Here is a 51,002-nt window from a genome sequence, read left to right as displayed (position 1 = left end):
CGCAATGACAAACGGGAACGTCATCCTGAGAAGCGCAGCGGCGTGAGGATCTAGGTTGAGGAAGGAGATTGCTGCGTTGGCCCAAAGGCCTCCTTGCAAGGGCAAGAGGGACGTCATCCTGAGGAGGAACCCTGTTCCGACGTGAGGATCTAGAGAGATTGCCACGTTGGCATTACATGCCGCCTCGCAATGACAAACGGGAACGTCATCCTGAGAAGCGCAGCGACGTGAGGATCTAATTATAAGGGATGAGATTGCAGCAGTCGCGATGCTCCTTCGCAATGACGATTATTTAGGGACAGAAGATTGCTACCACAGTTGAGGGGCTTAAGCTATTTCAGCAACATACCATGATCGATGGTGTCATACTTACTGATAAACAAACAGTCGCTGCTCATGGTCTGTGATTTTTGGATAACATTATGCAGCTTGGCAAGGTAAGCTTCATCGGAGTGGGTGGGATCATAAGCGGGGAGAACTTGCAATGTCACATCTTCTTTATCAGAACGATCGAGGATGTTTTCAATCTCACATGAATCCTTATCGGTTTGATGGACCCTGACTTTGATCTTAAGGCGGTTGAGCTTAACCAGCCCTTTTAGAAAATCATTCAGGCTTTGTTCTTGATCATCGCTTTCAGCCAGTGCATTCAGGTAAATTTTAGAGCGACGCCAAAACGATGACTCCGAGAGAATCTCAATGAAATTCATCATCAGGTCTGTGCTGGCCCGATCTTCCGAGTTCCACCAGAGATCAATCACTTTTTTGGAGGTCGTTTTCTTATTGAAATGCGTGCTGATATCATTACTTTGCTGCGGGTAGTAGATCAGCAGGTTTTTGTTGGTGGAATAGCATGTCTTAATTAAACCGAGCAGCTCGTGATTGATGTCTTCTAAACTTGTGATGGGAAGCATCATGGTATTTGGCTCTAAATGGCCAATTCCATGGGTTTGGGTTAGATTAATAAAACCTTGATACGGCGAATCTGATGTATGGGTTGTCACCAAGCATTTTACTTTTTGCTCTTCAAAATTTGATATCAGCGCTTTTTTGTTCCAAGACAGGCGATCAGAGGTGTTCCAGGACGTTGGCAGCACAACGCCAAAGATGAGCAAGCCATTATCATCGGTTAGGGTTTTAGCCAGCTTCACCATGCGAGGATAGCTGCTGGGGGAAATGGACAGCACCATCAACGTTGGATGCCAGGTTGAAATGTCTTCTTCTTCGGAATCAAGAAGATACAGCCCTTTGCGCATGAGCCAAAACCAAACGCTGCGTCGAATGCCCGAAATTTCAGAGGCATATTCGTTACGACGAAGCAGTAAATAAATCAGGCCCACAACCGTGATGGCTGTAAATCCCCAAGCCGGGCTGATCATAAACATGAACATGGCGCACATGATGAAACCAATGAGGGGCAGAAATACAGGAAGGCGATAGGTTGGCCGCCAACTTGGGGCATTGATTTTATTGGATATAAAGGCCGTTAGGTTTAAAAGACCATAATTGATTAAACAAATCATGGTGTAGATGGGAATAATTTGATCAATGTCGGTGCTTAAAACCAGGCTAAGAGAGATGATAAAAGTGAAAATGATCGCATACCGAGGTTCCTTTAAGGGGCCATACGTGCGCGCAAAAATCTGAGGGGTGATTTTATCTTGACTGAGGCTTTGCAAAATGCGGGGGCCTCCTAAGATCGCGCCCAGCGCGCTTGAGATGGTTGCTGCGCACACGCCAACGGTAACAATGCCAAGCGGCCAAGAAATTTTCCGAAAGAGGAAGGGATCAGACATCAACGTTTCACGCGTAAAGTAATGGTCAGCTAAACCGGCTAAGACGATGTAGGTTACGAAGACGAAAATTAAGGAAGTAGGGTTGCCGATTTTCAAGGAACGACTTGGATTTTTAAGAGTGCCTGAAAGCGCCATCCCCGCTTCGATCCCCGTCAGAGCACTGTAAAGGACAGCAAACGCTTGCCAAAAACCAAAGGTATGATCAAAAAATGGTTTTGCATCCACAGGAGGATTGGGAACGTTTTGGGTTGTGCCCACGATAATAGAGACAATAGCAATCATGAGAATCAACATGATAAAGCCCTGGGCTTTGAGAGCAGCGCGCGCTGAATAACTGGAAACAACGGTCAGTAGAATCAATGTTAAAACTTCAACCAGTGTTAAGGATAGCGATGGAAATAGGCTGACAATGGTATATGAAAAAGCGGTTGTGCAAAAAGAAATGGTCAAGATTTGGGTCATGAAGGTGGCCAATCCCACGGCACCCCCAATTTTGAGCCCTAATGAGCGGGCAATGATATAGTAGACCCCGCCTGCACCAACTTCCATATTACTGGCAAGCATGGTGGTCGAGGCCGATGTGATTAGCATAAGAGCCAGAGACATGAGATAAATCAGGCACACCTGTCCAAACCCGATTGTTCCAGTGACAACTGAGAGCCTCAGAAAGATAATGACCCCAAACATCATGGTGACGTTGGGAATAAAAATACCAAAAAAAGTGCCGAGTTTTTTGTCTTGCATGCGCTCCAACATTACAGGTTTTTTGAATTTTGTCAAAATTCACAATGAAAAAATAATCATATCGTTTAAAATAGAGTTATCAATCTGTTACCTTTGAATTTTTTAGAATAAATATGTGTCAACAATGATTACAATATTAATTTAAACTTGAAAAAAAATTAATAATTTATATATGTGAAATTAATGTAAACAAAAGAGAGAAAGTAAAATGAATAAAAAAATACTATTAACACTGTTTGCGATGGGGTGTTTGAACCTTGCGCAGGCAATGAAATTTCCTTTAGAGAGCCAAGAAGACAGAACTTCTTTCAAAACGAACTTAGATGCCCTTAAAACATTTGCGTCATCAAAATCAGGATTTGAGGGTGTTCCGACAGCTGCGGGTGCGATCACCAAGAAGCTGGAAAACATTTTTGGTGCAGAAGATGTAAACGCCAAATATGCAGAAGTAGCCGGCGATATCGATTGGTCAAATGGGTTGTTAGGAAATCTAGAAAAAATTCAAGCGGCTGCAAGTAAGCCTGACTGGATTGCCGAAGAAAAAAGACTGCATTTTAACAGTCAAGAAGATGCTTACAAAGATGGTCAACTTGGTGCGGTTTTTGCAGCCCTTGCAAAGCCATATTCATTGGCATCTGTTGTTGATGGTTGGGTTGAAGGATTGAAAGCTCATTGCAAAATTCTTGACCTTAGCAATGTTGTTGACGAAAAAAATCACTCCTTGGAGACATTAACAAAGGCCCTTGATGAAGAGAAAGCAGCCAAAGCAGCGCTAGCAGAAGCTAACACAGCAGCAGAAGAAGCTAAGAAAGCCGCCGTTGAAGCAGCGCTAGCAGAAGATAATACAGCAGCTGAAGAAGCTAAGAAGGCCGCCGTTGAAGGAGTGATAGCAAAAGCTAATAAACTCCATCGCGCAGATCTGCAAAAATTGCAAGATGAGCTTGCAACTGCGAGAAAAGAGCTTGAAGAAGCTAAAAAAGCGTCGAAAAAACCAGAACCTGCATCTGCAGCAGATGAACCTTCAAGAAGAGCCCAGGATGACACTATGGTCTTCCACTGTGGTTAGTGACCTCTTTAACTGAAATTAAGGTTTCCTCCGATCAATCAAGCACTATGAGACCCAGCATGGTGCTTTTTTATGGCGCCGACTGTTTTGCAGGATATCCAACAACAATGAGAGGCGGTTCACCAAGGTTATTAAAAGGCGCTTCGAAGATGATTTATGCTTCACCTATGGCGTCGGATGGGTTAAAAACATGTTAAGAATTTAGTTAAGGTTGTAAAAATGAGAATGATGATCCCCTTGTTCAGTTTGGTTTTACTGGCTCAATGTGATGCTGGCACCACGCAGCGATCCGAACGGTATGCTCCGATGAATTCTTGGGAGAGGGAAGATGTTAAGCATCCTGACCGTGTGTTTGGAGAAGGGGGGGTTACCCTTGGCACTCAAAAAAGCGCTCCTGGCGGTGTGATTAAGGTGAATGCTTATCTATGGCGGGCCAGTTTGGATGTGATTTCCTTTATGCCGTTGGCGCAAGTTGAACCCTTTACCGGTGTGATCACTACCGACTGGTACCAGCCTGCGGAAAAAGATACAGAGCGGTTTAAAATAACGGTGCTTGTTCTGGACCATGTGCTGCGTGCCGATGGCATTAAAGTTTCTGTGTTTAAAGAAGTGTATCAAGCCGGCAAGGGGTGGACAACGGCACAAGTTGATCAAGAGATGAACGAGCAGCTTGAAGAAACAATTTTGAACCGGGCCCGCGAGCTTAAGCAAGAATCACGCATTAAAAAGTCTTAAAAATGATGGATAAATACAACCCGATTTCTCTTGAAAAAAAGTGGCAAAAAAAATGTGCCGATCAGCCTGAGCAGATCGATGAATCAACCTGTGGTCCTTTATATTATGTTTTGGAGATGATGCCTTATCCATCGGGGCGGCTTCATATGGGGCACGCCCGAAACTATGCTTTGGGTGACTTGATTGCCCGGTTTAAGCGCAAGCAGGGGTTTGCTGTTTTGCATCCCCCCAGCTGGGATTCATTTGGCTTGCCGGCAGAAAATGCTGCGATCAAGCACAAGGTTAATCCAAAAGACTGGACAGAAAAAAACATTGCCGCCATGCGGGATCAACTCAAGAGATTGGCGATTAGTTATGATTGGTCCCATGAAGTTTCTACCTGCGATGTTTCCTATTATGCCCAACAACAAAAACTTTTTATCGCGATGTATGAAAAGGGGTTGGTTTATCAAAAAGAATCATCGGTCAATTGGGACCCGGTTGAGCAAACGGTTTTGGCCAATGAACAGGTAATTGATGGCAAAGGGTGGCGATCAGGTGCCCCCGTTGAAAAAAAGAAGTTAACACAATGGTTTTTCCGCATCTCAGCTTATGCCGATGAGCTTTTGGAGGATTTAAAAACCCTGGATGGATGGCCGGAAAAAGTTCGGGTGATGCAGGAAAAGTGGATTGGGAAATCAACTGGCGCGACGATTCAGTTTCAAATTGAAAACAGCGACGAATCCATTGACGTTTATACAACGCGGCCTGATACTTTATTTGGGGGGACCTTTATTGGATTGTCGGCGGAACATCCATTGGCTTTAAAACTAAGCCAAACACAGCCAGAGGTTGCGGCCTTTATCAAGAAATGTGAAAAGCAAGATACCAGTCAACGTACGCTCGACACCATGGAGAAAGAGGGTGGGCTGACAGGTCTCTCCGTTTTAAATCCATTCAGCACTGACTATATTCCCGTTTATATTGTGAACTATGTATTGATGGATTATGGCACCGGCGCTGTTTTTGGCTGCCCGGCTCATGATGAGCGCGACTATCTATTTGCGCAAAAATATAATATTGCCATTAAGCCAGTGGTCGCGTCTCAAGATTCTAGCTCTGAAAAGTTGCCCTATGTAGGAACGGGTCAGTTAGTTAATTCTGGTTTTTTAAATGGATTGACGATTACTGAGGCCATCGAGACCTCTATTCAAAAACTACAAGAGATGGGAAAAGGGAATCAAAAAACCACCTATCGACTGCGAGATTGGGGTGTGTCGAGACAACGATATTGGGGCTGTCCGATTCCCATGGTGTATTGTCAAACATGTGGCGTGGTGCCTGAAACACGCTTGCCCGTGACTTTACCAGAAGATTTGACGCTGAATAAAGCTGGAAACCCCCTTGAAACGCACCCCTCTTGGAAGCATGTGTCATGTCCAAAATGTGGACAAACGGCTACGCGGGAAACCGATACTCTAGATACATTTGTTGACTCATCTTGGTATTTTTTAAGGTTGGTTAATCCACACGCTGAAACACCCTTGGATGCAGCCGCTGTTCAGAAATGGTTGCCTGTTAATCAATATATTGGCGGCATTGAACACGCTGTGATGCACTTGCTCTATGCCCGCTTTATGACAAAGGCATTGAGAGATTGTGGATTGATTGACTTATCAGAGCCATTTCAGCGTTTAATGACGCAAGGAATGGTATGCCATGAGACTTATAAAAATGCTCAAGGTGAATGGCTGAGCCCAGAGGAAGTGACGATTCAAGATGGACAGTTGGTTGAACGGACAACGGGAGACCTTGCGATCGTTGGATCAACGGAGAAGATGAGTAAATCAAAACTGAATGTGGTTGACCCCGAAGGTATTATCGATGCCTATGGCGCAGATGCAGCGCGGTTGTTTGTGTTATCGGATAGCCCGCCTGATAAAGATTTTGATTGGACAGAAACAGGTATTCACGGGGCGTGGAAGTATTTGAATCGTTTGTGGCGCTTGTGTCAGCACTCGGCTAATCATGGCGCGCTGAACGAGGCTTTGGAGCGTCAGACTCTTTCCTCTATTCATGAAACCATTCGGGATGTGTCGCACCACTTCGACGCTTTTCACATTAATAAAGGGATTGCCCGGATTCGAGAGTTGACCAATGACCTGGGACAAAATCAAGAGACCCTCTCAGAAAAAACATTTCACTTTGGGTGTCAGGTTGTTTTACAGCTTTTATTTCCGATAGTTCCCCACATCACATCGGAGCTTTGGCAGCGCCTTGGATTTAATACAGAGCTTGCAACGGTTGAGTGGCCAATCGTAGATGAGAGCTGCATTGTTAAAATGTCTGTTTGTTATGCGGTTCAAGTGAATGGAAAAGTCCGCGCCAAGATTGATGTCGATCCAAGCCTTGACCAAGAACAAATCATTGAGCAGGCTATTTGTGATAATAATGTTAAAAAATACTTGGAAAATCGAGAGATTCGTAAGACTATAGTTGTGCCAAATAAGGTGATCAGTTTTGTTGTTTAAAAAGACATTGATAGTAATAGGTGTAGCAGTTGCTTTGAGCCAGTGTGGCTTTAAGCCTATGTTGTCCAGTGAAAACGGTGAGATTCTTAAAGCTTTTCAGCAAACAGACATTCCCGTGATTGCAAACCGTGAGGGGCAGATTATGCGGAATGAATTGAAAAAAATGTTCTATGTAGAGGGCCCATCAGATGTCAAACGCTATGAATTGCGCGTGACCACCTCAAGCTCTGATCGCAATATGTCCTACTTGTCTGACCAAACGGCAGGTCGAAAAAATGTGACTGTGACTGCTAAGTACACATTGTATGATGTTGAAAATCAAAAAATCCTAACTTCTGGAAGCCTGAGCCGCCAAGGGTATTACACAGTTTCGACAGCCAGCAGCTTTGGAACAATCATCTCGGCGGAACGCGTCAAGATGGATGCCGTTCTTTTGGTGGCGCGCGATCTGCGAGTGGATATTGCCAATTACTTTATGAAGCACCCCGAGTCTCTCCCAGAAGCCCCCGTGACATGATCATTCCAAGCTATAAGCTTGGAGGGCTCTCAGCCACCCAACTGACGACGGCACAGGGCTATCTTTTTTATGCAGATGACTTTGGCTTGGTTGAATTTTATCAACGTGTTTTTCTTTCAAAAGTTTCCTTGGAACCCCTTCAAGTGGTGCGCCAAGATACCCTGCTGGGTAAAGGAAAATCGCTGGTAAGCCACTTATCGCAAGAGTCGATGTTTCAAAAAAGAGCTCATCTTATTATTCAAGGGTGTACGGACAAAATCGTCCCAGAGATAGAGGATTATCTCGAGAATGTGACGGATAAAGAAACGGACATCAGGTTTATCTGCCAGGCCAATTATTTAAAGCCTGCCTCGAAACTGAGAAAGCTATTTGATCAGCGGCCGACTTTGATTTCTTGCGGGTGTTATGCGCCCAGTGATCATGAGCTTGCGCTGGTTGTTCGATCCCTGTTGAAAACCAATTATGGCCTGGATATTGATCCCACGGCTTTATCGGTGTTGGCCTATCTTTTAACAGATCAACTGTATCATTTTACAAGTGTGGCAGAGATTTTGAAGGGGATCAATGAGACTGGCTGTGTGAGCGAAGATGAAGTCCGCGCTGTTGTTTCACCCAGTAAACACGGACAGTTTGATGTTTTCTTACATGCTTTTCTAGCGCGACACGCCCAGGCGTGTTTGCGAGAGTTGAAATGGCTTTTCAGAGATGGTCATTCGGTAATTTCGCAGTTGCGCTTATTAGGGGTTTTTATGCAACGGTGGTTGGGATTAATAGTTGGATTAAAAAAGGGGCTTTCGATTCAAGAGGCCAATCGGCAAGAGGTTGTTCCTCCTTTTATGCCCTATCAACTGAAGAAAATAGCCCCTTCTGCAAAACTGTGGTGTGAGGCGGAGTGCTTCAAGGTGATAGAACGGATCCATGAGATGGAGCAAGTCATTAAAAAAAATAGCTGGCTCCAGGCTGAAACCTATATGATGCAGACCATTTCACAGCTTATATCTTTGAGGTCTTAAAGTTTTAAAATGTTACGATGATTACTGGCTCATGTAAGCAGGCCTAGCTGATCGTCTTAAAGTGCAAAGATAAGGATTGACCATGACAACACGCTTAGAAAATAAAATCGCGCTTATAACCGGAGGATCTCGGGGGATTGGCGCTAAAACAGCCGAGCTATTATCAGCGCATGGAGCTCATATTATCATTGCTGATTTGGATACCACGGGCGAAGCTCTGGCAGACCAGTTGCAAGGGTCCTTTTACGCGATGGATGTATCCGATGAGGAGCAATGGCAGCAATTGAAAGCATCCATAGATGAAAAATTTGGCAGGTTGGATGTCTTGTTTAATAATGCGGGCATTACAGGATTGAATGAGAATCTTGGTCCCCAGGATCCAGAGCATACCACGTTAGATGCATGGCACACGGTTCATAAGGTTAATTTAGATAGCGTTTTTCTTGGCTGCAAGTACGGGATAGCAATGATGAAAAAGAAGGGAGGATCTATTATTAATATGTCTTCCAGATCTGGCATGGTTGGCATACCGGGTGCTAGTGCCTATGCGTCAAGTAAAGCTGCCATCCGCAACCATACCAAAACAGTTTCTTTATATTGTGCTGAACAGGGCTATAAAATTCGATGTAATTCACTGCATCCCGGCGCTATTTTGACCCCGCTGTGGGACCCAATGCTTGGTGAGAATGAGGAAAAGCGGAGGCAAATAATAGAAATAGTCAGCCAAGGAATTCCTCTGGGTCACATGGGAGAGCCGATCGACGTTGCCAACGCGGTTTTATACCTGGGATCGGATGAGTCGAAATACATAACCGGCTCTGAATTAACCATTGATGGTGGTATTCTGGCTGGCAGTCAAGCTGCGCCCAAAAAACCATAGCTTCAAGGAGTGAAAATTTTTAGGGTGATGCTGACGCCAGTTCCTGTGTTTTTATGAAGAAAAATTTAAACACATAAAGGTTAAGGTGATTTTCAAAAAGATCACTTTCTAATGAGACTATTTTTTCCTACGTCTGTGTTGGCGCACGTGCTGCGCTATTCACAGGGTATGCAACATATGATACTTTATTAACAACGATTTGAGATAACAATGAATTCCAAGAAAAAAATACTAATTGCTCTGGGTGCCTGTGCCCTGCTGGTTTTGTGGTTTTTGATTCCAAAACAGACCAAAGAGAACAATGCTTCTGCGCACGCATCTCGGGCTCTTTTTAAAGTTAAGACACAAGTTGCAAAAGAGCAAAAGATCCAGCCGTTCGTTTTATTTAATGGCGTTACAGTGCCTTCATTGCGCGTGGCGCTTCACCCCCAAAGCGGTGGCACTGTGAGAAAGATCTTAGTTCCAGAAGGTAAAATTGTTGAGAGAAAGGTGAAGCTCATTGATTTATCTAAGGGCTCGAAAAAACAAAATGTGATTGATAAAGAAGCGGCTTTGGAAAAGGCGAAAATATATCATGAAGGGTATTCGAAGCTTTTTGAAAAAGGATATATCTCAAAAGCCAATCTTTTGACGGCGCGTTCAGACGTTAAAAAAGCGGAATATAATTTACATTTAGCAAAAGTAAGTCTGAGTGATCGTGCGATATATGCGCCTTTTAAAGGCAGTGTGAGTGAATATTTGGTTAAGGTTGGAGATACCATGAATTATCAAGGGCCCAGTCAGGCTATTTGTGGGTATTTTATCCAGCTCGATCCCCTTGAAGTTGAAATCCATGCTAACCAAAAACAAATTCCCTTCATGCACGAAGGCCTGAAAGCTGATATTATTTTTGATACTGGTGAGGTGATTCACTCAGCTTTAAACTTTGTAAAGCCAGAAACTAATAAACAAACGCAAAAATATCGAATGACTATGTTGTTTTCCAACCCTGACAATCGATTCCAGGCCGGTGTTTCTGTCAAAGTGAGAGTGTTCTATGATCAACAAGAAGCCGTTTCGGTGCCTCAGAGTGCTATTAGCTATGATGCCGATCATCTTCTGATTGGGGTGAAAATCTTAGGTGCAAATGGCACGGTCTCCTTTAAGCCCATCAAAATCATTCATATAGAGGGGGACGTTTTCTGGATTCAAGGTGTGTCTAAGGGCGAAAAAATCATTATTCAAGGCGGTGACTTTGTCCGGGATGGCGAAAAGGTAACTGACTAAACAGATGGTGATCGATAGATGATTGCCTTAATTAAAGCTTCCATTACCTATCAACGGATGGTTCTTTTATTGCTCATGTTTTTCATGGTTGCAGGGATTATTTCTTACATAAAGGTTCCTAAAGAAGCGGCGCCTGATATCAGTATTCCGATGGCGGTGGTTTCTGTGATGCAACAAGGCATCTCTCCACAAGATGCCGAAACACTTTTGGTAAAACCGCTGGAAGCCAGGCTTCGGTCACTGCCCGGGCTTAAGAAGATGACTTCAAAAAGTTTGTCGGGGGGAGCTCATATCATTGTTGAGTTCTTTGCTGGTCTTAATATCGACAAATTGTTATTGGATGTTCGCACCAAAGTTGATTTAGCTAAAAGCGAGCTGCCCAGCAATGCGGATTATCCTGTTGTTGATGAGATCAATGTTAGCTTTTTTCCCGTGATTTCTGTGCAGTTGACAGGCCGCATACCTGAAAAACAGCTGTATATTGTGGGACGAAATTTACAGGATCGCTTGGAAGGGTTGAGCCAAGTGATGGAAGCCACCCTTTTAGGAGATCGTAAAGAAATCGTTGAGATTGAAGTTAATCCGGAGAGTCTGACTAAGCATCAAATCAACCTCTCACAAGTGATCGATCAGTTCAGAAAAAATCACTTATTGGTGGAGTCAGGTTCTATCATCAATAAAGTGGGGTCTTTTTCTCTTAAGGTCCCCGGGCTTATTAAGACAGCCGAGGAAATTTTGTCCTTACCCATCAAAAGTGATGGACAGTCCATTTTAAGATTTGAAGACATTGGAACGGTTAAAATTACCCACGAAGATCCAAAGACAATTGCGCGCAGTAATGGCCAGTCAACGGTGGTTCTGGAGGTCAAGAAAAGACTGGGGGAAAATATCATTGAAACGGTGGATGCGGTTCGAGAGGTCGTTCGGGAAGAGTTGATGCCGTGGCAAGGGAAGATTCAGGCAACCTTTTCACAGGATGAGTCGGAGAAAATTATCGGGCGCCTGATCGAACTTCAAAACAGTATCATCAGTGCTGTGATACTGGTGATGCTGGTGATTATTTTTTCACTTGGCCTCCGCTCTGCGCTTTTAGTGGGAATCGCTGTTCCCGGTGCTTTTTTAATGAGTCTCTTTGTTTTGCACTTATTGGGCATTACCTTAAATATTATCGTTTTATTTTCTTTAATTCTCTCGGTTGGGATGCTTGTGGATGGCGCCATCATCGTTGTTGAATATGCAGATCGAAAAATGGTTGACGGGTATACAAAACAACAAGCCTATCAAGAGGCTTCAACGCGGATGGCCTGGCCAGTGATTTCGTCGCTGGTCACGGTGATTGTTGTTTTTATGCCTCTTTTATTTTGGCCCGGCATTGTTGGTGAGTTTATGAAGTATTTGCCGATGACATTGATTATTACGCTGACATCATCCTTGTTTATGGCCCTGATTTTTATCCCAACCCTTGGAACGCTGTTTGGCAAAGTATCGATCTCTGATCAAAAAGAAATAGAAGCGATGCAAGCAACGGAAGAGGGGCCTTTGGATACTTTGACCGGTATCACAGGTTGGTATGTGAACATTCTTTCTGCCGCTTTGAAAAAACCCCTCCTGGTTATTGCTATTGCGTCGGGTCTTTTGGTAACCATTTTCACCCTGTATTCCTTTTTCAACAAAGGCGTTGAATTCTTCCCTGATATCGAAACCGATCAAGGCATTTATTTTATCTCTGCCCGGGGTAACCTTTCAATCTATGAAAAGGATAAAATCGTTGATGAAATGGAAAAAAATCTTCTGACATTTCCCGAGTTCAAAAATATCTATGCCACTGTGGGGTCGGTGAGCCAAGGGCCCGCTGATGCCATCGGTAAAATTGTGGTTGAACTTGTGGATTGGAAAAAGAGAGAGCGTGCACAGGTGGCGTTGAATAGAGCGCTTGAAAAAATAAATGTCATCCCAGGTGTGGTTGTTGAATTGCAAAAGTTGAAGCCCGGCCCCAACCCGGGAAAACCCATTAACATTCAGATATCCAGCCAGGATCCCATTCTTCTGGAAAAAGTAACCAAGCAAATCAAGGCCCACATGGAGAAATCCAAAACTTTACTTGATGTGACCGATGATCAACCTTTACCAGGGATTGAATGGCAAGTTAAGGTGAATCGAGATGAGGCGATGCGCTTTCAACAGAATATCGCCTCTGTGGGCTTCATATCACAAATGTTAACCCGGGGGCTTAAGGTTGCTGAATTCAGGCCCGATCATCTCCGTGATGAGGTTGATATTGTGATACGGTTTCCTAAATCCTATCGAAACCTTGACCATATGAGGGATTTAAGAATACCAACTGGAGATATGGGTGATGTACCATTGGTTAACTTTGCTGAGATTATTCCCGCTCAAAAAATTGGAACCATTCATCGCATTAATAGTATGCGCGCATTTACCATCAACGCAAACATTGTGCCAGGGTCACTGGTTAGTGATGAAGTGGTGAAAGTGCGTCAGTGGATTGCTACACAAAACTTTGACAGCCGCGTTAAAGTTAAATTCACGGGGGAAGAAGAAGATAAACAAGAAAATAGCGTCTTCTTATTGACAGCGTTTGCCATTGCTGTTTTGTTAATTTTTCTTATTTTGGTGACCCAGTTTAATCATTTCTTTTATGCAGGGCTGGTTTTGACATCCATTGTCTTTTCAACCATTGGCGTTTTAATTGGATTGATGATCACTGGAATGCCCTTTGGAATTGTTATGGGAGGTTTGGGGGTAATTGCCCTTGCAGGAATTATTGTGAGTAATAACATCATTTTTATTGATACCTATATGCATATCCGCAAAACAGCCAAAAGTTCCAAAGAAGAATCTCTGGCGATTTTAAGAACAGGGGCGCAAAGGCTTCGGCCCGTGTTACTGACAAAATTAACAACCATTCTTGGATTGCTGCCGATTCGTATGAGGCTGGACATTGACTTCATCCATGGATCAATCTCCTATGGTGCGCCGTCAACGGAATGGTGGATTCAGCTCTCAAACGCGATTATTTTTGGGGTTTTATTTGCGTCACCACTGACTCTTGTTTTGACGCCTTGCGCGCTAAAGGTGAAAGAAAGATTTGAACAGAAAAAGAGAAAAACCGCTTAAAGAGAAAAAGAAATTTGGATTTTAAGTATCTCCATTGCTGTCCCCTGGATTCCATAGGCTCTCTAAACCACCCCCTGCGCCCTTTAATTCTTTCATCATTTCGACAAAGTTCTTGTTTCTTAAACTGACAGCTTTTTTGATCATGAAGGGCACCGGGCTATGGGGTTCTATTTTTTCTAAATAATCAGAGGCGTTTCGAATCATTTCATAGGCTTGATCACGGGTCTTAAAGTCAGTCATGTTTAGATTAACGGGTTGAGAGGGGTTTTGTTGCTCTGGCGGTGAGGGTTCGTTTAATGGCGCGTTGATCTTTGTATGGATGGCCTCATCATTTTCAGCGAGCAGATCACCTTCTTCAGAGGCATCTTCCGCATTCGGGTTGGTTCGCTTATGAAGAATTTCACCGCAAAACATTAAAATATCTTTGAGGGTTTTTTTAACCTTAAAAAATGTAATGGATTCATCTTTGAATTTTTGATCAAGGAACTCTTCAATGCTTTGGCAAATGTCAATGATGGTCTGGCACAGCTCTTTAAGATTTTGATAAAATTCAGTGGGCGTTTTCTCAATGTTGGTTTGCAAATCAAGGATGGTTGGATTGTCATTGCTGCCAAGTTGATCAATGACATCTGGTTTTTCAGGCCGATCTTCAACTTGATAGAGATCATGATTGCGGGTTAACTCAATCCAAGTATTGAAGGTGTATATGGTTGCGCCAACTTCTGTTTTGGTATTGATCTTAATCTCATTAAGGTGCATTGAGAGCTTTTCATTGATCCAAATAAAAGGAGAAAGCCTAAAATCAATATCACCATCTTCAGGGATTTGGGGATGAATGGTGTCCCAAAATTTAACCATGAGATCATGAAACGCCTGAAACCCCTGGGTGATATCAGATGTTTCTTTGTTGTGTATCAAGCATTCAATCAGCCATGCCGCTATTTGTAGATCCTTTGATTTATTGGCCAAAGTATCAAAGCAGAGCTTCTCAGCTTTTTTCCAATCAGGTTGTTTGACTTTTCTTTGCCAGACGCCCTGGGGAAGGTTAGAGTCTTCTGAGCGCATCGCTTCTCTGATCTCATCATAAATATTTTCATATCGCAGCGAGGGGCCAGAGGGATCATCTTTTGAAATGGGTTGAAGCAAATCTTTTAGTGATAAAGAGTCACTCATAATTGGCTAACCCTTCTTGACGATGACTGGTGCATAATACGGGAACTTTGGAATTCTGAAGGCCTGATCTTGATTTGGCTTCAGAGATTTTGGCTTGATTTTAACAAATAAGCGCGCGGTAGTTTCTGGACTGGCAACATTTGCCAGGCGGCTTAGTGGCACGTTAAATTCAAGGAGAGAGTTATCCCCCGGCATTGCCCCGGATTTGAGGCTGGCTTGATTTAGCATAATTGCCCGAAGTAAAGACCAAGGCCCTTGGTAAATATAAATAGCCCTGTTGTTGGTCGTAATGTAGGCAGGGTATACATTATATGTTCTGAGAGGTTGCAGGGCGGCATCGCTGGCCCATCTGAAGGCAAACGCGGTGACATCCCCATACTGCCAACGCCCTTTAACACTGCCGGACTTTCTCTCAAGCGTGGTACTTCCAACAACGAGACCCCAATTAATGACCAATTGACCGTAAACTTCATTAAATTCATTGGCGCGGAATTGAACTTCAAAATCTAAGCCAGGTGAATCGGTTTGTTTTTGTGGAATGAAGTAGGTGTTTAAAAACTCTTTAACAGCTGCAGCATTTTGTAAGAAGCTGAGAGCCTCATCCATGTTGGCATATATTTTATTTTTGTTGAGGGTGCTGAGTTCCTCGGGAGAAATGTTATCAAAAAGAGTAAAGAAGTTTTTGATTTCTTGTTCAGAAACTTCGTTGCTTGCCATGGTTGTATCATTGACATTATTGGCGAATGGGAACTTGCCAGCTAGGTTGTTGTTGAAATAAGAAGAGAGAGTTTTATAGTCCTCTATCGCTGTTTTAGCTGCATTGACCTTACAGCGATTATATATATTGTTTTCGATTTTCTGCTGAATGGTTTTGAAGTAGCTTGAGGTTTCTTGGGCAACGTTTTTAAGGCTTACCTTGTTGAAGCAATTTTCGAATGTGATTGTATTGGCATCTTTGAGAATGAAGCTCTCTAGGTTCATCACACTGTTGCCAGCTTTCTTTTTTTGATAATCAACAAGATCATTGTTTAACGTTGACCACTTCTCAAGAAGGGCCATGTCAGGGGTGTCTAGAACAAAGACGGCGTTATTCAGAAGTTCAACAATCGGTTTTGAATAGGTTATAGCAAACCGCGATAAATTCTGAGTGCTCTTCACAAAAATTGTTTTTAAAAGCTCTTTTTCTGAAACATCGTGGGATTGCAGTGCGAGGCCTTCCGTTCCTTGCCACCAGCTCAGTTGATCAGAGGCGAGGGGATAGTAGTTGTGCGTCTTGAGCAATTTATCAAGCTGTTTGAGAGCTTGAGTGAGCTGTTGTTGGATCAGAAGGCGTAACTTCATGTAAGGCTCTATTTCCCCAATACCATCTAGTTCAACCAGTAACTTGACAAGTTTCGGACCAACTGTCGCCAAGTTATCAATTTGAGAGAGAATGTTTGCTTCAATGGTTGTTTGGAGAGAGAGTTCTAAGATCAACCTCTTTTTGGGCGCGGGTCATGATATTTGCAATGTTTTTTTGCAGTGATTTTTTGGCCAACAGTTTGAGGGATTCGTTGAGATCAAGGGTGAACTGATCGAGTTTTTTCTCAACATAGCCCTTGTAATTTTTAACAAGTTCTAAGGCGATTTCGATGGCATCATTGTCCCAATAAAGAAGTTTATCATCGGAAATTGTATCGATGTATTGCGTGTCTGATGCCTTTTGCATGAAGGGCTGGCTTAAAAATATCTCAAGATTTTTGCTGAAAGCTCTGAGACTGTCCGAGGCATGAATTTCTGTTGTGGAGGGGTTAATTGTTAAGAAATATCCTGTGATCGGGGTTCCAAAGTTCTTAAAATTTTCCCGTGACAGTTGATATAAGACGTTAATGTCTAACTTCACTTTATTGAGCAATTCAGTGTCAAAAAGCCTAATGTTTCGTGTTTTGCTATACATCTCAGCGTAAGCATATCCCGGGTTAAATTCAGAGTGTGCAAGCCAATTAACCTGCTGACCGTCAAAAACTCTGATCAACTCAGAGGTGAGTTTTTTAATGTTTTCAAGGTCGCTTAAGGTTGGCACATCTACATAATCTTCATCGATTTTCTGAATGGATTTTTGTAAATTAATGGCCAGATGATAATTTTTCAAAGGATCAAGAATTCTTTGGGCAAAGCTCATCATCAGGTTGTAGAACCGTTCTTCTGCGTTCATTTTATAACGGGCAAGATCATATTTTTTGAGGTTCATTTTTTGCAGCAATGAAAAGATAAAATTGCTGTTTTGTCTTAAAAAAGTCTCGCTGTAGAAGAAGTTATATAGGTAGTTGATCAGTTTGGAGAATGACTGAATATCTGGACTTGTGTTCAAATTATTAAATATGGATACATTTTTTTCTAAGGCATAAAGCGCATCGATATACCCTTGAAGCACGAGGTACTCTGCACTTGATAGCGGGTGAGTAACTGTAGATCGACTATCTTTCAACCGCAGTGCAGGAATGTTGCGCTCAATGATGTTGTGACTTCTGATAATCATCTCTAAGTACATCGAGCGACTGATTATTTGATCAAAGGCAATAAGAGCCATTCGATCAAGTTTCAACGGCAAACTTGAAAACCAAGAAGCAGGGATGGAAAAGTATTGCAGTCTGTTGTTTCTGATTTTTTCGGTCAAATTAAGGACGTGTGGGGCGCTTTCTTGGAAGAACTCCGCAGCTCTATTAACATTGGTTTTATAATTTGATTCTTCCCGTGATTTTATTTCTTCAATTGTCTGATGAATTTTAGATGTATCTGACAAAATGGGGGTTAAATCTGCCCGGATTTGTTTGTGGCTTAGATATAGGCCCAGAGAGGAAACAACAATAAAAATAATTGTTAGGGCCTTGTATATATTGATGCGTCTGTTAGATGAAATGAGGAATTGATCAATGGGCGTTGCGATATTGTATTCTGCAAAAATTTTGGCTTTAAATAGATCAGCCATGAAAAGTGGAATTTTACGAACCTGATTAAAAATAGATACTTTGTTTTCATTTTCCTTGGTTTCAAAATTGCCAGTGAAATAAAAACCCCTGAAAAAGTAATGAGTCGTAAGATTGTATTGCGAAAATAAATTTTTTAAGTATTCAGTGAGACCAGATTGCAAATTCATGAGAGAGGGGGCAAAAATCAAGTTGTCATCGCGATATTCTTTGGGTGTTTTTTGTGAAAGAAAAATGCCGAAGCTTAAGCGATTAAGAGTGTTTAAAAGAGATTCGAATCCTGTTTTAATCCAACTGGGATCAAATTCTGTATCGCTGACATAATCTGAAGACCAGCCCATAATTTCTTGAATCTTGTCTTGAGGGAGAGATTGACTCACGCCTTCAAAACCAGCCACTTCCTCGCACCCAGTTATGATGACATAAACAGGTAATTTAAGCCCTGTATGTTTTTCAACCTTTCTGAGCTGTGTGGCAACGTGTTCGCTTTTTTCTCTGAGCTCTTTAGATGTCAGAGTTGTTGGGCCATGAAAATAATGCCCTGGTAAAAATAAAATAATACCATCAAGCGGTCTTTTTGGCCTAAAAAGGTTGAGGTTGGAAAGAAGAGATGACAGCTTTTTGTCTTTTGTTTGTTGGGCTGAATCAAGAAAAAGGCTAGATTCAATATCGATGACAACACCCTGATTATAAAGCCACCAATTAATGCTGGGGCTCAAATCATCATCAGAAATTTGAGTGTCATATCCGTGTGGCTTCTCAAGGGGCAATGAATGAAAGAGATCCGATTTGCTTGAATTGCAATCTGAAACCGCTAAATACCAGGGCAAGCTATAGATGGGATCTTTGATGTATGTATTGTTTTTTAACCAGCTTGTGAACTCCTGAAACGTAAAATAGAGCGGCTTACGTTTTCTGGTGTCAAATGTGTTTTTCAGCCAGATGACAAACTGCACCCAGTAGGTTTTGAGAAGTGCTTTAATATCAGGGTGAGCACTTTTCTTTTTTTTATCGTCTTTAAGAAAATTTTTAGGCCCAAAACCATTAACAATGGCCATCACCGATAGAAAAATGAGCGAGATAGCAGCTGTTCCTAGTAAGATCTGTGGAAGATATTTTGATACAATCATGAAAAAAACACTCATCACGCTCTCCGATTATTTTCTTCAATGGCTGAAGATATTTCTGATAACTTGTCATTCAAGATATGGGTTTCACGGTTCCACACAACTGTTGATGCCAAGATATAAACACCCAAAGCTGTAAGTGTCGCTAGTAAATAAAACCTTGGGGAAGGCAAGTACCGTATGGCTTTGAACACGGTTTCTCTGTATGCTTCTGGGCATATTTTCTTTGAGGCCTGTTCAATAGGTAAGGGCTTTTCAAGCAGAACATAGCGAAATAACCCCTCTTTGAAACTTTGTAATTCTTTCCTGTCTGTTTGATCTCTGAACTTTCCTAAAAAGCCCACTCCAAGAGTCCAGAACAGAATTTGACCAAGTTCTCTATCAAATCGATCCCCTTTTTCTTGCAAGAGTTTTGAAATTCGATTGAACACTTCAGTCCCAGCATTGCGGGTGTTGAAAAATTTAATTTCCAAGAGATTGTCATCCCATGTCTCCCGCTCTAACCAATCCAGGTTAAGAAAAACTTCATCAGCCAATGCGACCATAACATACTGGGCTTTTTTGTAGTATGAGCCCAAGATTTGACCACCTTGTTCATGCGCTTCTTTCATTTGCTGATCAAACAATCTCTCTAAGGATAGTGTTACTTGGTCAACGAGAGCGTTGTTTCCTGGAGTGCCTGTACTTGTATCTGTTTCTGTATCCGTGTCTGGTTTTTCATCTTCTGAAGATGTTTCAGCGCCTGTGTTTTTGTCTTCTTCAACATAGCTGTGCTTGAGAATATTAGATTTTTCAACAAGCAGGTGCTGATAAAACTGCCGAAAGCAAGAGATAATAAAAGAATTATTCTGATTGAGCATGATCGAGAGAACCTTTTTTCACATCATCTGCTGTCATTTCATATTCCTCAGAAAGAACAGCTTGTAACGTTATGGATTGCGGCATAAGGCCACCGGATTCAAGTGGCGTTGAGTTAAAGATAACTAAAGGATGCTTAAGATTAATAAACTCTTTTTCAAAGTCTAATATGGCATAAACAATATTAGATCGAGCCGGCAGAGCAATTTTGGGTATTGATTTCTTAATCTCTCTGTTAGCTCCTAAAATCCGCTTTTCTCTGGCTGGATCTAACTTTTCTTCAGAGGTGATAACAGCATTTTCAATCCACTTTGAAACGGCATCAGACGTGTCTTTGACGTCATAATAGAAGTACAGAATAATCTTATTTTCCCAAAGCCAATCTTCTGTGACATTTAATGAGAAGACTTTGCTTTGCTTATTATAAGTAAACTGAACTTCTGTCGTAAATTGTCGGATGACAGAAACAAAATTTTCAATATGTGACAAAACTTCATTAAAAGATTTTAGAGGATCGAGGTGGTCATACTTTGGAAGCTTGGGACAAACAGCCTCTCTGCGTAAATTAGAGAGACTCCCAGCAATAAAGCATATCTCTTGATATAAAGAGAAGGGGTGACAATTTTCAGAATCAAGCATCACTTCAACACGCGGCACCAGCGGGCTTAAAATCAATGAATAATCAACAAGGGCCTTTAGAACCGTATTGTCTTCACTGCCACCACTGGTTTGAATTTTTGATGCAAGAAAGTTTAGTTTCTTTCTTAGGTTTGCAACCATAGCGTTCAGAGGAGAATATAGATCATTATTTGAAGAAACAGCTTGGCTTGGATAGGCATATGGCACCTTGATAAAGCCGTCATCCCTATGTTGAATGCGCGCTATTGGGAAAGAGACATAGCGATGAGAGATCTTTTCTCCAGCCAAGAGTGTGATTTTGTATTTAAGGCGAGGGATGGATATCGGCGATTGGCCGGTGTTTTCATCGACAAAATCTTGGTCCGCCACAGATTCGTATCGAGGGAAGTCGTTGTGAATATTGGCAGCATCTTCTCTGTATTGAACAATACATAAATTGATCAATGTTGGCGTGCTAAAATCAACTGTTTGTTCTTTATTTAAATCGAGTTCAGGTAAAGCAGAATCTTCCTCTGTTACTTCGACCACACTACCATCTTGCATCAAAGCAAGGAGGTTTTTTATAATGAATTTTCCAGAAACGAGGGACTCCTCATCAATTTCAATGGATTTTACCCCCCAAAAAAAAGAATTTGAGGTTGATTGAAAAATGAAGTGCGTGTTGAGATTAAAGCGCTCCTGTTGTTGAAAATGCTGAGGCTCAAGGAGCATTCCTTCATGCCATTGGATGCGTTTGATGGATTTTGTCATACCTCTCCTGCCTGAGCTTGATCTCAACTTAACAGCCTCAATATTATAGATCTCCTTTCAAAATAACAAGCCTTTAACACGATCTTTAGAACATAAGATGATTTTAATCACTCAAAGCTTTTTAGGGAGTTTGAGGATCAAATCCATACCTTGCGTTGTTTCTATTGGCACGGTATCAAAATTAGAATTGTTCCAATAATATCAAGGTGTTAAAAGTTATTTTTTCTTTTAATGTTGAAATAAATATATAAATTTACAATGATAGAACAAAATACGAACATTGGTGACCAGTGAAAGGTATAGCGTTAATAAAATGTCTTGTTCAGCAAGTGGAAAATGATCTTATTAAAAATAATATTTTTTTAAATTATAGTACCGTATCGATTATGGTTGAAGCCTTGTTAGCATTTTACTTGGTTTCAATCAAAAAGCTCTCTCTTTCAATTTTTATAAATGTTAGACCGTTATTCAAAAGCAAAGATTGGTGCTTATGCGTTGAATATAAGCCCGTGAGAGAGCCTGTGGATAGCCTTCTTGTGCCACCCGATTTTTCTTCTTCTAAACTTTCGAATGAAACACTTTACAAGATCTTAAAAAAAATTTTTAAAGATTCAGCAATCTCATGTGATCTAAAAAGTGTCCGTGCTTTGAATGACTCTTATGAAAAAACTTTTGTTTTCTTCAATGAATACATGAATAAGTTGGACATGATTAAGCTTACACTCAATGCTAAAATGATTTTAATGAGGCTGGGTGGCGTTTCCCATTTTAACGAAAACTCTATTACTATTCACTTTCCCTCTAATATTTTAGAAGTTAGCTCTATGAAAGATTCGTCAGTTTAAAAGAGTCGGCCATATAATATTTTTGACTTAATAAGGCTCTCTTTTTTTTACAGGCTCTTTCTAACTTATGTGGCATGAATAAAACCAGATAGCATCATCTGTTTAGATGAAGCGCTCTTTGCTGTGTAGGAGATCATAGCAGGTTTTGGCTTGTCCTCATCAGACTTTACATGATCCTGAGGCCACGTGGCTTTTGCAGAGGGCTTACCCTTTGATTGCTCCGGCTGTTAGACCAGATACAATTCTTTTTTGGAAAATGAGAACCAAAATAATCAGCGGCAATGTGACAATGACCGATGCCGCCATAATATTTCCCCAGGGTAATTCATATTCTGACTTTCCAGACATTGAGGATATGGCAACTGGAACAGTTCGTGCCGTATCATCAATAGTAAAAGTGAGGGCAAAAAGGAATTCATTCCATGCGGCGATAAAGGCTAAAAGACCGGTTGTGACCAGTGCGGGCCAAAGAAGAGGGAGTAAAATTCTGGTGCAAATAGTCCAATTAGAGGCACCATCTATGATGGCTGCTTCTTCAATTTCTTTTGGAAGTTGGCGCATGAAAGTGGTTAGAATCCACACATTGAAAGGGAGCGTAAACGTCATATACGTTAAGATGAGGCCTTCTATGCTATTGTATAAATTAAGGTAGCTGATTAATTCAAACATCCCTGAAAGCACAGCTACCTGTGGAAACATTGAAATACTTAAAACCAAAAGCAAGATGCGTTTACGTCCTTTAAACTGAATTCTGCCCAAAGAGTATGAAGCAAAGACTGCAACAGATAGGCATAGAAGAACAGTGCCCAATGCTACTTTTGCTGAATTAAAAATGTTTTTGCCAAAAGGTTGTTCTGTAAAGACAAGAAGATAATTTTCCCAAGCAGGGTTTTTAGGCCAAAAATCAACAGTAAAGAGGGCAGACCCCGATTTTAACGAGGATACAAAAGCCCAATAAAATGGAAATAAGCATATGACAACGATCAAGGATGTAATCAAAAAGAGGTTTAAGTAATAAAATCTTGAGTGCATGTCTAATTTCTCTCTTTGTTCAATCCGCTGAACGACATATAAACGATTGTGAAGCTTGCGATCATAAGGAAGAGCAAGGTAGAGGCAGCAGAGCCTAAGCCAATGTTTTGAAAATCAAAAAGTTGTTGGCGGGCATAAACGGACATGGACATTGTATCTTGGCTGCCACTTGTTAAGACGTATATTAAGTCAAAAACTCTGACCGCATCTAATGTTCTAAAGATAACAGCAACGACGATGGCTGGCTTTAAAAGGGGTAAAGTGATTTTAAAAAAGACTCTAATGGGGTGGATGCCGTCAACCCTAGCGGCCTCATAGCATTCTTGGGGTAACATTTGTAACCCTGCAAGCATCAATAGCGACATAAAGGGCGTTGTTTTCCATACATCGACAATAATAACGGTAAAGAGTGCCAGGTCAGGATCAGCTGTCCATGCTAACGGCTTTGAAAGGATGCCAATCGACTGAAGCATATAGTTAAAAACACCATAAACATCGTGAAACATCCAGCCCCACATCCGTGCTGAAACAATTGTTGGAATGGCCCATGGCACAAGAACAGCCATCCTTACCAGGCCACGCCCTTTAAACTTTGTATTCAGTACGAGAGCAATCATCAGCCCTAAGATTGTTTCAAAGAAAACAGAAATAAAAGTAAAAAAGAGTGTATTCTTAACAGATATCCACCAATCATCATCCTCAAAAAGGAGTTTGAAGTTTTCCAAACCGACCCATTGAGCAGCTTGTAAGTTTGATAAATTAGCATCTGTTAGAGAGAACGAGATTGTTCTAGCCAAAGGCCAGCCAGCAACAACAAATAATAGTACTAGAGTAGGTATTAAGAACAGCCATGCTGAGCGAACTCTCGACTTGGTTAGCGCTGATCTCGATTGAGGCATCATAGTGATTTCAAATTCTTTCTATTATTGATTTTTTTTGACGAGTAGTTTCAATTTCTTCTCTAGATTTTTGAGGGCAACTTCTGCGTTTTTTCTGCCAATAAAAATACTATGAGCTGTGTTCCAAATATTCGATGAGACTTGGTTGTATTTTGACTTTGCTTGCGCAGAGGGGCGTGCCACAATATTTTGGAAGGCCTCAAGAAACTTTTGCCAGTAAGGGAGAGCGTCTTGAACTTTTGTATCTTCATAGAGTGAAAGCATCGGGGGATAATAATTGCCTGAAAGAGCTCGTTCTTTTAGCTCCTCTTTGCTTGTTAGAAATTTGACCAGTTTAAGAGCGTTCTCTTTGCGCTTGCTGTACTTTGATATTCCTAATTGCCAGCCACCAAGTGTGCTAACTGATTGACTCCCGGGAGCCTTTCCAGCTGGAAGAGAGGCAACCCCAATTTTACCCTTAAGGGGACTTTCATCTGCCTCGGCAAGAGAGACTGCATAAGGCCAATGGCGCACAAAGACCGCATTTCCAGATTGGAAAACCCCTCGACTGTCTTCTTCAGCATAGTTTAAAACACCTTTGGGGGTGATTTTATTGATCCAACTTTTAACTTTTTCAAACATTTCTGCGTTCTCTGGTGTGTTGATCGTCACCGTTCCATCCTTACCAATGGCGGCTTGACCGGCATTTGAGTGAATGAATTCAATTACATTGCAGGTGAGGCCTTCAAAAGCCTTTGCAGTGAAAACATAGCCCCAAATTTTTTTGTTACCAGCCTCTCTTTCCTTTTGTTGAATATATTCAGCAGTTTCGGCTAATGCATCCCATGTTTTAGGGACATCTTTTTGATACTTCTCTAAAAGATCTTTACGATAAATAAGTAGGCCAATATCAACATACCAAGGCAAGGCCAATAACTGACCATCGATGGTATTATTTTGGATGAGGGTTTGATGATAAAGATCTGTTTGCTCTTTTGAGATGTGCTCAGATAGTGGCATAAGATGGTCTTTTAATAAACCAGCCCATGTTGTGTCTATTTGATACACGTCAATGTCAGATGATTTCGATGCCAGCTGCTGTAACACCCAAGCAAGCCGATTGGATGAACCTGTGGGGGCTTCAATAACCTTAGCTTTGAGGCCCGTTTTATCTTCAAATCGTTTGACGCTTGCTACACACTGTTCTTTTTTCTTCCCAAGAGAGTCACAGGCAATTGAAACATCATACCCGCTATTTCCAGAAGTGGCGTGGGACGAGAGTTCAAAAAAGCTCAGTGAGCAGAGCATAAGTAAAAAAAACATTTGGATTCTCATGGCGAACTCCTGTTGATTCGGTAAAGTCATTTATTACTATAAATGAGAGGACAGATCAAAACACTTTTTGTCATGAGCATTTTTGGGCCCTTTTATTGAGCGCCTAAATAAATCGTGAAAGAAAGTTGTGGGCATGTTTAAGGGCACTATCTATAACATAACTCTCTTTGACGGAGGGGTTAAAATTTTTAATAGATGTAACTTTTGCATTGGCTAAGCCACACGGGACAATTACATCAAACTTTTCAAGCTGGGGAGCGATGTTTAATGCAAAACCATGGGATGTTATCCAGTTTCTCACTTTGATGCCAATGGATGCTATTTTTTCGCTTTGGCTAATATTGTTAATGTTTTTAACCCAAATACCAACTTTTTCTCGACAGGCCTGTGCCTCTTGTATCCCTGCTTCTTGCAAGATATTAAGGATATAGCATTCAAGGCCTTGAATGAATGTGCGTATGTCTCTTTTCTCATTTTTAAGAGGTATGATTGCATATCCAACAAGTTGACCTGGCCCATGATATGTTAGCTTTCCACCTCTATCGATTGAGATAATTTTATCTGATAAGTGTGGGGGAAAATCATTTTCTCCCGTAAGGCGACCTGCTGTGTACACTTCTTGATGCTGCAAAAGCCACAATGTTGGTTTTGCAAGGTTTTTAGCAATGCGTGTTACGCAATCCTGCATGATTTCAAGAGCCTCTGTATAATCGACTAAATCATGGCTAACCCATATTTCGTAGTTGCTGTAATTATAGCGTTTGATCTTTTTCATGTTTTTTGGATTATTTAGTATCTCGTATGATTGCACATGTTGGTTGTCTATCATATGATTCATTATAATCATAAAAGGTTTTTACTCATGAAGGTTCAAACCCTGCCCATCAGTTCTCGGTTAAGCGCCTTAATGGCCATCACCTTTTTATCAAGCTTTGCTTATTATGGATTTAGAGCAACACTTTTCTACTATCTCGTGCAAACCTTAGGAATCAACCTTGCCAAGGGGGCAGATATTTTTATTGCCTTCATTGCACTGCACTTTGTTACTCAAGCTGTCTGTGGCTGGCTTTCAGATAATCACTATGGCAATAAAATTGGATTGCTTATTGGCAGTGTTATGATTTTTTTGGGCGGGGCTCTTTCATTAACCTCCTATTCAATAGCTTATTATTTGGGTTTTTCATTTCTTGTTCTTGGTACAAGTTTCACCCATGTAAACCTTGTTGCTACCCTAGGAAGGATTATGGATAATCAGGAAAGCCTTCGTCTGAGTGCCTTCACCTTGTTTAAAGTTGTGAGTAATTCTGGAATCTTTTTGACAATTCTTTTTTTCTTTTTTACCCACGATCAGGCGATGTGGAAGAATCTTTTAATCGTTAGCTCGATGCTTTCAGGAGTGCTCATTTTTTTATTGGTTTTATTTAGGTGCGGGGATTGCCTCTCATTTGACGGAATAAAAACTTTTACAGAGGGTGAAAATGCGTCTAATCAAGAGGGGGTAGGAAAGATTTATTCGCTTCTTTTATTGCTGCCACTCTCCTCCGTCACGGCTTTCTTGATTTGGAAAAGTGAGTGGTTAGGCATGACAGTGCCAATTGTATGCATTGTTGGGTTTTTCTTGGCGCTCCATGCGGCTCTGATAAGAAAAATGGTTTTATCTATGACGTTTCTTTTTGCTCTGTTTGTTTTAAATGTTTGTTACATTACCCTTTTCCATTATGCAAGTTCGGCATGGGTGGGATACTTAACTGTAAATTTTCAAAATCACATACAGTCTCTAAACGGTCTTTTGAGTCAAAACTATGCTTCCGTCTTGCATTTGCCAGATGTGACGATGCGCGTCCTTAATTCAATGATGGTTCTAATTCTGGGACCCTTTTTTGCCGTATTTTGGTTTGTCTTTTTTAAAAGAAAAAACCCCTTAAGTCCCTTTTTAAAAACGGCCATCGGCTTTGTTCTCTCTGCTCTGTCTTTTGGAATCCTGACCCTGTCAAAAAATTATTATTCTGCGGATGGCGGTGTAGATCTTACATGGTTTGTGTGTGCGCATCTTCTTTATGCTGCCGGTGAACTCATGATTTTGCCCGTGGCTTTATCTTATCTTACTTCTGTTGCTCCAAAAGATAGTTTGGCCTTGTATGCGGGAGGGTGGTTGATGGCAGGAGCGATTCCAATTTATTTAAACAAATATATTACAAATTTTTTTGGACTGGACCTGTTGAGTCAGTCAGCGGAAATAAGCTCAAGCACTTATACAGATATTTTTGGGGTTTTGTCTTGGTCTAGCTTTGGACTTGGACTCGTATCCTTTATGGTTTTTTTGGCAAGTAGAAAAATTTTTGAAAAGTGATTTCTACAACGATCTAAAAAGGGAGCTGTGCCAGATAGTGCCAATAAAGTATTATAAGGACACTGAACCCAGGAGATGCTTGTTGTCTTAGCACAAAAAGATCCGCTAAAGAGCTCATCACAAACAACGGTTCTTTCCTCGGTGCGTAACGCAGAATAATCGTAACTTTTTTTGTAGGACAAAAAATAACTGGTATTGTCTAACAGGTATTAAATAAAGAAAGACCCTCATGGACTTAATTTTACAGCTTGCCTTTCCCTTTACCGCCCACGTGTTTGTTGGAGTACTTGTCTTGGCATTCATTATTCGTAAAAAGTGGGTACGAATCACTCTAATCTTTTTAACGCTACTGCTTGGACATCAATTAGTTAAAACCCAACAAAGCAGGAAAAAGGCCATATCATTACAGCAGGCTAATACAATAAAAGTTACCTTGTTTCAATTGAACCTTAATGTTGAAAATACTGATTTATCAATACTGATTAACTATTTAAAAAAAATCCCGCTGATCTTGTGGTCTTGCAGGAAGTCAACCCGACTCAGGCGCAACAACTCCAGAAAAATCTTGAAGATCTATATCCTACAGTTTTTTCAATGCCTGCGTCTAATCCATTTGGGTCAATGATTCTTAGCCGTCTCCCTATGCTGCGGGCAGAACGGCAAATAATACCTAAGACAAAAACGCTTTATAGCCATGTAGAGCTTGAGGTTCCCTCATTAAAAACTCCCTTACACCTGTATGAGATTCATGCCTATCCACCGATAAACCAAACTCTTGTAGAAGAACGTAAGCAGGCCCTTGAAGGCTTGGCTAGGATCATTGAGGATAATCCTTCTGAATTAAAAATTGTTGTGGGTGACTTGAACCTAACCCCCTATAATCCCTTGTTTAAAGCCTTTGAGCGCAAACTGTCAATTCGCCGCATATCAGGATTAAAAGTAACATGGCCAATGTTTCTTCCTAGCTTTCTTCGAATTGCGATAGATCATTGTTTTATCAGTGGAAAAATAGCCTATCAGCACCATGCCATTCTTAGGGATGATTTTAATTCAGACCAGGCTGCTCAGCGAGCAGACTTACTTCTTATTCCTTGATTCAGAGCAGTTCATGTTTTGTCAATTTAAGATCAACTCGATAACGTATTGAATAAAAAAACTTATTTTTTGTTGAGGGCACTATTAATTTGGTCTTTCATAATTCTGGAAACCCTGAAGCTAACAACATCCCGTTCGGAAATTTTAGCTTCTTGCATTGTTTTTGGGTTTCTGCCAACCCTTGCTTTTTTATGCCGTGAGAAGAAAACACCAAAAAGAGGAATTTTAACTTCTTTTTCTTTTTTGATACATAAAGACACCTCATCAATAATGGATTCAACACAGTTGATAGCATCTGTTCGTGAAAGAGTGCATTTCTTTTTAAGCGTTTAACTTATGTCAGCACGCGTGATGGTTTTTTTGACATGAGCCTATCCTGTTATCACATCAATGATAATGTGAATAAGAGACAAGGTCAATTCAGCATTTGACGTAATACGTTTTAGGGTTGATTTTTTATTCGTTAAACAGTACAAAAGGTTAGTAATTTTAAGAGTTTTCCAATGGTTGTAGCCCTCATTATCGTACAAGCTTTCATTGCATTGACCATGATTGGTTTTATTCTTCTGCAAAAAAGTGAAGGTGGGGGGCTCGTGTCCCAGCAAGGGAGCCAATCGATGGGACGCTTCATGACGCGCCGCAGTCAGGCAGACTTTTTGACCAGAGCAACATCAATTCTAGCAGCTGTTTTTATGGCATTGTGTCTTGTTATTGCGATAATTTCTAATCGCTCAGCCAGCCGATCTTCCCTACTGGACCAGGTAGAGCAAGATACAATCCAAAGTGTAGAAGCTGAAGTTGGGCAGATTGAGAAAAATAAGAAAAAAGCTCAAAAACAAGAAGAGCCAAGCGCGCCAAGTCGCGTTTAAAAAGACTTTCTATTTATTATTACTTTTCAAGCTAAATTTTCTTGCAAAACACAGTGCGTGACCTGTAGCTTGTTAGAAGAGGCTCTCAAAAAAATAGAAGAGCATTCTAAAAAACTGAAATTTTTTATATCTTATGACAACACGTTACATTTTTGTTATAGGAGGCGTTCTTTCCTCGTTGGGTAAAGGGATTGCTTCTGCTTCAATTGCGGCGCTTCTGCAAGCGCATGGCTATAAGGTCAAAATCAAAAAACTGGATCCGTATATAAACTATGATCCAGGGACAATGAATCCTTATGAACACGGTGAAGTTTACGTCACCCGTGATGGCGCCGAAACGGATCTTGATTTGGGTCACTATGAGAGATTTACCGGCATTCCAAGTGAAAAAAGAGATAACACCACAGCTGGAAAAATTTACTATGAGGTGATTCAAAAAGAACGTGCTGGGGAGTATTTAGGTAAAACAGTGATGGTTATCCCCCATATCACAGACACCATAAAATCTTTTATTATGGATGGCGCTGAAAGTTTCGACTTTCTGATCTGTGAGCTTGGCGGCACGATTGGAGATATTGAGGGGCTTCCTTTTGTTGAAGCCATTCGTCAGTTAGGGAATGATCTTGGTCGAGCCAGATGTTGTTACGTTCATTTAACTTTGCTGCCTTTCATCAAAACGGCGGGTGAATTCAAAACAAAGCCTTCACAGCACTCGGTCAAAGACTTGCTGAGTCTGGGAATTCAGCCTGATTTTCTCTTGTGTCGTGGAGAGGTTTCTTTGCCTGATGAAGCACGTGCTAAGCTTTCTCTTTACTGTAATATGTCTAAGGAACGGGTGTTTAATGCCATTGACGTCGCTTCGATTTATCAAGTTCCGTATAGCTTAAAAAATGAAGGATTAGACCAAGAGCTGCTGACGTATTTTAACCTTCCTTATGCTGAGCCTGAAATGAGCAAGTGGCAGCCTTATCTGGAGTCGGTTAAAAAGGGCCCCACGCTCAGAATCGGCATGGTTGTAAAGTACGATAAATTAAAAGATGCATATAAATCTCTTGTGGAAGCTCTGATTCACGCAGCCCATCAGCTTGAGAAAAACATAGAAATTATTTGGATTGGCGCTGATCAATTAGAAGAAGACCCAGAGGCTCTTGGAAGAATAAGTGAGCTTGAGGGCCTTATTGTTCCAGGTGTTGGCCCGCGAGGCCTAGAGGGAAAGCTCTCAGCCTTGCGTTATGCAAGAGAGAATCATCTACCCTGTCTTGGTATTTGTCTTGGCATGCAACTTATGGTCGTTGAATATGCAAGGAATGTTTTGGGCTGGAAAATGGCGAACTCTAGTGAATTTAGCGAGACCGGTAAACTCGTTGTCTCTCTTATAACTGAGTGGCAAAAAGATGGTAAAATAGAAACCCGATCCCATGGTGACAAAATGGGTGGTACCATGCGTCTCGGGTCTTATCCATGTAAAATAAAGTCGGATAGTTTGCTTCACCAAATTTATCAGCAAGAGCTGGTTGAAGAGCGTCATCGTCACCGTTATGAGGTGACCCTTGATTGCCGATCAGATCTTGAAGAGGCGGGGCTGATTTTCAGTGGTATGTCGCCAGATAATCAATTAACAGAGGCAGTTGAAATTGTAAATCATCCCTGGATGGTGGGTGTGCAGTATCATCCTGAGTTTGAATCGTGGATTGGCCATCCTAATCCGCTTTTTTTGAGCTTCCTTCAAGCGTCATCAACATTTCAAAAGGATAAAAATGAAAAAAATTAATTTAAGTACATTTGAAATTTCCAATGCATCCCCTATGGTCATTATCTCAGGCCCGTGTCAAATGGAAAGCAGAGATCATGCTCTTATGATGGCTTCAGAATTAATGGAACGGGCGACCAAGCTTGATATTCCGTTTATCTTTAAAACGTCTTTTGATAAGGCAAATCGCACAAGTTTGAGCGGCAAGCGTGGGCTAGGCTTGGAAAAAAGCTTGGAGGTGTTTCATGAAATTCGACAGAAAGTTGGCTGTCCTGTTTTGACAGACGTTCATACTGAAGATCAATGTATAAAAGTAGCTGATGTTATTGATGTGATCCAAATACCTGCCTTTTTATGCCGTCAGACAGACTTGCTTATTGCAGCGGGACGAACAGGAAAAATCATCAATGTTAAAAAAGGCCAATTCCTCTCACCTGCTGAAGCAAAGAATATACCTGCAAAGGTTGCCTCAGAAGGAAATGATAAAATTTTACTCACCGAAAGAGGGACAACTTTTGGATATAATAATCTTGTGGTAGACATGCGTTCGCCAGTGATCATGAAACAAACTGGATATCCTGTCATTATGGATGCAACACATGCGGTTATGCAGCCGGGTGGTCTGGGAGGTGCATCAAGTGGTCAACGAGAATTTGCCCCTGTTTTAGCACGGGCTGCAATCAGTCTTGGTATAGCCGGCGTGTTTATGGAATCTCATCAGGATCCGGATCAGGCGCCGAGCGATGGCCCAAACATGATCAAACTTGAAGATATTGAACCCCTTTGGCGTTCGCTTAAGGAATTTGATAAGCTTGCTAAAGAAAACCCAATCGTCGTTTAATTTTAGGAGAGGTAAATGAGTAGTATAATTGATATTAGAGGTCGTCAAATTTTTGACAGCCGAGGCAACCCAACGCTTGAGGTTGAAGTTGAGCTAGAGACAGGTGTAGTGGGCCGGGCTGCGGTGCCATCTGGAGCTTCTACAGGCCAGCATGAGGCGGTTGAGCTTCGTGATAAAGATGATTTTTATAATGGAAAAGCCGTTAATCAAGCGATTGATAATGTAAATGGTGAAATTTTTGAGGCATTAGCTGGCATGGATGCCGCCAGACAAGTTGCAATTGATAACGTTTTGATTAACTTGGATGGGACTGCTAATAAAAATAGGTTGGGCGCTAATGCAATATTAGGCGTGAGTTTGGCAGTTGCCCGTGCCATGTCTCATGAAATGGGGATACCTCTGTATCGATATGTTGGAGGTCTTTATGGCACGCAAATGCCAATACCTCTGATTAATGTTCTAAATGGTGGGGCACATGCCAACAACACCATTGATATCCAAGAGTTTATGATCGTTCCCATCTCAGCAGGTTCTTTTTCTGATGCAATGATGATGGGATTTGATGTATTTCAGGCGTTGAAAAAAATCATTCAAGAAAAAGGGTTTTCAACAGCTGTGGGTGATGAAGGTGGCTTTGCCCCCAATCTTGCTACGTCTGAGGAAGCGCTTGACTTACTGATGAAAGCAACGGCAGAGGCCGGATATACTGCGGGTGAAGATATTGTTTTTGCTCTTGATGCAGCTGCATCTGAGTTTTATAGAGACGGACACTATCACGTAGAAAATCAGAAACTCTCTTCTCAACAATTGGTAGAGTACTATGCTCAATTATCAAAGAAATACCCAATTTTTTCAATTGAAGATGGTATGGCAGAAGATGATTGGCAAGGATGGGCAGAGCTCACAGAAGCATTAGATGACCAATTGCAGTTAGTTGGAGATGATCTTTTCGTGACAAATTTAGAACGGCTTGAAATGGGTATTGAAAAAGGCGTTGCCAATAGTATTCTTATTAAACCCAACCAAATTGGGACGCTTACTGAAACAGCTCATGTTATTCAAGCCGCTAAAGAATCTGGATACACCACAATCATGTCACACCGTTCCGGTGAAACAGAAGACACCTCGATTGCTGACTTGGCAGTAGCCTTTAATTGTGGCCAGATCAAAACAGGATCCATGTGCCGGACAGATCGTATGGCAAAATATAATCAATTGCTTCGCATTGAGGAAGAGTTGAACCTAAATAGCTTAGATTTAACGGGATGTCACTGAGTTAAAGGGCGTTAAGCCATGAAAAGAACATTTAGATATCACCTCTCTCGATTATGGTGGACATCCGTTTTGGTGTTTATCTTATGTTATTTTCTCTATTATTTCTTTTTCGGCACCCATGGGTATTATGCTCGGTGTGATCTTGAAAAACAGCTTGCTGAAACGCAGGCTCATCTTGAAGTGATGAAGCGTAAATATGATGATCTTGCGCATCGTGTGTCTCTTTTAAAAAATGAGAGCTTAGATAAAGATATGCTTGATGAGCGGGTGCGCGCTCGATTGGGATATGCTGAAAAAGATGATATTATCCTTTTAGAAGAGTAGTCCTTCAAGCTTTATTAGGTTTGTGGATAGTATGACGAGGATGCATGATTTTAGATTCTATTTTTTCTACCTTTCTTATTTTCAATAAAATCTATATCCATATACCTGTCATTGTTTTTGGGCTTATGTCAGCACGCCGTTCTGATTTTTTTGGGGCATGGATATGCTATTTATTGGCCATCTTTTTGACAGGCCTTTTGAAAATTTACTTCAAGGTTCCGTTGATATATCAGGCCAGCTCAGAAAATTATGGGTTTCCTAGTGGGCATACGATGGTATCTATTGCTATTTATGGGTATCTCTTTTTATGTTTTTCATCGACTCTTTTGAGGGGCATTCTTCTAACAATAGCTGCGGGCAATTCAATGGCAGTTGTTTATTTTGGCTATCATACTTATTTTGATATTGCCGGTGCTTGGTTTTTCTCAACCATACTCATTCTCAGCGTTTATTATGTGGGGATCTTTTATCAAAAAATACAAACCAACCCTAGATATTTAAGTGCCTTTTCTTTTCTTTTTGGCGTTATTTCTTTTCTGATTTTATCCCAAGTTGATTATCTGCGTTTAGGGGTTTTGCAAGCACTCGGAATTTCTTTAGGTATTTTAGTGAGTTCTGTTATTTGGAAAAACTGGCTTAATGTTCAAACGCACACCTTGAGAGATGTATTGCTTTCAGGGCTTATTGGCTGCTTGATGTTTAAAGGAAGCTACCTGCTTATTTATGAAACGGGTTTTCTAGACACTTCAAAAGCTATTTTAGAGACTTATGCATCCATCATACTTATTGTGACTGGTGCCCTTCCTGCGGTATTACTGATTTGGTTTGTTGTTTGTTATAAACCTTTCATGAGAACCTGATCTAAACGATTCCTTAAGATACGTGTGCTAACCTTAAAATAACTTTAAATAATAAAAGGACATTTCAATCAATCGGTTTATAATTTTTTCTTTGGTTACTCTCACTTTTCACCCAGCTCTTTGTGATGATCAACAGGGTGGTGCTTCCATTCAGCAAAAACAGGTGAGTGACAAAGCGCTAACTGAATACTCAAGGCGTATTGTAGTTAAATTCTGGACTAAGGATGGGACGGACAAAGTATTCATAACTCAAAGAGAGGCGCGTTTTGTTGGTTCAGGTCTTGAAGAGATAACTCAACATAGGCAATATTTACTACTCTTTGAGGTGATTTCTTTGCCTAAGGATGCACAAGTCATTGATGAAAAGAACCCTGCTATCAAAGATGTGGCGGGACTGCGTAAACGCTATCCTGATTTGTATAAGATTATGAGTGATATTTTAGTTCAAGAATATGCTGAAAAAGCGCTGATAGATAAGAAAAACAAGAAGACATCATCGTCCCTGTGGAAAAGATTTAAAAATAAATTTCGTTCTAAGCCTTTGAAATCCTAGTATTTTTATTTTTTCCAACCACAAAAAGAGAAATCACTGCCCATAAGAAAAGGTATAGGCCCATATAGGCCGTACCTTGTTTTTTTGTCATCAAAAGGGCAAAAATAAAGGGTGTAAACCCACCAATGCTGATGCCAATGCTATAGCTAAAAGAAATCCCACTATATCGACTATTAGCTGGAAATATATTTTGACAATAGGCATGAATGGGTCCAGCAACCGCAGCTGCTAAGAGGCTGACTATGATTATTGTTCCCATCACATGAATGGCACCGCCCTTTGGGAGCAACGAGAAGAGGGGCAGAGCACATAAACATAGAGCCACTAGATACGTCATAAAATAGGTTTTTGGCTTATTAAAGGCATCACAAACCCGCCCAAATATGGGGGAGAATACTGTGAAAATCAGTGTCCCAACAAGGCTATAGAGGCTTGCTTTTTGGAGGGTGAAACTTAATTGGGATTCAAGGTAAACTTGGAAAAATACAAAAACAACATAGGAGAGTAACCCATCAAGAAGCCCTAAGCATAAAGTGCTGAGCACAGATAGCTTTTGTTTTTTCAAAACGGCAATGAGGGGTAGATTCTCCACGAGACTATCTTGATCTTTGAGCTTTTTAAATGCAGGGCTTTCCATCATATTTCGTCTTATGTGCCAACCGTATAAGCTGCCCAATGCCCCTAGAACAAACGCCATGCGCCAGGACCAACTTGGCATCATCTCAAGAGATGTAAGAGCGCTTACCCCTAATGCCGCTAAGGCACCCAATCCGGCAGAGCCACAGATGAATCCACCAGTTAACCCCGCCCGTTGGTTGCCGATGTGTTCAAGAGCAAACACAGCAGCACCATTATATTCACCCCCGGTGCAAAGACCTTGGATCAAACGACAGAGCATAATGATGATGGGGGCGAAAATACCAATTTGCGTGTAGGTAGGCATGAGGCCAATCAGGAGCGTTGGAAATCCCATAAAGGCAATGGAAAGGGTTAATGCTTTCTTGCGCCCCAGTTTATCGCCGATGTATCCAAAAACGATGGCGCCAAGCGGGCGCATCAGAAATCCTGCCCCAAAAACGGATAAACTTTGTAAAAGAGCTCCAGTTGAAGAAGAGGGCGGGAAATAGGCTTTTGCAATGGTAACGGCAAAAATGCCGAAAAGAGTGAAATCATAAAACTCAAGAACATTCCCAAATATGCTGGCAAAGAGAATATGATTTTTTTTCATAACTAGTACTTTAATTCAACGAAAAGTATAACGAGATAAACTGACATGTGAAATAAGGAAGTTTTGGTGGGCACTACAGGGCTCGAACCTGTGACCCTCTGATTAAAAGTCAGATGCTCTACCGACTGAGCTAAGTGCCCCAAAACTGAGCCCACTATAGTGCTGTTAGAATTGGCCGTCAACTTTCTTTTTGAAAAAAACAAAACCTAGATCATTCACGAAAGATGTCTCATCAGATTTACAACGAACAGAGTAAAATCTTGCGCATGGCAAGCAGTTAAATTAGGTTAGGCTAACTTTACGTGGATCGTATGCTAACAATTGAATCTTTAAGCTATCACTTAAAAGGAAGAACATTGCTCGATAAAGCGTCTTTCACGCTTCATGGTGGAGAGAAGGTTGGGCTAGTTGGGCGAAATGGCATTGGTAAAACAACCCTTTTCCGTCTGATAACGGGTAAAATCGAGCCTGATCATGGTTATATCCGGCTGCAAAATGGAACAAAAATTGGTTCTTTGCCACAAATGCCGCCTCAAAGCACAAAGAGTGTGATTGATACCGTTGTTGATTCAGATGTGGCTTATTTTAATCTCATGCAAGAGCTAGCCGTTGAATCAGATCTCAATCGCTTAGGTGAAATTCAGTTTGAACTTGAGTCAATGGATGCTTTCACTGCAGAATCACGTGCAGCAAAGATTTTAGCAGGCCTAGGCTTTGACGAAGAAGGTCAAAACCAACCCGTGAATACTTTTTCAGGTGGGTGGCGAATGCGTATTGTTCTTGCCTGTGTTTTATTTAATAAACCTGATTTGATGCTTCTTGATGAGCCCAGTAACCACTTGGATCTTGAAACTACCTTTTGGCTGATGGATACCTTAAAAAAATCCCCCTGTGCCCTTATTCTGATTAGTCATGATAAATATGTTTTGAATCATATTGCTGAACGTATTGTTCACCTGCACCAACAAAAATTGACCTCATATACGGGCAATTACGATCGATTTATCGAGGCTAAATTTCAAGTTCAAATGCAACAACAATCAGCTTTTCAGAAGCAGCAAGCTCATAAAGAGCATGTACAAAGCTTTGTTAGCCGTTTTAGAGCTAAGGCCAGTAAAGCAAAACAAGTGCAGAGTCGGATTAAAATGTTGGAAAAAATGCAAGATGTTCAAATCATGCAGGATGATCCAACCTTAAGCATCCAATTTCCCGAGTCTATTGAATTAGCCCCACCGCTGATCACTCTTGAATCAGCATCTGCAGGATATGGTGATAAGGTTATTCTTAAGAACTTAAATCAACGAATTGACCCAGATGATTGTATTGCGCTTGTTGGGCGTAATGGAAATGGTAAGTCAACATTTGCAAAACTCATAGCCGGTAAGCTTGATCCCATAAAAGGAAAGCGGTGTGTGGAGCAAAACTTTTCTGTTGCCTTCTTTAATCAAGAACAATTGGAAAATCTGACTCTTGATAAAACAGCTTATGAGCATCTAGAAGCCTTAATGCCACATTCAGCGCCCACAGGCATTCGGAGTCTTTTGGGGCAATTTGGCTTGACTCAAACAAAATCTGATGTGCCTGTTGGGCAACTTTCAGGAGGAGAAAAAACACGTTTGAACTTTGCTATGCTCAGTATTGAAAAGCCTGGGTTATTGATTCTGGATGAGCCAACAAATCACCTTGATATTGAGTCTCGTGAAGCACTTATTTTATCCATTAACCAGTTTAATGGTGCTGTCATTTTGATTACTCATGACTGGGACTTGCTGAAAATGACGGCATCAACCATGTGGGTTGTTGAGAAGGGAACAGTTCAAACGTATGATGGCACTTTGGATGAGTACCGCGAACAGGCGCTGGGAGTCAAAGCAGATAAAAAATTGCAGGCGACAGAACGAGCTCAGCAAATCAAGGCCAAAAAAATGAAAAAAAAGAAGAAGTCCTAAGGTGGTTAAGCACTGAGGATGACAACGCGCGGGTGATGGGCAAGATCTTTTTGAATTTTTTCAACTTTAAATCCAGCTTTTGTGATTAGCTCTTGAATTTGGTTGCTTTGATCAAATCCAATTTCAAAAAAGGCCTTGTTAAAGCTGATGTTTTGTTCAGAGAGTTGAGATAAAATTGTTTGATAACAGGCAAGCCCATTGTTATGAGCAACAAGAGCGTCAATAGGATCATAATGTTTGACGTTTTCATCAAGATCTTGATAGTCGCTTGGTGAGATGTAGGGGGGATTGGAGAGGATATAGTCAAAATGCCCTTGAATGCCCTCAAGCCAAGACGTTTCTATAAATGTACAGCGATCAATGATGGCATGATATTGTGCGTTTTCCCGGGCCTGTTCCAGAGCGTGGGCGCTAAAGTCTGTTAGCGTTGCTTGTGCAAGAGGTCTCTCCTTAAGAACGCTGAGAGCTAAGCACCCTGTTCCCGTTCCAAGGTCTAGAATCTGGCAAGGCTTATCTTTGGGAATGGAATCAAGAGCACATTCAACCAATGTTTCACTATCGGGGCGAGGATCAAGGGTAGCATTGTTTAAAAAAAATTTGAGAGACCAAAACTCCCGATATCCAATGATGCGACTTAAAGGCGTGCCCATATGGAATTTAGCTTTGTTTGAGGCCAATTCTTTTTGTTGAGCCTCATTTAATGAAATTCGACCCCCCATAAGAGAATCTGGATCACAGGTCAGTATATGAGCCAATAAAGCGCACTCAATGTGATGGGGAAGAGAAATATCAGTCACGTGATTCGGTGATATCAGCTAGCTTTTGAGCTTGCTCTTCAGCTTTGAGAGGATTAATCACCTCATCTAGACCCGTGCCGGCTAATATGTCATGGATCTTGTAGAGCGTTAGATTAATGCGGTGATCTGTTACGCGTCCTTGTGGGAAGTTATAGGTTCGAATGCGTTCAGATCGATCACCACTTCCAACTTGTTGTTGGCGGTTTTGTGATCTTTCTTGAATTTGTTTTTGGCGCTCTGCCTCATACAATCTTGACCGTAAGACTTTTAATGCTTTGGCACGGTTTTTATGTTGGGACTTTTCATCTTGTTGTGAGACTACAATTCCAGTTGGAATATGCGTTATACGAACAGCGCTATCTGTGGTGTTCACTGACTGTCCACCTGGCCCGCTTGAACGAAAAACATCAATGCGTAAGTCTTTATCTTCAATTTTAACATCAACCTCTTCAGCTTCGGGAAGGACAGCGACTGTTGCTGCAGATGTGTGAATACGCCCTGATGTTTCTGTTTCGGGAACACGTTGGACACGGTGAACCCCTGATTCATACTTTAAATTAGCGAATACATTGCGGCCGGTTACTTGCATGCTCACTTCCTTCATGCCACCGATTCCAGTTTCAGAGGCTTCTAAAACTTCCGTTTTCCAGCCTTTGTGTTCGGCATATTTTTGATACATGGAAAATAAATTTGCTGCAAAGAGAGCTGCTTCTTCTCCTCCCGTACCTGCACGAATCTCAACAATGGCGTTTTTTTCATCTGCCGCATCTTTGGGAATAAGCATGAATTGAATGTCTTTTTCTTTTTGTTTTAAGAAAGATTCAAGTTCATAGATTTCATCTTTAGCCATTTGCTTCATTTCAGCATCAGCGCTGTTGTCCTTTAACAGTTCTTTAAGATCTGTCACTTCTTCTTTCTTCAGATGGCACATGTTGATGGCTTCTGCCACGGGGCTTATTTCAGCCAGCTCTTTTGAATACTTTATGTATTTTTCTGAGTTAAGCTCATGCCCTTTTTCAAGTAAGTTATTAAGCTCGTTGTAGCGATCAACAATGCGATGCAGTTTGTCAGTTATTTTCATTTTTTACTTTTTCCATAAATGCAGCAAACGTGTCTGTTTGTTGTGTGCCATTCGTCAGGTTTTTCCAGGTTACTGTCTCAGTCTCAATCTCTTGATGCCCAACCAAAACAGCAAAAGTTACCCCTTTTTTACTAGCCTGCTTAAGGCCCGCTTTGAACGATGAAGATGTTGTGAGCTCAGCGCTTAAATTCTCAGACCGGATTTTATGGGCCAGCATTAACGCAGGGGCCACCAACGTTTCATCTCCAGGAATGACGATGCATGATCTTTGCGTGGGAGGTATATTATGACTGATAAGCATGAGCCGCTCAAGCCCAGAAGCCCAGCCAACGCTGGGGAGGGGCTTTCCTCCAAGGAATGCGGAAAGTTTGTCATAGCGCCCCCCAGCAAGAAATGTGCTCTGAGCCCCCAAATCATTAGATTTAAACTCAAAAATTGTGTGACAATAGTAATCTAACCCACGCACCAGATAGGGGTTTAGAGTAAAAGGTACTTTGAGCTTTTGCAGAAGATCCACAATTGTATTAAAGAAGCTTTGAGCAGGGGAGGTTAAATAATCTTTCAAGAGTGGTGCTTGACGGCATATTTCTTGGTCGCCTGGGTCTTTTGAGTCAAAAATGCGCAGGGGGTTTTTTTGTAATCTAACTTTGCTTTCCATTGATAATTGGCTATCATGATCGGCAAAGAACTGAACCAATGCTTTTCTATGGTTGTTGCGGCTTTCATCATCTCCTAAAGTGTTAAGCTCTAGCGCATATTTTTTAATGCCAATTTTATCAATGAAATCCATGGCAACCAAAATAGATTCAACATCAGCGATGGGGGATTCTGCATTAACATTTTCAATGCCAAGCTGATTGAATTGTCTTAAGCGTCCTTTTTGGGGTCTTTCATAGCGAAACATAGGCCCGCAATAATGATATTTTTGATTTTCCTCATGCTGTTTTTTATTCGATAAGATTGCTCTTATGATTCCAGCTGTATTCTCGGGGCGCAGGCATAGCTGACGATTCCCCTTATCTACCAGGGTATACATCTCTTTTGAGATAATATCAGACGACTCCCCAACAGAGCTCATGAAAACTTCTAGCGGCTCAACAATGGGCGTTTCAATATGATGAAATCCATACAGAGTAGCAGTCTCACTAAAAATTTTAATAAAGTGGTCTCTTTTTTTAAGTTCTTCTGGAAAAATATCAGGCATGCCGCGCAAACCAGAAATCATGATAAAGCTCTATGTTTTAAAGAATTAGATACTAAATTATGCCCCAGACTAAAAGACTTTTCTATATTTTAGAAAAAGGGTTTATACAATAAAGTCCTTTAAATCTTTAAGTTTTTCTGAATGAGAGGATATTAAATAATAGCCGCCCAAAATGACACTGATGGTTAAAAGCAAGCCAATCAAAATATAATTTGATGAGGGCTTGTTGAGAGGTGTTATTTCTTTTATCTCTTGGTCAGGGTTGAGGTTAATTCCTTTTTCAGCAATTTTCTCTTTATAGATATTCGCTGTTTCGATTGGATCAAGGCCATAAAAATCTGCAAGTGTTCTAATGAACCCTAATGTATAAGATGTTGGCGGCAAAGCATGAAAGTTATGTTTCTCAATGGCGTCGATGTAGGTCTTGCTGATTTTAAGATGATCGGCTACCTCCGAGGTTGAGAGTCCCATTTTTTTTCTGGATGCAGATAAGGAATGGCACGTGATCGGACCTGCTTCATTGGTGAGTAAATCTTTTGTCGTCCCTGTTTTTGTAATAGATGTTTTCATTTCGCCTCCCGTAGCATTTCTTACCACTAAAAAATAGTGTATATTAGAATTATAATAAAATCATCATTGGATTGAGGCACAGGATGTATAAAAAAAGCAATGAACAAGAAATAAGCTTTTTTAATGCGGTTGCTAACTGGTGGGATGCTAGGGGAATGATGGCCCCTTTACATCAGATGAACCAAATTCGCATGGCCTTTATACATGCTGAAATATCTAATTATTTATTTCCCCAAACAAATAATTTTGATTTATCTGGCCTTGAAGTTCTAGATGTTGGGTGTGGAGGTGGTTTGGCAAGTGAGCCTATGGCGCGTTTAGGCGCCACCGTAACAGGTGTTGATGCTAGTCATTCTGCTATTAGAGCGGCATCCATACATGCTCAAGAGATGAACTTATCTATTGATTACCAGTGCCAAAAGATAGAATCATTAGACCTTGAAAGATCATTTGATATTGTGCTGGCCTTAGAAGTTATTGAGCACGTAGATGATATAGCTGAATTTCTTGTGCGTTTGCGAAGCCACTTAAAGCCAGGAGGGTTGGTTTTTATTTCAACGATTAATCAAACGGCAAAATCATATGCTGTCTCGATCTTAGCAGCAGAATATTTTTTAAGATTGCTCCCCCGAGGAACACATGATTGGCAGAAGTTTGTCAAACCTTCTGTTTTAAGAAATCATCTTCAGCCATTGGGGTTAGAAATTAAATCTATGAAAGGGATGGCTTATCGGCCGTTTTATAATGATTGGGTGCTCAATTCAGATATATCTAATAACTATATTATTTGTGCCCGCCAAACACCGATAGCAACCACGTATTCATAACGAATAATAAACAAGGAGAGAATAAAATGGACATATTCATAAAAGGAAAAAACATTGACTTAGGGGATGCTATGAGAACGCATGTCACTGAAAAACTTGAATCAACAGTTTTGCGTCATTTTCCGGATGCGATAGAAGCTTCGGTGGTGATTTCAATGGATAATAACAATATCAGTGCTGACATCGACACCCATGTTGCCAGAGGCATTAATTTAAGAAGTCATCAAGCGGCTCTTGATGCATATGTTGCCTTTGATTTGGCATTTCATAAAATTGAAACGCGGTTGCGGCGGTATCACAACAAACTTAAGAATCATCATGAAAAAAAGATTGATTCAAGTTCTCTGATGGCGATGAATTACATTTTGCCACATTCACACGGTGAGATAGATTCAGTAAACGATTCTGAAGACAGAGATGCAAAAGCAGCCATTATTGCAGAAATGCCAAGTGAAATACCTACTCTTTCAGTCAGTGATGCCGTGATGAGAATGGATTTGGCTGATTTAAATGCGCTGATTTTTTGGAATAAAAACCAAGGTAATATCAACATTGTTCACCGCAGAAATGACGGCAACATAGGATGGATTGATCCGTCTGTTACTAAAGAAATACATAAACTATGAAAAATATTTCATTTTTTTGACTCGGTTGAGCCATCTCATTTTTAAGAGGAGTGGGATGGTTCTTTCTTTTTATTTAAAAAATATGATATGATTGCTCTGTTCATAGGTTAATTTGGGATGGCAAAACATTTTCTTTTAATTTTCGCGATTGCGTGTGTGTCCGTGCTTAACCTACGTGCAGAGGACGCTGATGCTAAAGGTGAGACGAAAAAAGCTATAGCGACGACACCTGCAAGCCCCGTAAATGGCGCCGTTATTAACTATCAGCCGGTTTTGTCAGGTGTTTTGAATATGGATTACGCGAAAAAATCATTGAAAAATTAGCGATTTTTCAGCAGGTTAGCACTCCGCCGTCAACCATTGCCCAACTCAAAAATCGTGTTGTTAATGATATGAAGGTCGTTGACGTCTTGTTGCGAGATCTTGGATATTATGATGCGCTTGCAGATTACGAAATAGATCTAAAAACGAATCCAATCACACTAAATTTTATGGTTAGAACTGGACCAAAGTATAAACTTCTTAAGTTTAACTTGAGTTCGAACAGTTTGGATAATCAACTTTTTAATGCGCTTTCTCTGGATCCTGCGCGCTTTAATATGATTCCAGAAACGCCAGCAACACTAGAGAATATTAAGCAAGGGGTGCGACGTCTGTTTGAAATTCTTGGAAACAATGGCTACCCGTATGTAAAAGTCTTGAATGAAAAGATTACAGTTGATCATGATCAAAAAGGGATTGAAGTTCTCCTGCACATGGATCCTGGTAAGTTGGTTCGGTTTGGAGAAACAATGATTGCCCCGGCAGAGGGTATTGATCAGGACTTCATAAAGAAAAGGCTTAAATGGAAAAAAGGGGACGTCTATAGCAATTTAAAAGTTATTCAAACGATTGAAACCTTAAACAATACACAACAGTATGCATTTGTAAAAATCACCCGCCCAAATAAACAACCCGATGGCAGCAGCTTGACAATGAGAGTTGAGGCCTTCCCTGAATCAACAAGAACTTTTGCTTGGAAAACGGGATATGATGCCAATAATAATTTCAACGTAAAATTAGGATGGAAAGGCATCAATCTATTTGATGATGGGTCCTTGATTAAGGTTTTTGGAGGATTTGGCCAATATTACAATGGGTTAGCCTTTGAACATATCGTTCCAGATGCTTTTTGGACGGAGAGTTATTTAACGACTCGCTTCGACGTAAAAAGAACACACACAAATTCTTATAGCGGTATGGCCGCTGAGCTTTCCTCAATTTTGACAACGCCTATATACGATAAGTTAAGGGCAGATACGGGGCTTTCACTAAAGTTTAGTTCGGTTAAACCAAAATCAAACCTTTTAAATGATCATAATGCGCCGATTATTTCTGTTCCTCTAGCGATTCATTATGAGCAGATGGATGATCTGATGATGCCAAGAAAAGGCTGGGATGCTCATTTTGAGATCACCCCAGCAATGCAAGTCGCTCCCCAGCGTCAGTTTGTCCAGTTTAAATTAAGGCAGTCGATATTGCGGCCTCTAAATGATGATCACACCTTGATTCTTAAAGCCTGGTACAAGTTATATGCGTCTCCAAGTGCTGGTAAACGTGTGCTGCCATTGGATTGGCAATTTTTTGCCGGCGGTATGGGGACCGTTCGTGGATATGGTTACCAACATGCTGGCAAGAGAGATGCCAACGGCAAGCCGATTGGTGGCCGATCTATGTTTGCCATGGGTGCTGAAATTAATTACTTCATTAGTAACGATTTAGCTCTTCAAGGATTTTTTGATGCAGGATCTAACTATCAAGGTCGTTACCCGAACTTTTCAAATGCCTTATTAATGGGTGTTGGAGGAGGGGTGAACTATATGTCGCCGATTGGAGATGTTCAGATGGTTGTTGGCCTGCCCGTTCGACGCAGAGATAGTGACAAACGAGCACAGTTCTATATATCCCTTGGACAAGATTTCTAAGACTCAAACAGAGTCAGTTTAGAGCGTTTAATTTTATGAAGTTTTCTCGTAGAAGCGGAACGTTTTCTCAATTGCGTCATCTATCGATGTTGTTGGCTGCCAATTTAAATCATCCATCGCTCTTTTGATAGACGGCATCCGCCGCGATACATCTTCATATGATTGGCCAAAATAGTCATCCGAATGAACCATCTCTATTTTGCATTTCTCTCTATCTTTTACAAGGTGAGGGAATTTTTGAGCATGGGAGATCATGGCTTTGGCCAGTTCATGGATACTAAAGTCATTTTCTGGATTACCAATGTTATATATTTTGTTATGGGCACATTGATTTTCATTTTTTATGATTTTAATCAATGCCTCAATCGCATCATCAATGTAGATAAAGGTTCGACGCTGAAGACCATCATTGACAATACAAATTGGTCGACCTTGCATAACGTTACTCATAAATTGAGTGAACGCACGGGACTCACCCTCGCTTTGTGAATCAATATTATCTAAACGAGGGCCGATCCAATTGAAAGGTCTAAACAAGGTATAAGACAAACCTTCGTGAAGACCGTAAGCACAAATAACCCGATCTAGAAGCTGCTTTGAGCACGCATAAATCCAACGCATTTTCTGGACAGGACCCATAACAAGCTTTGTTGACTCTTCGTCAAAAACAACATCTTCAGCCATGCCATATACTTCGGAAGTTGATGGAAAAATAATACGCTTCCCGTATTTATTTGCGAGCTTTACTATGTGTAAATTATGCTCGAAGTCTAATTGAAATACTCTGAGTGGTTCTTTGATATACAAATAGGGGTTTGCTATGGCTGCAAGAGGAATGATGATATCGTTCTCTTCAACCATTTTTTCAATTTGAGAGCTGTTATTTTCATCCAAAAGATTAAGGTTTTGAAACGAAAATTTAGGGTTGGACATCATTGAATCAACAGGGTGATCAAGATTACATTTCTTGATATCAATACCAGTTACTTGAAAAGATACGTCTTTTAGAATGGCTCTCGCCAGCCAGTTCCCGATAAAACCATTGACGCCAGTTATTAATATTTTCATTGTGATAACTTAATACGAGGTTGATTGTTTTTTTTCAGCGTGTAACGGGGACGACCTTGAACGATTTGATAAATTCTCCCTACATATTCACCGATAACACCAATGCCAAAAATGCCAATGCCAATGATAAAAATAACTAAAGCAAATAAAGTAAAAACACCCTCTACTTCTGGGCCTAAAATCAATCGACGTCCAATCATGTAAATAAAAATCACAAAGCTAAAAAAAGATGTCAGCAAACCTATTGCTGTAACAATTTGTATGGGCGCTAGACTCATGCTCGTTGCTAGATCAATGCTTACACGTATCAGATCATATATTTTGTATTTAGACTCTCCAGAAGATCTGGGATCGTGAATCAGGCCAATTTCTGTTGGATTTTGTGCATACTTCCAACCAAAGGCCGGCACAAAGAGGGCGTGCTCATTTCCTTGGCATATTTTTTTAGCAAGATCCTTTGAGTAGGCGCGGAACATACATCCCTGATCTTTCATGTCGAGCGTTGTTATGTGTTTTCGTACAAAATTAGCAAACCGAGAGCCATAATCACGCCACTTATGATCTTTTCTACCTATGCGGTAACTGCCAACCATGTCATGACCCTCCAGGTACTTATCAACCAATTTTGGAATTTCCTCAGGAGGGTTTTGGAGATCAGCGTCTAGATTAATAGCAACATCACCATGCATGTGATCAAAGCCTGCCATGATCGCAAGGTGTTGACCATAATTTTGATCAAAGCTTAAAACGTAAACCAGATCGGGATCATCTTTTTCAAAGGATGTTAAAATTTCTTCAGATTTATCAATGCTTCCATCATTTATATAGAGGATCTCAAATTTATAACGATTTTTTTTCATCGTTTCTAAAAGTCTTTTGTGAAAGAGCCTAATCGTTTCTTCTTCATTGTAGACGGGCACAATCACAGAAATAAAGGGAGTGGTTTTCATCATGGGTTTGCTTTTTGACATAGATACTTAATTATATGATTTAATTTATTTTTTCCAGTAGTGAAATATTACAAAACGCTGGAACTTTTCTTTTTAACCGTATTTCAAAAGGGATTTGATGGCTTGATCGCAAATACTTTTTATCTCGGATATGCATATGGTTTTTAAGGGATTTCTTGAAAAGATCATATCCTCCTTGTTTCCAAGTTATGGCGCAAATTTTTTCATCTGAAAACCAGCGCTTCCAGAAATTTTCCTCAGAGAGTTTGGTGGCGTGATTTTCTTGAGTGTGGCCAAACTCTAATTCACCTAATCCACCAACAATTGGAACTAGGTTTTGGTTGTATACAGGAAGGTCTTGGTGATAGTGATGATAACTAATGTATTTAATGTCTTTTCCTAAGTTTTGGTCAATGTAATCGTATGTTGTTTTGATACTTGAAGAATCTCCTGAGCGCGCTGCCCAAATCATCACCGAATATTGTGACAGGGTTAAGACTAAGAGCGCTCTAAAAACAACCTTAGCCCCTTTTAGATAGTACAAAGGCAAGGGTAGGAGGACGCTTGCCCAACATAAAACAATAAGAGCTTGGATTTTGTGTGTGTAGAGAGCTAAGTCCTCTGATGGAATATCTTCTTTTTTGAGATAATAGAAAATGATGACAGCTGTAAAAAAAAGACAGTATGCAATAATTTCTGGTTTAAAACTTAAATTTAAATCACCAATTCTATTGATGCTGTATGCCATTAAAACAGATAGGGGTGCCATGACAGGGAGAATATATGTAATCAGTTTTGAACTTGAAAGACTGAAAAAGATGAAAATAGCTAAAAACCACACCAATAAATAGGATAAGTTGACTCTATCAGTTGACTTAACAAAGTTTCTAATCGTAACGCTGCGGATCATAAGTGTTAATAAGTTGCCGCACCATGGGAACAGGCCAAAAACAAGCACGGGAATAAAAAAGTAAAAGGGTTGGTATCTGTTATGGGTTTTTGTGATGAACCTCATAAAATGCTCTTTGATAATGTAAAAATCAAAGAATTCTGGATTTTTTAATTGAACAAGAATGTGCCAGGGCATGATGATTGCCAGAAAGAGGAGTAGGGCGCTTACCCAATAGAGAGGCAACAACTTGATCGTCTTGCGGTGTATGCTAAACCAAATAAGCAGTACTATGCCGAAGAGAGCAACAGCTACAATCCCTTTAGTCAACACAGACAAAGCCAGGAACGTTGCCGTTAGAAGCGCCATCTTTTTTCTTTTTGGTCCTGGCGGCGCTTGGATACCAATAATGAAAAATGTAAAACAACCATAGACCAAAGAAGAGAACAAGCCGTCTAAGATGATGATATGGCTCATGATAAAGTAAAGCGAACTCGTGGATAATATCAGAGCTGAAAGCAGCGCGGTCCGGCGATTAAATAAGTGAAAAGCTAAAAAGAAGGTGAAAAAGACACCCAGGGCTCCGGCCAATGCAGGTAAGAGTCTGCCACTCCATTCTTTAACCCCAAAAACTTTGATGATGCCTGCTTGAATCCAATAGAAGAACGGGGGTTTTTCAAAGTATTTAACCCCATTTAAGCGTGGTGTAATCAAGGATCCAGTGACAGCCATTTCCCGCGGTATCTCCATATACCTGCCTTCATCAGGTGTGGAGAAGGGACGGTTTTGCGTCCCTCCAAAAAACAGGAAGAATGACACAATAGAAACAATACAACTATCTCGTCTAAAGTGGTTTTTCATGAGGGTTTTAGCTCGGTTAATGGCCATCTTGGTCTAGGTGCCAAATTCAAAGAATCATAAGATCCAATCGCATCATTTTCAAGAGCGGCCCATGCAATCATGGCCCCATTATCTGTGCATAATTCTAGGGGGGGTGCATAGAAATTTGTGCTGTTTTCATCACATAAGGCCTTGAGATGATGGCGGATATATTGATTAGCGGCTACCCCGCCGCTTATGACAAAGTTATGAATATTAGGCATATTTTTTAAAACGTATTGGCACTTGTTCATGAGGACGTCTTTAATGGCCTCTTGGAATGACCGTGCGATATTTTCTTTGATTTCTTGAGTCATATTCGGAATTTTATCCACGTGTCTTCTGACATCACTTTTCAAACCTGAAAAAGAGAAGTTAGCGCTTTTTTGTTTGCACATCGGCCGAACAAACGAAAAAGTATTTTCTCCCTGAGTGGCGAGCTTTTCAATCTCAGGCCCCGCGGGATAGGGAAGCCCAATTAGTTTCCCAACCTTATCGAAAGCTTCTCCAAGAGCATCATCAAGGGTTGTGCCTAAAATGCTATAATTTCTGACACCATTCACTTGAACAAGTTGAGTGTGGCCCCCAGAAACAAGGAGAAGGAAATAGGGGAATTCGAGGTCGGAGACGAGGCGGGGTGTCAAAGCATGGGCTTCAAGGTGATTGATGCCAAAAAAAGGCTTTTGATTATAATAGGCCATCGCTTTAGCTATTTGAACGCCGCAAATAAGACCCCCAATGAGGCCAGGACCTGCAGTTGCGGCATATCCATCAATCTCTGTTAATGAGAGGCCAGCTTTGCAGAGAGCATCTTTGATGAGGAGGGGGAGATTCACCAAGTGCGCGCGCGCCGTTATTTCCGGAACAACACCCCCATAAGGTTCATTAACCTTTAGATGAGAAATCTTACTTTCCGAGAGTATTTTTTTATCTTCGCTGACAATGGCGACAGCAGTATCATCACAGCTATCTTCGATACCTAAAAAAACTTTCGATCGGGTTGTCATTTTCATTGAGTGGTATTTTATGGCATAAGATCAGTATGAGCAAAAAAAATCAAGACAATCATATCAGGCTGGGAAGTAGGGCCAGTCCTTTGGCAAGGCGACAGTCTGAAATGGTTGCTCACTATATCCGCCATTATTTTCCAAATGTGACAATTTCATTTCATGTCTACACTACCTCAGGGGATAAACTCAAAGATGTTCCGCTGCATAGCTTTGGTGGCAAGGGATTGTTCTGCAAAGAAGTAGACCAAGCTTGTATCAATAATGAAATAGATGTGGCTGTGCATTCAGCAAAAGAATATGAGTGTTCATTGTCCAGACGGTCTTGTTTTGGCAGCGACGCTACCTCGAGAGAGTGCCGGGGATGTTTTGATTTCTCAAAACAATGCGACCCTTGATCAATTGCCCCATGGCGCTCTGGTTGGAACGTGCTCTTTAAGACGTCATGCTCTTTTAAAACATTTGCGGCCAGATTTGAAAATAGGTCACTTAAGGGGAAACGTCCAAACACGGTTAAATAAAATTTTATCTGGAGCTTTTGATGCAACGGTTTTGGCAGCTGCGGGTTTAAGGCGTTTGGGTTATGGAGAGGACTTTGGTTTTAGGCTTGATCAAGAAGTGTTTATTCCATCAGCGGGACAGGGCGTGATTGCGCTTGTGATGAAACCTGATAGCCCGGTTGTTTCTATGGTGCGTGATGTCAATCATGTCCAGACATGGCAATGCTTTAAAGCTGAACAATTTGTATTGAAACTTCTGGGCGCGAGTTGCCAAATGC

Annotated in this window: 46 protein-coding genes and 1 tRNA gene (1 of these 47 only partly in view); 26 read left to right on the top strand and 21 right to left on the bottom strand. The window is 41.0% G+C overall.

The genetic code is table 11. The features are described from left to right. Window positions 1-332 precede the first annotated feature (332 nt). Window positions 333-2,552 (bottom strand): hypothetical protein, encoded by a 2,220-nt coding sequence (locus C0582_02865; protein PLX29941.1) that lies wholly within the window; start codon window positions 2,550-2,552, stop codon window positions 333-335. A 196-nt stretch (window positions 2,553-2,748) separates the two neighbouring features. On the opposite strand from C0582_02865, the gene C0582_02860 reads away from it, so the two are divergent. From C0582_02860 to C0582_02825, 8 genes are all read left to right on the top strand, one after another. After that, the gene (locus tag C0582_02860) at window positions 2,749-3,606 is read left to right on the top strand and encodes a hypothetical protein (GenBank protein ID PLX29940.1); all 858 of its coding nucleotides are present in this window, start codon (window positions 2,749-2,751) and stop codon (window positions 3,604-3,606) included. A gap of 219 nt (window positions 3,607-3,825) precedes the next feature. Continuing rightward, entirely contained in the window at window positions 3,826-4,341 is a 516-nt protein-coding gene (locus C0582_02855; protein ID PLX29939.1) for a DUF3576 domain-containing protein, read from the top strand. Between the two features lie 5 nt (window positions 4,342-4,346). Beyond that, window positions 4,347-6,851, top strand: a complete 2,505-nt coding sequence (locus tag C0582_02850; GenBank protein PLX29946.1) for a leucine--tRNA ligase — start codon at window positions 4,347-4,349, stop codon at window positions 6,849-6,851. A gap of 58 nt (window positions 6,852-6,909) precedes the next feature. Beyond that, the gene (locus C0582_02845; GenBank protein ID PLX29938.1) at window positions 6,910-7,368 is read left to right on the top strand and encodes a hypothetical protein; all 459 of its coding nucleotides are present in this window, start codon (window positions 6,910-6,912) and stop codon (window positions 7,366-7,368) included. Further along, window positions 7,365-8,381, top strand: a complete 1,017-nt coding sequence (locus C0582_02840; GenBank protein ID PLX29937.1) for a hypothetical protein — start codon at window positions 7,365-7,367, stop codon at window positions 8,379-8,381. The genes C0582_02845 and C0582_02840 overlap by 4 nt, the downstream gene beginning before the upstream one ends. 82 nt (window positions 8,382-8,463) lie before the next feature. After that, on the top strand, window positions 8,464-9,261 hold the full coding sequence (locus C0582_02835; protein PLX29936.1) for a short-chain dehydrogenase: 798 nt from the start codon (window positions 8,464-8,466) through the stop codon (window positions 9,259-9,261). Between the two features lie 210 nt (window positions 9,262-9,471). Beyond that, a complete protein-coding gene (locus C0582_02830; GenBank protein PLX29935.1) occupies window positions 9,472-10,527 on the top strand; it encodes a hypothetical protein in 1,056 nt (351 codons plus the stop codon). An 18-nt stretch (window positions 10,528-10,545) separates the two neighbouring features. After that, window positions 10,546-13,665 (top strand): MFS transporter, encoded by a 3,120-nt coding sequence (locus tag C0582_02825; GenBank protein ID PLX29934.1) that lies wholly within the window; start codon window positions 10,546-10,548, stop codon window positions 13,663-13,665. A 21-nt stretch (window positions 13,666-13,686) separates the two neighbouring features. Here the strand turns inward: C0582_02825 and C0582_02820 are convergent, their stop codons facing one another. From C0582_02820 to C0582_02800, 5 genes are read right to left on the bottom strand one after another with little or no spacing between them, the layout of a single operon-like run. Next, complete coding sequence (locus C0582_02820; GenBank protein PLX29933.1) at window positions 13,687-14,838, bottom strand: type VI secretion system protein TssA; 1,152 nt, start codon at window positions 14,836-14,838, stop codon at window positions 13,687-13,689. A 6-nt stretch (window positions 14,839-14,844) separates the two neighbouring features. After that, the gene (locus tag C0582_02815) at window positions 14,845-16,314 is read right to left on the bottom strand and encodes a hypothetical protein (protein PLX29932.1); all 1,470 of its coding nucleotides are present in this window, start codon (window positions 16,312-16,314) and stop codon (window positions 14,845-14,847) included. After that, window positions 16,280-18,949 (bottom strand): hypothetical protein, encoded by a 2,670-nt coding sequence (locus C0582_02810; GenBank protein PLX29931.1) that lies wholly within the window; start codon window positions 18,947-18,949, stop codon window positions 16,280-16,282. The genes C0582_02815 and C0582_02810 overlap by 35 nt, the downstream gene beginning before the upstream one ends. Beyond that, on the bottom strand, window positions 18,949-19,791 hold the full coding sequence (locus C0582_02805; GenBank protein PLX29930.1) for a hypothetical protein: 843 nt from the start codon (window positions 19,789-19,791) through the stop codon (window positions 18,949-18,951). Before C0582_02805 ends, C0582_02810 begins: the two co-directional genes overlap by 1 nt. Continuing rightward, a complete protein-coding gene (locus C0582_02800) occupies window positions 19,775-21,178 on the bottom strand; it encodes a type VI secretion system baseplate subunit TssK (GenBank protein ID PLX29929.1) in 1,404 nt (467 codons plus the stop codon). Before C0582_02800 ends, C0582_02805 begins: the two co-directional genes overlap by 17 nt. A gap of 290 nt (window positions 21,179-21,468) precedes the next feature. Between C0582_02800 and C0582_02795 the strand changes: the two genes are divergently transcribed. Next, on the top strand, window positions 21,469-22,023 hold the full coding sequence (locus tag C0582_02795; GenBank protein PLX29928.1) for a hypothetical protein: 555 nt from the start codon (window positions 21,469-21,471) through the stop codon (window positions 22,021-22,023). A 204-nt stretch (window positions 22,024-22,227) separates the two neighbouring features. Here C0582_02795 and C0582_02790 read toward each other — a convergent pair whose 3' ends face one another. From C0582_02790 to C0582_02775, 4 genes are all read right to left on the bottom strand, one after another. Then, a complete protein-coding gene (locus C0582_02790; protein ID PLX29927.1) occupies window positions 22,228-23,055 on the bottom strand; it encodes a sugar ABC transporter permease in 828 nt (275 codons plus the stop codon). A 2-nt stretch (window positions 23,056-23,057) separates the two neighbouring features. Next, window positions 23,058-23,954 carry an ABC transporter permease gene (locus tag C0582_02785; protein PLX29945.1) on the bottom strand — a complete coding sequence of 299 codons (897 nt, stop codon included), beginning with the start codon at window positions 23,952-23,954 and terminating at the stop codon, window positions 23,058-23,060. A 24-nt stretch (window positions 23,955-23,978) separates the two neighbouring features. After that, the gene (locus C0582_02780) at window positions 23,979-25,298 is read right to left on the bottom strand and encodes an ABC transporter substrate-binding protein (GenBank protein PLX29926.1); all 1,320 of its coding nucleotides are present in this window, start codon (window positions 25,296-25,298) and stop codon (window positions 23,979-23,981) included. A gap of 73 nt (window positions 25,299-25,371) precedes the next feature. Further along, a complete protein-coding gene (locus C0582_02775; GenBank protein PLX29925.1) occupies window positions 25,372-26,115 on the bottom strand; it encodes a lipoate-protein ligase B in 744 nt (247 codons plus the stop codon). A 15-nt stretch (window positions 26,116-26,130) separates the two neighbouring features. Here C0582_02775 and C0582_02770 point away from each other — a divergent pair, with 15 nt between their 5' ends. The 3 genes from C0582_02770 (at window position 26,131) to C0582_02760 (ending at window position 28,713) form a co-directional block, all read left to right on the top strand. Beyond that, on the top strand, window positions 26,131-27,618 hold the full coding sequence (locus C0582_02770; GenBank protein PLX29924.1) for a hypothetical protein: 1,488 nt from the start codon (window positions 26,131-26,133) through the stop codon (window positions 27,616-27,618). A gap of 229 nt (window positions 27,619-27,847) precedes the next feature. Then, window positions 27,848-28,243, top strand: coding sequence for a hypothetical protein (locus C0582_02765; protein ID PLX29923.1), 396 nt, complete (start codon window positions 27,848-27,850; stop codon window positions 28,241-28,243). A 17-nt stretch (window positions 28,244-28,260) separates the two neighbouring features. After that, window positions 28,261-28,713, top strand: a complete 453-nt coding sequence (locus tag C0582_02760) for a hypothetical protein (GenBank protein PLX29922.1) — start codon at window positions 28,261-28,263, stop codon at window positions 28,711-28,713. Window positions 28,714-28,775: 62 nt separating this feature from the next. Here the strand turns inward: C0582_02760 and C0582_02755 are convergent, their stop codons facing one another. After that, window positions 28,776-29,003 (bottom strand): integration host factor subunit alpha, encoded by a 228-nt coding sequence (locus tag C0582_02755; protein ID PLX29921.1) that lies wholly within the window; start codon window positions 29,001-29,003, stop codon window positions 28,776-28,778. 213 nt (window positions 29,004-29,216) lie between these two features. Between C0582_02755 and secG the strand changes: the two genes are divergently transcribed. The 7 genes from secG to C0582_02720 all read left to right on the top strand — a co-directional run bounded on the left by secG (window position 29,217) and on the right by C0582_02720 (window position 35,185). Next, complete coding sequence (secG, locus tag C0582_02750) at window positions 29,217-29,582, top strand: preprotein translocase subunit SecG (protein ID PLX29920.1); 366 nt, start codon at window positions 29,217-29,219, stop codon at window positions 29,580-29,582. 133 nt (window positions 29,583-29,715) lie between these two features. Then, the gene (locus C0582_02745; GenBank protein PLX29919.1) at window positions 29,716-31,353 is read left to right on the top strand and encodes a CTP synthetase; all 1,638 of its coding nucleotides are present in this window, start codon (window positions 29,716-29,718) and stop codon (window positions 31,351-31,353) included. Beyond that, complete coding sequence (locus C0582_02740; GenBank protein ID PLX29918.1) at window positions 31,340-32,173, top strand: 3-deoxy-8-phosphooctulonate synthase; 834 nt, start codon at window positions 31,340-31,342, stop codon at window positions 32,171-32,173. Before C0582_02745 ends, C0582_02740 begins: the two co-directional genes overlap by 14 nt. A 15-nt stretch (window positions 32,174-32,188) precedes the next feature. Continuing rightward, a complete protein-coding gene (locus C0582_02735; GenBank protein ID PLX29917.1) occupies window positions 32,189-33,448 on the top strand; it encodes a phosphopyruvate hydratase in 1,260 nt (419 codons plus the stop codon). 18 nt (window positions 33,449-33,466) lie between these two features. Further along, entirely contained in the window at window positions 33,467-33,772 is a 306-nt protein-coding gene (locus C0582_02730; GenBank protein ID PLX29916.1) for a hypothetical protein, read from the top strand. Between the two features lie 44 nt (window positions 33,773-33,816). Further along, entirely contained in the window at window positions 33,817-34,632 is an 816-nt protein-coding gene (locus tag C0582_02725; protein PLX29915.1) for a hypothetical protein, read from the top strand. A 91-nt stretch (window positions 34,633-34,723) separates the two neighbouring features. Beyond that, a complete protein-coding gene (locus C0582_02720; GenBank protein ID PLX29914.1) occupies window positions 34,724-35,185 on the top strand; it encodes a hypothetical protein in 462 nt (153 codons plus the stop codon). On the opposite strand, the gene C0582_02715 is transcribed toward C0582_02720, so the two are convergent. Both C0582_02715 and C0582_02710 read right to left on the bottom strand, forming a co-directional pair. After that, window positions 35,166-36,413, bottom strand: a complete 1,248-nt coding sequence (locus C0582_02715; protein ID PLX29913.1) for a hypothetical protein — start codon at window positions 36,411-36,413, stop codon at window positions 35,166-35,168. The genes C0582_02720 and C0582_02715 overlap by 20 nt on opposite strands. A gap of 64 nt (window positions 36,414-36,477) precedes the next feature. Continuing rightward, window positions 36,478-36,553, bottom strand: a tRNA-Lys gene (locus C0582_02710). 171 nt (window positions 36,554-36,724) lie between these two features. Between C0582_02710 and C0582_02705 the strand changes: the two genes are divergently transcribed. Further along, window positions 36,725-38,362: a glycosyl transferase family 1 gene (locus C0582_02705; GenBank protein ID PLX29912.1), complete on the top strand. Its 1,638-nt coding sequence runs from the start codon at window positions 36,725-36,727 to the stop codon at window positions 38,360-38,362. A 5-nt stretch (window positions 38,363-38,367) separates the two neighbouring features. Here C0582_02705 and prmC read toward each other — a convergent pair whose 3' ends face one another. From prmC to C0582_02685, 4 genes are all read right to left on the bottom strand, one after another. After that, window positions 38,368-39,159, bottom strand: a complete 792-nt coding sequence (prmC, locus tag C0582_02700; protein PLX29911.1) for a peptide chain release factor N(5)-glutamine methyltransferase — start codon at window positions 39,157-39,159, stop codon at window positions 38,368-38,370. Continuing rightward, window positions 39,152-40,240, bottom strand: coding sequence for a peptide chain release factor 1 (locus C0582_02695; protein PLX29910.1), 1,089 nt, complete (start codon window positions 40,238-40,240; stop codon window positions 39,152-39,154). The genes prmC and C0582_02695 overlap by 8 nt, the downstream gene beginning before the upstream one ends. Beyond that, window positions 40,227-41,465 (bottom strand): histidine--tRNA ligase, encoded by a 1,239-nt coding sequence (locus C0582_02690; GenBank protein ID PLX29909.1) that lies wholly within the window; start codon window positions 41,463-41,465, stop codon window positions 40,227-40,229. The genes C0582_02695 and C0582_02690 overlap by 14 nt, the downstream gene beginning before the upstream one ends. A gap of 81 nt (window positions 41,466-41,546) precedes the next feature. Further along, a complete protein-coding gene (locus C0582_02685; GenBank protein PLX29908.1) occupies window positions 41,547-42,014 on the bottom strand; it encodes a hypothetical protein in 468 nt (155 codons plus the stop codon). 83 nt (window positions 42,015-42,097) lie between these two features. Here C0582_02685 and C0582_02680 point away from each other — a divergent pair, with 83 nt between their 5' ends. From C0582_02680 to C0582_02665, 4 genes are all read left to right on the top strand, one after another. After that, a complete protein-coding gene (locus C0582_02680) occupies window positions 42,098-42,841 on the top strand; it encodes a bifunctional 3-demethylubiquinol 3-O-methyltransferase/2-polyprenyl-6-hydroxyphenol methylase (GenBank protein PLX29907.1) in 744 nt (247 codons plus the stop codon). A 26-nt stretch (window positions 42,842-42,867) separates the two neighbouring features. Beyond that, the gene (gene raiA, locus C0582_02675) at window positions 42,868-43,467 is read left to right on the top strand and encodes a ribosomal subunit interface protein (GenBank protein ID PLX29906.1); all 600 of its coding nucleotides are present in this window, start codon (window positions 42,868-42,870) and stop codon (window positions 43,465-43,467) included. Between the two features lie 117 nt (window positions 43,468-43,584). After that, entirely contained in the window at window positions 43,585-43,791 is a 207-nt protein-coding gene (locus tag C0582_02670; GenBank protein ID PLX29905.1) for a hypothetical protein, read from the top strand. 68 nt (window positions 43,792-43,859) lie between these two features. Then, window positions 43,860-45,431 carry a hypothetical protein gene (locus C0582_02665; protein PLX29904.1) on the top strand — a complete coding sequence of 524 codons (1,572 nt, stop codon included), beginning with the start codon at window positions 43,860-43,862 and terminating at the stop codon, window positions 45,429-45,431. A gap of 33 nt (window positions 45,432-45,464) precedes the next feature. On the opposite strand, the gene C0582_02660 is transcribed toward C0582_02665, so the two are convergent. From C0582_02660 to tsaD, 4 genes are read right to left on the bottom strand one after another with little or no spacing between them, the layout of a single operon-like run. Next, complete coding sequence (locus C0582_02660; GenBank protein PLX29903.1) at window positions 45,465-46,499, bottom strand: bifunctional UDP-4-keto-pentose/UDP-xylose synthase; 1,035 nt, start codon at window positions 46,497-46,499, stop codon at window positions 45,465-45,467. Then, entirely contained in the window at window positions 46,496-47,470 is a 975-nt protein-coding gene (locus tag C0582_02655) for a glycosyltransferase (GenBank protein ID PLX29902.1), read from the bottom strand. The genes C0582_02660 and C0582_02655 overlap by 4 nt, the downstream gene beginning before the upstream one ends. Before the next feature lie 19 nt (window positions 47,471-47,489). Continuing rightward, window positions 47,490-49,226, bottom strand: coding sequence for a hypothetical protein (locus tag C0582_02650; GenBank protein ID PLX29901.1), 1,737 nt, complete (start codon window positions 49,224-49,226; stop codon window positions 47,490-47,492). Then, window positions 49,196-50,224: a tRNA (adenosine(37)-N6)-threonylcarbamoyltransferase complex transferase subunit TsaD gene (gene tsaD, locus C0582_02645; protein PLX29944.1), complete on the bottom strand. Its 1,029-nt coding sequence runs from the start codon at window positions 50,222-50,224 to the stop codon at window positions 49,196-49,198. Before tsaD ends, C0582_02650 begins: the two co-directional genes overlap by 31 nt. A 5-nt stretch (window positions 50,225-50,229) precedes the next feature. Between tsaD and C0582_02640 the strand changes: the two genes are divergently transcribed. Then, window positions 50,230-50,622: a hypothetical protein gene (locus C0582_02640; GenBank protein PLX29900.1), complete on the top strand. Its 393-nt coding sequence runs from the start codon at window positions 50,230-50,232 to the stop codon at window positions 50,620-50,622. Beyond that, window positions 50,498-51,002 carry the 5' portion of a hydroxymethylbilane synthase gene (gene hemC, locus C0582_02635; protein ID PLX29899.1) on the top strand. It continues 167 nt past the right edge of the window, so 505 of the gene's 672 nt are visible here — the first part of the coding sequence; it begins with the start codon at window positions 50,498-50,500; its stop codon lies off the right edge, out of view. Before C0582_02640 ends, hemC begins: the two co-directional genes overlap by 125 nt.

Source organism: Alphaproteobacteria bacterium (genome assembly GCA_002869105.1).
In the GTDB taxonomy this organism is placed as follows: domain Bacteria; phylum Pseudomonadota; class Alphaproteobacteria; order UBA7879; family UBA7879; genus UBA7879.
Note: the sequence above shows the minus strand (reverse complement) of the source record. Positions and strands in the feature narration are given on the sequence as shown.

Coding starts and splice junctions, on each gene's coding strand:
- C0582_02865 (PLX29941.1), bottom strand. CDS start 2,552: ATGTTGGAGCGCATGCAAGACAAAAAACTCGGCACTTTTTTTGGTATT.
- C0582_02860 (PLX29940.1), top strand. CDS start 2,749: ATGAATAAAAAAATACTATTAACACTGTTTGCGATGGGGTGTTTGAAC.
- C0582_02855 (PLX29939.1), top strand. CDS start 3,826: ATGAGAATGATGATCCCCTTGTTCAGTTTGGTTTTACTGGCTCAATGT.
- C0582_02850 (PLX29946.1), top strand. CDS start 4,347: ATGGATAAATACAACCCGATTTCTCTTGAAAAAAAGTGGCAAAAAAAA.
- C0582_02845 (PLX29938.1), top strand. CDS start 6,910: ATGTTGTCCAGTGAAAACGGTGAGATTCTTAAAGCTTTTCAGCAAACA.
- C0582_02840 (PLX29937.1), top strand. CDS start 7,365: ATGATCATTCCAAGCTATAAGCTTGGAGGGCTCTCAGCCACCCAACTG.
- C0582_02835 (PLX29936.1), top strand. CDS start 8,464: ATGACAACACGCTTAGAAAATAAAATCGCGCTTATAACCGGAGGATCT.
- C0582_02830 (PLX29935.1), top strand. CDS start 9,472: ATGAATTCCAAGAAAAAAATACTAATTGCTCTGGGTGCCTGTGCCCTG.
- C0582_02825 (PLX29934.1), top strand. CDS start 10,546: ATGATTGCCTTAATTAAAGCTTCCATTACCTATCAACGGATGGTTCTT.
- C0582_02820 (PLX29933.1), bottom strand. CDS start 14,838: ATGAGTGACTCTTTATCACTAAAAGATTTGCTTCAACCCATTTCAAAA.
- C0582_02810 (PLX29931.1), bottom strand. CDS start 18,949: ATGAGTGTTTTTTTCATGATTGTATCAAAATATCTTCCACAGATCTTA.
- C0582_02805 (PLX29930.1), bottom strand. CDS start 19,791: ATGCTCAATCAGAATAATTCTTTTATTATCTCTTGCTTTCGGCAGTTT.
- C0582_02800 (PLX29929.1), bottom strand. CDS start 21,178: ATGACAAAATCCATCAAACGCATCCAATGGCATGAAGGAATGCTCCTT.
- C0582_02790 (PLX29927.1), bottom strand. CDS start 23,055: ATGCACTCAAGATTTTATTACTTAAACCTCTTTTTGATTACATCCTTG.
- C0582_02785 (PLX29945.1), bottom strand. CDS start 23,954: ATGCCTCAATCGAGATCAGCGCTAACCAAGTCGAGAGTTCGCTCAGCA.
- C0582_02780 (PLX29926.1), bottom strand. CDS start 25,298: ATGACTTTACCGAATCAACAGGAGTTCGCCATGAGAATCCAAATGTTT.
- C0582_02775 (PLX29925.1), bottom strand. CDS start 26,115: ATGATTATAATGAATCATATGATAGACAACCAACATGTGCAATCATAC.
- C0582_02770 (PLX29924.1), top strand. CDS start 26,131: ATGAAGGTTCAAACCCTGCCCATCAGTTCTCGGTTAAGCGCCTTAATG.
- C0582_02765 (PLX29923.1), top strand. CDS start 27,848: ATGGACTTAATTTTACAGCTTGCCTTTCCCTTTACCGCCCACGTGTTT.
- C0582_02760 (PLX29922.1), top strand. CDS start 28,261: ATGCTGCGGGCAGAACGGCAAATAATACCTAAGACAAAAACGCTTTAT.
- secG (PLX29920.1), top strand. CDS start 29,217: ATGGTTGTAGCCCTCATTATCGTACAAGCTTTCATTGCATTGACCATG.
- C0582_02745 (PLX29919.1), top strand. CDS start 29,716: ATGACAACACGTTACATTTTTGTTATAGGAGGCGTTCTTTCCTCGTTG.
- C0582_02740 (PLX29918.1), top strand. CDS start 31,340: ATGAAAAAAATTAATTTAAGTACATTTGAAATTTCCAATGCATCCCCT.
- C0582_02735 (PLX29917.1), top strand. CDS start 32,189: ATGAGTAGTATAATTGATATTAGAGGTCGTCAAATTTTTGACAGCCGA.
- C0582_02730 (PLX29916.1), top strand. CDS start 33,467: ATGAAAAGAACATTTAGATATCACCTCTCTCGATTATGGTGGACATCC.
- C0582_02725 (PLX29915.1), top strand. CDS start 33,817: ATGATTTTAGATTCTATTTTTTCTACCTTTCTTATTTTCAATAAAATC.
- C0582_02715 (PLX29913.1), bottom strand. CDS start 36,413: ATGAAAAAAAATCATATTCTCTTTGCCAGCATATTTGGGAATGTTCTT.
- C0582_02705 (PLX29912.1), top strand. CDS start 36,725: ATGCTAACAATTGAATCTTTAAGCTATCACTTAAAAGGAAGAACATTG.
- C0582_02695 (PLX29910.1), bottom strand. CDS start 40,240: ATGAAAATAACTGACAAACTGCATCGCATTGTTGATCGCTACAACGAG.
- C0582_02690 (PLX29909.1), bottom strand. CDS start 41,465: ATGATTTCTGGTTTGCGCGGCATGCCTGATATTTTTCCAGAAGAACTT.
- C0582_02685 (PLX29908.1), bottom strand. CDS start 42,014: ATGAAAACATCTATTACAAAAACAGGGACGACAAAAGATTTACTCACC.
- C0582_02680 (PLX29907.1), top strand. CDS start 42,098: ATGTATAAAAAAAGCAATGAACAAGAAATAAGCTTTTTTAATGCGGTT.
- raiA (PLX29906.1), top strand. CDS start 42,868: ATGGACATATTCATAAAAGGAAAAAACATTGACTTAGGGGATGCTATG.
- C0582_02670 (PLX29905.1), top strand. CDS start 43,585: ATGGCAAAACATTTTCTTTTAATTTTCGCGATTGCGTGTGTGTCCGTG.
- C0582_02665 (PLX29904.1), top strand. CDS start 43,860: ATGAAGGTCGTTGACGTCTTGTTGCGAGATCTTGGATATTATGATGCG.
- C0582_02660 (PLX29903.1), bottom strand. CDS start 46,499: ATGAAAATATTAATAACTGGCGTCAATGGTTTTATCGGGAACTGGCTG.
- C0582_02655 (PLX29902.1), bottom strand. CDS start 47,470: ATGTCAAAAAGCAAACCCATGATGAAAACCACTCCCTTTATTTCTGTG.
- C0582_02650 (PLX29901.1), bottom strand. CDS start 49,226: ATGGCCATTAACCGAGCTAAAACCCTCATGAAAAACCACTTTAGACGA.
- tsaD (PLX29944.1), bottom strand. CDS start 50,224: ATGACAACCCGATCGAAAGTTTTTTTAGGTATCGAAGATAGCTGTGAT.